At 70.8% G+C, this 57,671-nt stretch carries 50 protein-coding genes (2 of these 50 only partly in view); 21 read left to right on the top strand and 29 right to left on the bottom strand.

Features of this window, described 5'->3' with window-relative positions:
• The 3 genes from ACIBEC_RS21890 to ACIBEC_RS21880 all read left to right on the top strand — a co-directional run.
• Window positions 1–294: the end of a PH domain-containing protein gene (locus ACIBEC_RS21890; RefSeq protein ID WP_396288481.1), read on the top strand. Its footprint begins 1,050 nt before the window's first position; the window shows 294 of its 1,344 coding nt (coding positions 1,051–1,344); the start codon falls outside the window, past its left edge; its stop codon occupies window positions 292–294.
• A gap of 81 nt (window positions 295–375) precedes the next feature.
• Window positions 376–549, top strand: coding sequence for a hypothetical protein (locus ACIBEC_RS21885; RefSeq protein WP_396288479.1), 174 nt, complete (start codon window positions 376–378; stop codon window positions 547–549).
• A 10-nt stretch (window positions 550–559) separates the two neighbouring features.
• Window positions 560–1,879, top strand: a complete 1,320-nt coding sequence (locus ACIBEC_RS21880; protein ID WP_396288477.1) for a transcriptional regulator — start codon at window positions 560–562, stop codon at window positions 1,877–1,879.
• A gap of 94 nt (window positions 1,880–1,973) precedes the next feature.
• Here ACIBEC_RS21880 and ACIBEC_RS21875 read toward each other — a convergent pair whose 3' ends face one another.
• The 10 genes from ACIBEC_RS21875 to ACIBEC_RS21830 all read right to left on the bottom strand — a co-directional run bounded on the left by ACIBEC_RS21875 (window position 1,974) and on the right by ACIBEC_RS21830 (window position 11,450).
• Entirely contained in the window at window positions 1,974–3,077 is a 1,104-nt protein-coding gene (locus ACIBEC_RS21875) for a class I SAM-dependent methyltransferase (protein WP_396288475.1), read from the bottom strand.
• Between the two features lie 95 nt (window positions 3,078–3,172).
• Complete coding sequence (locus ACIBEC_RS21870) at window positions 3,173–3,748, bottom strand: nitroreductase (protein WP_396288473.1); 576 nt, start codon at window positions 3,746–3,748, stop codon at window positions 3,173–3,175.
• Entirely contained in the window at window positions 3,745–5,019 is a 1,275-nt protein-coding gene (locus ACIBEC_RS21865; protein ID WP_396288472.1) for a cation:proton antiporter, read from the bottom strand. The genes ACIBEC_RS21870 and ACIBEC_RS21865 overlap by 4 nt, the downstream gene beginning before the upstream one ends.
• A gap of 74 nt (window positions 5,020–5,093) precedes the next feature.
• Window positions 5,094–5,960 carry a dimethylarginine dimethylaminohydrolase family protein gene (locus tag ACIBEC_RS21860; RefSeq protein ID WP_396288470.1) on the bottom strand — a complete coding sequence of 289 codons (867 nt, stop codon included), beginning with the start codon at window positions 5,958–5,960 and terminating at the stop codon, window positions 5,094–5,096.
• 129 nt (window positions 5,961–6,089) lie between these two features.
• Window positions 6,090–6,524, bottom strand: a complete 435-nt coding sequence (locus ACIBEC_RS21855) for a GFA family protein (protein WP_396288468.1) — start codon at window positions 6,522–6,524, stop codon at window positions 6,090–6,092.
• Window positions 6,524–7,354, bottom strand: coding sequence for a DUF3865 domain-containing protein (locus ACIBEC_RS21850; RefSeq protein ID WP_396288466.1), 831 nt, complete (start codon window positions 7,352–7,354; stop codon window positions 6,524–6,526). The genes ACIBEC_RS21855 and ACIBEC_RS21850 overlap by 1 nt, the downstream gene beginning before the upstream one ends.
• Complete coding sequence (locus ACIBEC_RS21845; protein ID WP_396288464.1) at window positions 7,351–8,673, bottom strand: JmjC domain-containing protein; 1,323 nt, start codon at window positions 8,671–8,673, stop codon at window positions 7,351–7,353. Before ACIBEC_RS21845 ends, ACIBEC_RS21850 begins: the two co-directional genes overlap by 4 nt.
• Before the next feature lie 63 nt (window positions 8,674–8,736).
• Window positions 8,737–9,882 (bottom strand): inosamine-phosphate amidinotransferase 1, encoded by a 1,146-nt coding sequence (locus tag ACIBEC_RS21840; protein WP_396288462.1) that lies wholly within the window; start codon window positions 9,880–9,882, stop codon window positions 8,737–8,739.
• Window positions 9,883–9,994: 112 nt separating this feature from the next.
• On the bottom strand, window positions 9,995–11,038 hold the full coding sequence (locus ACIBEC_RS21835; protein WP_396288460.1) for a fatty acid desaturase: 1,044 nt from the start codon (window positions 11,036–11,038) through the stop codon (window positions 9,995–9,997).
• A 133-nt stretch (window positions 11,039–11,171) separates the two neighbouring features.
• The gene (locus tag ACIBEC_RS21830) at window positions 11,172–11,450 is read right to left on the bottom strand and encodes a hypothetical protein (protein ID WP_396288458.1); all 279 of its coding nucleotides are present in this window, start codon (window positions 11,448–11,450) and stop codon (window positions 11,172–11,174) included.
• 493 nt (window positions 11,451–11,943) lie between these two features.
• Here ACIBEC_RS21830 and ACIBEC_RS21825 point away from each other — a divergent pair, with 493 nt between their 5' ends.
• The 16 genes from ACIBEC_RS21825 to ACIBEC_RS21750 all read left to right on the top strand — a co-directional run bounded on the left by ACIBEC_RS21825 (window position 11,944) and on the right by ACIBEC_RS21750 (window position 31,478).
• Window positions 11,944–12,822: an amino acid--tRNA ligase-related protein gene (locus ACIBEC_RS21825; protein ID WP_396288456.1), complete on the top strand. Its 879-nt coding sequence runs from the start codon at window positions 11,944–11,946 to the stop codon at window positions 12,820–12,822.
• A 26-nt stretch (window positions 12,823–12,848) separates the two neighbouring features.
• Window positions 12,849–13,721 (top strand): TauD/TfdA dioxygenase family protein, encoded by an 873-nt coding sequence (locus ACIBEC_RS21820; protein WP_396288454.1) that lies wholly within the window; start codon window positions 12,849–12,851, stop codon window positions 13,719–13,721.
• Between the two features lie 52 nt (window positions 13,722–13,773).
• Window positions 13,774–14,910: a hypothetical protein gene (locus ACIBEC_RS21815; RefSeq protein ID WP_396288453.1), complete on the top strand. Its 1,137-nt coding sequence runs from the start codon at window positions 13,774–13,776 to the stop codon at window positions 14,908–14,910.
• A gap of 542 nt (window positions 14,911–15,452) precedes the next feature.
• Window positions 15,453–17,318 (top strand): ABC transporter ATP-binding protein, encoded by a 1,866-nt coding sequence (locus ACIBEC_RS21810; RefSeq protein ID WP_396288700.1) that lies wholly within the window; start codon window positions 15,453–15,455, stop codon window positions 17,316–17,318.
• Between the two features lie 98 nt (window positions 17,319–17,416).
• The gene (locus ACIBEC_RS21805; protein WP_396288452.1) at window positions 17,417–18,892 is read left to right on the top strand and encodes an NUDIX hydrolase; all 1,476 of its coding nucleotides are present in this window, start codon (window positions 17,417–17,419) and stop codon (window positions 18,890–18,892) included.
• 81 nt (window positions 18,893–18,973) lie between these two features.
• Window positions 18,974–19,420: an HIT family protein gene (locus tag ACIBEC_RS21800; protein ID WP_396288450.1), complete on the top strand. Its 447-nt coding sequence runs from the start codon at window positions 18,974–18,976 to the stop codon at window positions 19,418–19,420.
• Complete coding sequence (locus tag ACIBEC_RS21795; protein ID WP_396288448.1) at window positions 19,417–20,451, top strand: phosphotransferase enzyme family protein; 1,035 nt, start codon at window positions 19,417–19,419, stop codon at window positions 20,449–20,451. Before ACIBEC_RS21800 ends, ACIBEC_RS21795 begins: the two co-directional genes overlap by 4 nt.
• Window positions 20,435–21,826 carry an MFS transporter gene (locus ACIBEC_RS21790; protein ID WP_396288446.1) on the top strand — a complete coding sequence of 464 codons (1,392 nt, stop codon included), beginning with the start codon at window positions 20,435–20,437 and terminating at the stop codon, window positions 21,824–21,826. The genes ACIBEC_RS21795 and ACIBEC_RS21790 overlap by 17 nt, the downstream gene beginning before the upstream one ends.
• A 170-nt stretch (window positions 21,827–21,996) precedes the next feature.
• On the top strand, window positions 21,997–23,172 hold the full coding sequence (locus ACIBEC_RS21785) for a protein-L-isoaspartate O-methyltransferase (RefSeq protein ID WP_396288444.1): 1,176 nt from the start codon (window positions 21,997–21,999) through the stop codon (window positions 23,170–23,172).
• Window positions 23,169–24,038, top strand: a complete 870-nt coding sequence (locus ACIBEC_RS21780) for a class I SAM-dependent methyltransferase (RefSeq protein ID WP_396288442.1) — start codon at window positions 23,169–23,171, stop codon at window positions 24,036–24,038. The genes ACIBEC_RS21785 and ACIBEC_RS21780 overlap by 4 nt, the downstream gene beginning before the upstream one ends.
• The gene (locus tag ACIBEC_RS21775; protein ID WP_396288440.1) at window positions 24,035–25,480 is read left to right on the top strand and encodes a phosphotransferase; all 1,446 of its coding nucleotides are present in this window, start codon (window positions 24,035–24,037) and stop codon (window positions 25,478–25,480) included. Before ACIBEC_RS21780 ends, ACIBEC_RS21775 begins: the two co-directional genes overlap by 4 nt.
• Complete coding sequence (locus ACIBEC_RS21770; RefSeq protein WP_396288438.1) at window positions 25,477–26,526, top strand: GNAT family N-acetyltransferase; 1,050 nt, start codon at window positions 25,477–25,479, stop codon at window positions 26,524–26,526. Before ACIBEC_RS21775 ends, ACIBEC_RS21770 begins: the two co-directional genes overlap by 4 nt.
• Window positions 26,523–27,176 carry a M15 family metallopeptidase gene (locus tag ACIBEC_RS21765; protein WP_396288436.1) on the top strand — a complete coding sequence of 218 codons (654 nt, stop codon included), beginning with the start codon at window positions 26,523–26,525 and terminating at the stop codon, window positions 27,174–27,176. The genes ACIBEC_RS21770 and ACIBEC_RS21765 overlap by 4 nt, the downstream gene beginning before the upstream one ends.
• Before the next feature lie 38 nt (window positions 27,177–27,214).
• Complete coding sequence (gene fxlM, locus ACIBEC_RS21760) at window positions 27,215–29,524, top strand: methyltransferase, FxLD system (RefSeq protein WP_396288434.1); 2,310 nt, start codon at window positions 27,215–27,217, stop codon at window positions 29,522–29,524.
• A gap of 40 nt (window positions 29,525–29,564) precedes the next feature.
• Window positions 29,565–30,323, top strand: coding sequence for a PIG-L deacetylase family protein (locus ACIBEC_RS21755; protein WP_396288698.1), 759 nt, complete (start codon window positions 29,565–29,567; stop codon window positions 30,321–30,323).
• Window positions 30,324–30,383: 60 nt separating this feature from the next.
• Entirely contained in the window at window positions 30,384–31,478 is a 1,095-nt protein-coding gene (locus ACIBEC_RS21750; protein ID WP_396288432.1) for an NUDIX hydrolase, read from the top strand.
• Window positions 31,479–31,721: 243 nt separating this feature from the next.
• On the opposite strand, the gene ACIBEC_RS21745 is transcribed toward ACIBEC_RS21750, so the two are convergent.
• From ACIBEC_RS21745 to ACIBEC_RS21730, 4 genes are read right to left on the bottom strand one after another with little or no spacing between them, the layout of a single operon-like run.
• Complete coding sequence (locus ACIBEC_RS21745) at window positions 31,722–32,825, bottom strand: UDP-N-acetylmuramate dehydrogenase (protein ID WP_396288430.1); 1,104 nt, start codon at window positions 32,823–32,825, stop codon at window positions 31,722–31,724.
• Window positions 32,826–32,841: 16 nt separating this feature from the next.
• Complete coding sequence (locus ACIBEC_RS21740; RefSeq protein ID WP_396288428.1) at window positions 32,842–33,879, bottom strand: serine hydrolase domain-containing protein; 1,038 nt, start codon at window positions 33,877–33,879, stop codon at window positions 32,842–32,844.
• Complete coding sequence (locus ACIBEC_RS21735; RefSeq protein WP_396288426.1) at window positions 33,879–35,189, bottom strand: UDP-N-acetylglucosamine 1-carboxyvinyltransferase; 1,311 nt, start codon at window positions 35,187–35,189, stop codon at window positions 33,879–33,881. The genes ACIBEC_RS21740 and ACIBEC_RS21735 overlap by 1 nt, the downstream gene beginning before the upstream one ends.
• A 5-nt stretch (window positions 35,190–35,194) precedes the next feature.
• Window positions 35,195–35,920: a hypothetical protein gene (locus ACIBEC_RS21730; protein WP_396288424.1), complete on the bottom strand. Its 726-nt coding sequence runs from the start codon at window positions 35,918–35,920 to the stop codon at window positions 35,195–35,197.
• 240 nt (window positions 35,921–36,160) lie between these two features.
• On the opposite strand from ACIBEC_RS21730, the gene ACIBEC_RS21725 reads away from it, so the two are divergent.
• Window positions 36,161–37,519 (top strand): helix-turn-helix domain-containing protein, encoded by a 1,359-nt coding sequence (locus tag ACIBEC_RS21725; protein WP_396288423.1) that lies wholly within the window; start codon window positions 36,161–36,163, stop codon window positions 37,517–37,519.
• Window positions 37,520–37,655: 136 nt separating this feature from the next.
• Here the strand turns inward: ACIBEC_RS21725 and ACIBEC_RS21720 are convergent, their stop codons facing one another.
• From ACIBEC_RS21720 to ACIBEC_RS21685, 8 genes are all read right to left on the bottom strand, one after another.
• Entirely contained in the window at window positions 37,656–38,489 is an 834-nt protein-coding gene (locus tag ACIBEC_RS21720) for an SDR family oxidoreductase (protein WP_396288421.1), read from the bottom strand.
• A 75-nt stretch (window positions 38,490–38,564) separates the two neighbouring features.
• Window positions 38,565–39,296, bottom strand: coding sequence for a phosphotransferase family protein (locus ACIBEC_RS21715; RefSeq protein WP_396288420.1), 732 nt, complete (start codon window positions 39,294–39,296; stop codon window positions 38,565–38,567).
• 611 nt (window positions 39,297–39,907) lie between these two features.
• Window positions 39,908–41,488: a hypothetical protein gene (locus tag ACIBEC_RS21710; RefSeq protein WP_396288419.1), complete on the bottom strand. Its 1,581-nt coding sequence runs from the start codon at window positions 41,486–41,488 to the stop codon at window positions 39,908–39,910.
• Window positions 41,485–42,546, bottom strand: a complete 1,062-nt coding sequence (locus ACIBEC_RS21705) for a bifunctional DNA primase/polymerase (protein WP_396288417.1) — start codon at window positions 42,544–42,546, stop codon at window positions 41,485–41,487. The genes ACIBEC_RS21710 and ACIBEC_RS21705 overlap by 4 nt, the downstream gene beginning before the upstream one ends.
• Entirely contained in the window at window positions 42,543–43,628 is a 1,086-nt protein-coding gene (locus ACIBEC_RS21700; protein WP_396288415.1) for a hypothetical protein, read from the bottom strand. The genes ACIBEC_RS21705 and ACIBEC_RS21700 overlap by 4 nt, the downstream gene beginning before the upstream one ends.
• Before the next feature lie 1,699 nt (window positions 43,629–45,327).
• Window positions 45,328–45,711, bottom strand: a complete 384-nt coding sequence (locus ACIBEC_RS21695; protein WP_396288413.1) for a hypothetical protein — start codon at window positions 45,709–45,711, stop codon at window positions 45,328–45,330.
• Window positions 45,712–46,165: 454 nt separating this feature from the next.
• On the bottom strand, window positions 46,166–47,233 hold the full coding sequence (locus tag ACIBEC_RS21690; protein WP_396288411.1) for a hypothetical protein: 1,068 nt from the start codon (window positions 47,231–47,233) through the stop codon (window positions 46,166–46,168).
• Entirely contained in the window at window positions 47,230–48,078 is an 849-nt protein-coding gene (locus ACIBEC_RS21685) for a ParA family protein (protein WP_396288409.1), read from the bottom strand. The genes ACIBEC_RS21690 and ACIBEC_RS21685 overlap by 4 nt, the downstream gene beginning before the upstream one ends.
• A 1,941-nt stretch (window positions 48,079–50,019) precedes the next feature.
• Between ACIBEC_RS21685 and ACIBEC_RS21680 the strand changes: the two genes are divergently transcribed.
• Window positions 50,020–53,736 (top strand): hypothetical protein, encoded by a 3,717-nt coding sequence (locus tag ACIBEC_RS21680; protein ID WP_396288407.1) that lies wholly within the window; start codon window positions 50,020–50,022, stop codon window positions 53,734–53,736.
• A 234-nt stretch (window positions 53,737–53,970) separates the two neighbouring features.
• Here ACIBEC_RS21680 and ACIBEC_RS21675 read toward each other — a convergent pair whose 3' ends face one another.
• The 7 genes from ACIBEC_RS21675 to ACIBEC_RS21645 all read right to left on the bottom strand — a co-directional run.
• Window positions 53,971–54,657 carry a hypothetical protein gene (locus ACIBEC_RS21675; protein ID WP_396288406.1) on the bottom strand — a complete coding sequence of 229 codons (687 nt, stop codon included), beginning with the start codon at window positions 54,655–54,657 and terminating at the stop codon, window positions 53,971–53,973.
• Window positions 54,654–55,178, bottom strand: a complete 525-nt coding sequence (locus ACIBEC_RS21670; RefSeq protein ID WP_396288404.1) for a hypothetical protein — start codon at window positions 55,176–55,178, stop codon at window positions 54,654–54,656. The genes ACIBEC_RS21675 and ACIBEC_RS21670 overlap by 4 nt, the downstream gene beginning before the upstream one ends.
• A 59-nt stretch (window positions 55,179–55,237) precedes the next feature.
• A complete protein-coding gene (locus ACIBEC_RS21665) occupies window positions 55,238–55,597 on the bottom strand; it encodes a hypothetical protein (RefSeq protein ID WP_396288403.1) in 360 nt (119 codons plus the stop codon).
• A gap of 21 nt (window positions 55,598–55,618) precedes the next feature.
• Window positions 55,619–56,071 (bottom strand): hypothetical protein, encoded by a 453-nt coding sequence (locus ACIBEC_RS21660; protein ID WP_396288402.1) that lies wholly within the window; start codon window positions 56,069–56,071, stop codon window positions 55,619–55,621.
• Between the two features lie 83 nt (window positions 56,072–56,154).
• On the bottom strand, window positions 56,155–56,415 hold the full coding sequence (locus ACIBEC_RS21655) for a hypothetical protein (RefSeq protein WP_396288400.1): 261 nt from the start codon (window positions 56,413–56,415) through the stop codon (window positions 56,155–56,157).
• Between the two features lie 67 nt (window positions 56,416–56,482).
• Complete coding sequence (locus tag ACIBEC_RS21650) at window positions 56,483–56,980, bottom strand: hypothetical protein (RefSeq protein WP_396288398.1); 498 nt, start codon at window positions 56,978–56,980, stop codon at window positions 56,483–56,485.
• Between the two features lie 340 nt (window positions 56,981–57,320).
• A protein-coding gene (locus ACIBEC_RS21645) for a hypothetical protein (protein WP_396288396.1) crosses the window boundary here: on the bottom strand, window positions 57,321–57,671 show its 3' portion. 24 nt of this gene lie beyond the right edge of the window; only the last 351 of its 375 coding nucleotides appear in the window; its start codon lies off the right edge, out of view; it ends in the stop codon at window positions 57,321–57,323.

Genomic DNA, 57,671 nt, shown 5'->3' with positions numbered 1-57,671 from the left:
AGCGTGTGGCACGGCCTGTTCCTGCGCAACGTCCGGACTCTCTGCCCCACTTCGAAAACCCAGAACGTCGTCACGACCCAGGGGCCCTGGCAACGGCGTCTCGGACTGGCCACCGTGCACCTGGCTGTGGCCGGCGGCCCCGGGCTGGCCGGGCGCCATCGCGACGCGGACGAAGTCCAACAGATCGCCTCCCGCATTCTGGCCGTCAGCCGAACGACTCAAGTCCCGGAGAGGGACGAAGCTCTGGTCCTGGGGGCGTTGACTTCAGGCGATCCACAGGGCGCGGCCTCGTGAGCCGATCGGTGACCTCGTTCGTGCGCCGTCACCGGCGCCACCCGCAGATCCCAGGTCATCGCGTGACGCGTCGCCGACCTCGTGCCGCTACGCGCCGGCTCCGAGATCACCGAGCTGGTGTCGGGGGCGGGCGACCTCACGGCGGCCGAAGTCGAGGAGGGCCTCTTCGGCCGCCGCACCCGCCGGCGCCTCACCACCGCAGTAGGCGCCCGGGCGCACACGACCCAACTGGTGCCACCTCGGTTCTTTCCCTGACCCCACCGCGATGGGCGGCGCGACCATGAGTCCGAAGGCGGAGCGCAATGAGGTCTTACTCAAGCACCTGGAGACGTTGGACTGGTCGATCAGCGGCTTCGCTCGCCGGATCGCCGCACGCTGCGAAGCCATCCGTCTGCCCTACAGCGTGGTCACGAGCACCGTCTCACGGTGGTGCAAGGGCGCGACTCCCGGAGACGACCTCGCGGCCGCCGCGTGCCATGTGCTGTCGGCAGCGCTCCACCGGATCGTGACGCCGGAGAGCTTGGGTTGGCCCTCAGACACCGGTCTGGTAGCGGCACAGTCGTTGGAGTACCTGGACGTGTCCCACGCCGTGCGCATGCTCTCGAAGCTCTGGGCGCTCGACTCCATGCGGCGGCGCAACGTCGTCAAGAGCGCCTTCTCTCCAAGCGTGTTCGGTCCGGCCTCGCGGGAGGCGCTCGTGATGCCGGCGGATGCCGTCATCGGTGGGCACGGACGGCACAAGGTCACCGCGGCGGACATCGACTTGCTGGACGAGCAGACGCGGTTGTACGGCAAGCTCGACTCCCAGCACGGCGGGGGCAAGTTCCGGGGCGTGTTCGCGTCGATGATGGACACGCACGCCACGCCGATGTTGAACGGGAGTTTCTCCGCTCGGACCGGGCGCCGGCTGTACGGCAGCGTGGTGGACGCCGTCCTCGCGATGGCCTCGATGGCGTACGACGACCAGCTCCCCGGCCTGGCTCAGCGCTATGACCTTCAGGCGATGCGGTTGGCCCAGGCGATCGGCGACCGGGCCCGCATCACCCGGGTCCACATCCACCAGGCCCGTCTGGCCGCGACCCAGGGCGGGCGGGCCGATGTGCTCGCCCACGCGCGCAGCGCTGTGCTCGCGGCCGCGGGAGCGCCTCCCCTGGTCAGGGCCTACGCGTGCGTGACCGAAGCCCGAGCGTGGGCGCTGAACGAACAGACGGACCAGGTCGTGACGGCGGTGAAGCGAGCGCGCGAGTTCTTCGCCCGCGCTCAGAGCGGCGCCAGCCCGGACTGGCTGGAATGGTTCGACCTGCGTGAGCTGGAAGGACAGGCGGCGTGGGCGTTCGCCGTCGCCGGGCTGGCCGAACAGGGGGTCCAGGCCCTCAAGGAGGCGTCGGCCCTTCCGTCGGACCGGACGCGCGACACGGTGGAGCTCCTGATCACCGAGGCGGAACTGGCGCGCCTGCGCGGTGACTCGGCCGAGCACACGGCGGCGGCGAGGCGGGCCTCACAGGCGTCGCAGCACCTGATGAGCCGCCGGCTCTCCGAACGCCTGGACAACTTGAACGCGGGCAAGCCGCTGCGCGGCTTCTGATCTCCTCAGCCCCCAGGGCACATCCGCCCGCCCGAGCCGCAGCCGACGTGTGCCGTGGTCGGTGCCGCTCCGGAGTACCCCTCCCGGAGTCCAGTCATCCGGCGGGAAAAAGGGTCCGGTAGATCGCACGGGACCTGAAGGCACCACCGTGGTGCGGGGACGCGAGAGATCCGCGGTGCCGTTGACCGTCGGCGGTATGCAGGGCGGCGTCGAGCTGATAGTCCGGATGAACGCCGTCGTCGCTGAGGGCGGCCGCGAAGGTGAGCTCCAGGACGTCTCCGGGCTCGACCGGCACGGGGCTGTCGAAGAGCGGCAAGTAGATGGTGGCCCAGTTCGTCTTCATGCGCAGCGCGTCGAGCGGCTCTTCGTCCGGCAAGCACCAGAGGTTGAGCCAGGTGAGCACGCCGTCCACGAGGCCGGGCCGCGTGATGACCAAGCGCGTTGTCCGGCGCTGCTCCGTCCGCAGATCGCCGTTGAAGTCGAGCACCTCGACGGGCACGCCTTCGGAGAGCAGCGCGTCGGCGGACGGGTTCTCGACCCGGAGTCGCACGTCGAAGGGCGTGCCGTGCCAGTCGAAGATGCTCCGCAGGTACGGAAGGGATGCCTCGGCGAACGCCACCGGCTGCTCGGGAAGCAGGTCGGACAGGCAGGCTGCTGCGGCCAGGGTCTCCGCGCGGTGGGGCACCACGAGCCCCCCGGGCTCCAGGTGACGGCTCCGGGCATCGGTCAGGACGGCCGCCGCGCCTTCGGCACCCGCCAGGGAGCCGATGATCTCCGCGACGCAGACATCGGCTCTGGGCGCGAACTGGAGGTTGGTCGACTGGCCGTGCAGGAGCGTGATCCGGTCCTGCGGGTCGAAGGCCGACAGGTTTGCGGCCGCCATGTGGAACGCGTCCTCAATGACCTCGATGGCCACGGCATGCCGGGCTCCCGCCTGCACTCCTTCGCGCGCCCAGAGAAGGTCTTGTCCAGTCCCGATGTCCAATATGCGCCTACCGGGGGCGAGGTGGGACAGTGCCGTGCGGAAGCGCTTGTTGCGTTCGTCGTCGGTGGTCATGGTCGTGTACAGGAACGGGTCGTAGATGGGGTACTCCCCCACACTCGGCCACAGGGCGGGACGTCCCCCCTGCTCGGGTTCGGGGTCCACGCTCACGCGTACAGGGCGCCCGTGTGTCTCGATCTGGTGGATGTCGCGCATGGTCCGCCTTTCGCGGTGGTGCTCAGCAGGGTTCGGCCTAGCGCCCGCAGGAGCTGTCGTGCCTGGTCTGGGTGTCCGAGTGCTGACGGGAGGTCTCAACCGCCGGCGGTGTCGAGCCAGGTGACCTTGGCCGTGGTGTCGAGCAGAGGCCGTTCAACGCAGGTGCCGGGTGAACAACGGGTGCCGACGTACAGCCAGCCCAACAGCTGCTCCCCCTCGATAACGCCGAGGTATTTGCGGACCTGGGGAGCCTGGATTGCGGCCCCGGTGCGCCAGATCGACGCCCAGCCGTGGCTGTGCAGGAGCAGCGACAGCGTGGTGACCATGCCGGTGGTGGCGGCCAACTGCTCCCAGCCGGGAACCTTCGGATGGTCAGACACGGGGCAGTGCACGATCGACAGGAGCAGCGGGGCACGCAGAGGCTTCGCGGCGGCGCGCCGGGCCTGCTCCGGCGCGGCGGCGGCTTCGCCGAGCACGTCACCGAGTCGGGCCCGTTCGTCGCCGGTCACCGCGATCAGCCGCCATGGGCGGAGTCGCCCGTGGTCGGGTGCGGTGGCCGCGGCCTGGACGAGGCGCTCCAGGTCGTGGCGCCCGGGCGCGGGCTCAGTCAGGCGGGGGGTACTGCGGCGGCTGAGGACAGCTTCCAGAACCGGGTTCGGGGGCGGGGTCATCCGGTGGCCTCCCGGGCGGGGTCGCACTCGGATTCAGCGTGCGGGGCCGGCGGGGTCATCCTCGGATCGTCGCCAACCACACGCCGGAGGATCGGGGCGGTGGCCGCGGTGGTGATGACGGTCATGACCACCAGGAGGGTGAACAGCGGCTCGCTGATGACGCCGAGCTGAAGGCCGATGCCGAGCACGACGAGTTCGGTCAGGCCGCGGCAGTTCATGAGCGTGCCGACGGCTGCCGACCACCGCCAGTCGAAGCCGGCGGCCCGAGCTGCGCTGGCAGCGCCGCCCCATTTGCCGATGACGGCGACGGCCAGGATCGCCGCTCCCCAGCCCCACTGTCCGGCCGGCAGCGTGGAGAGGTCGGTGTGCAGGCCGGTGTCGACGAAGAACAGCGGCAGCAAGAGGGGAAGGATGACAGCGCGGATGCGGGCGGCGCTACGCTCGACGGCCCCGAGGCCGCGCGGTGTGCACGCGCCGAACAAGAAAGCGCCGACGGCGGGATGCACACCGATCCGGTCGGTGGTGTAGGCGCTGAGGCACAGCCCGGCGAAAAGCAGGACAAGGACGAGGTCGTCGGAAGTGCGGCCGGCGCGTTCGAACAGGGCGCGCAGGGCCGGGCGCAGGGCGGTAAGTCCGGCGGCGAAGGCAACGGTCAAGGCGAGGGTGGTCAGGGCCGACAGGGCGGTGCCGGAGGTGGACAGGGCGACGACCGCGGTGAGCAGGCACCAGGCGAGGGCGTCGTCGGTGGCGGCGCAGGCCAGGGCGAAGGCACCCAGGGGCGTGGTCTCCATGCCTCTGTCAGCGAGGATCCGGGCGAGGACCGGGAAGGCCGTGACGCTCACGGCGACGGCGACGAACAGGGTGAACGGCAGCCGGCCGACCCCGTCGGGTGCGAAGTGCGGGTAGAGCGCCGCGGCCAGGCCGGCGCCGAGGGCCATGGGGAGCAGGACGCCGCTGAGGCTGACGGCGGCGACCGCGCCTCGGCGGGTGCCCAGGGTGCGGAGGTCGAGTTCCAGCCCGATCAGGAAGAGGAACGCCAAGAGGCCCAGGTTGCCCAGGGCGGAGGTGACGGGCAGGACCGGGGGCGGCAGAAGGTAGTGCTGGACGCTGGGGGCGAGCCAGCCGAGCAGCGAGGGTCCGAGCAGGATCCCGGCCAGGACTTCGCCGATGACCGGCGGCTGGCCTAGCAGCCGTACGGCGCGCCCGCCTGCCTGGCAGGCGAGGACCACGACTGGGACGGCGAGGAGCACAGGCAGCAGCGAGTCGGACACGGCAGCTCCGGGAGTCGGGGCGGATGGCGGCGCGGCGGGACGGCAGGCGGGCGCCGGGCGGGGGATGGGGTGGCTCAGGCGCGGGTCAGCGGCAAGGTGGTGCAGCGAAGCGAGCCGGGGATGCGGGTGACCTCGGAGTAGTCGACGGCCAGGACCTCGAGTCCGCGCGCGGCGAGTTGCGCGGCGATGCGGTCGCTGCCGGCGGCGACGATCACGGTTGTCGGCGCGAGCGCCAGGACGTTGGCCTGCACAGCACGCGCTTCGTCGTCGTGGACGTCGATGAGGTCGAAGTACTGCTCGAACCAGCGCAGTTCGGCGGGTGGGAAGACGGCGCGGTGGATGAGGGCAGTGTCGGGGGCGACGATGGTGAAGTGGTCGTCCAGGTGGACGATGCCGTCGACGGCGAAGCGGACCGGGCGCACTTCGCGGGCGACGCCGTGGTGGGACAGGGCCTGCTGCAGCGCCCTGACGCCCGCGGGGGATGTCTCCTCACCGAGGCCGACCAGGACGGTGCCGGTGTGGAGTACGACGTCACCGCCCTCGATGGTGCCCTCGTCGAGATGAACGACGTGCGGGGCCTTCGTTATGAGCGCGGTGAGCGCGTCAGCCTCCGGGAGGCGGTGCACCGAGTTCAGGCGTGCCATGACCAGGATGTGGTCGATGACGAAGGCGATGTCGCGGGGGTAGTGCTGGACCGGGCAGCCCGGCGCGGCGTCGAGGAGGGTCACCTGGGTGCCGCGGCTGCGCAGGAGGTCGATCAGGGTGTCCTGCTGGGCGCGGACGGTGGCCGGGTCGTACGGCCTCCAGGAACTGGTGGTCTTCTGCCGGGTCAGGACGGGATGGACGTCGGGGCCATCGAGGTCGGGGGTGACATCGCCGGCGTAACGCAGGGCGACGTGGCGCAGGGCGCCGTACTCGCTGGTGGCGTGCGGGATGAGCACGATGAGCCCTCCTGGGGCTGGTGCTGGACGGGGCGAACGGCGAGGCGGACGCAGCGCAGACGATCCCAGGAGGGGCGGGGTCCGGGGGTCGGCAGGTCAGGCTGCCGGCCCCCGGAGGTCTCGCGGGTGTCAGCCGACGGGGCTCTTCTTCTGGGTGTCCGGGACCTGGGGCAGCCAGTGCACGGAGCTGTCGCGGAAGGACTGGTTGACGGGGACGAGGTCGGCTCCGCTGGTGTCGTCCAGGGCCGTGACGACGATGCCGATCTCGGGGACGTCGCTGTCGATCGCCGCGAGGCGGCTGCCGCAGACCGGGCAGAATCCGCGCTTGGCCTCGCCCGGGAACGTCTCGAACCAGGTCGGCTCGACCCCGTTGGTCCAGGTGACATCCTCGGGGGCGAAGCCGGCCCACCACATCATCGGCCCGCCGCCGAGCTTCTGGCAGTGCGGGCAGCTGCACGTGTGCGGGTAGACGGCCAGCCCCTTGACGGTGAAGCGGATCCGTCCGCACAGGCACCCGCCGGAGCGCTCCTGGGCTGCGGCGACGATGTCGGGGGTGGCGTTCATCAGTTCATCTCCGAGGCACGGTGGGCGAGTTGAGCCCACCAGTGTGTCATCCCCTCGGCGATCGTGAGGAAGCCGTCGAGGGCCTGGGGCAGGTCGATGTGGAAGAGTTCACTCTCCTTGATGAACCGCGCCAGACCTTCGATGTGGGCGGCCTCGACACTGAGGCCGCCGACCTGGGCGGCCTCGTGTTCGTCGTCGAGGTGGAGCTCGTAGTAGTAGTGCAGGGCCTTGAGCTCGCTGCCGCTGCCCTGACCGGTCAGCACGCCGTAGCGGTTGGTGATGTCGCGCAGGATCTCGGTCTCGACGATCGCCACGGCCTCGGTCGCGTAGTAGGCGCCCGCGATGTGGCTGGGCATGTGCGAGCCGACCATCCACTGGTGGAGGTTGACCAGCGTCTCGGTCTCTCGTGCGGGCACATGGCCGTTGACGAGGAGTCCGAGGTCGGACAGGAGCGCGTTGGTGTAGAGCACGTAGTGCGCGGGGACCTTGCCGCGCTCGCCGCCCTCCTCCAGGTGGTTGCGGCGCAGCTCGTGCGCAAGTTCGGGACAGAACCCCTCCACGCTGGTGGCGGCCGCCTTGAGGTACTGCGCGTTGTAGCGGGCGAAGACGCTCAGCTCCTCGATGTACATCCGGGCCTGGCGCTCGTTGAGGTCGGCCGCGCCGACCTTCTCGGCGATCTTCCCGTACGTCCAGTCGACCATCGGCGTCAGGTGCGCGGTGACCAGGGCGTTGCCAGAGGTGAACTTGCCCAGCAGGGTGCCGTTGACGGCGCTCTGCGTCTCGGGGTTGGCCTTGATGTAGGCCTGGATGAGGCTGTTGTCGGGGGTCATTTCTTGGTGTCCTCCGTGTCGGCGGGGCGAGGCGACAGGTGCAGGCCGCCGGTGGCTCCCAAGGCCCGGACGGCCGTGAGGAGTTCGGGGTCGTCAGGCAGAACGATCGTGTCGCCGTCGTTGAGCGCGGCGATGGCGACCCGGTCCAGCCCCGCGCCCTCGGGCGCGATTCCCGTCTGGTGGCCGCGCAGCAGGACGTGCCGGGTGTCGTCGCCGCTGTCGAGGGTGGTCACCTGGTAGGGGGCGATCAGGGTGATCTCGGCGCCGGGCGTCACCTGCTCGGGATCGAAAGCGTCCGCGGCTTCCTGGCGGCCAAGGTCGCCCTCGACGAGTTCCCAGCCGCCGTTGCTGAGCAGCGTGGCCCACCGCTGCTCGGCGTGCTCACGGGCTGCCGCGGGAATGCGGTCGGCGGCGAGGAGCAGCAGTTCGCGGCCGACGCCGGCCAGCAGGTCGGCGACCGCGCCCGGCCCAACCGCCGTGTCTGCCATCGCAGAGGGCTCGTTGAGCGGGTCATCGGGTCCGTCGCCGGCCAGCTCGGCGAGCACGTCCGGGATGATGCGGCTCTGCAGGATCTGCGCGTGCGGGTAGGTGTACAACGGCATGGCCACCGAGACGGAGAAGGTGTCCTGGGTGCCGACGTGGAAGACCCGGCGGGGCAGGAACAGGGCGTCGCCCGGCTCCAGCAGAAAGTGCTCGGCCTCTTCCAGCAGCGCCTGGTAGTCGCCGAGGGTGGCCTTCTTGCCGCCGGTGAGCTTCTCGTACTGCTCCGCGGGCCAGCAGTAGAAGTGCTTGGCGTTGGGGCCGAGGTGGACGAGGAAGGCGTCCTCGTAGCCCTCGTGGATCCCGAAGGCGGTCCCGCTGTAGTTGCCGGCGAAGGCGACCAGTTCGGCGCCGCCCAGGGGCAGGCCCCACCCGTCGATGACGCTCTTGAGGAAGGTACCGAGGCCGGCGGCGAGGGCGGGGCTGATGGTCTCCAGGTTGTTGATGACCAGAGAGAACCGCTCGGCGGCGGCGCGATCCTGCATCCACGGCACGAAGGCGTCCACACCCCCGTCCCACGAGGGAGAGGTCAGCGCCTGGTCCAAGAGGTCGTCGCGGCGGTCCTCACCGACGTAGACGCGCGCGTGCGCCTTGATGTCGGCGCCGGCGGCGTGGGCCCGGCGGATGGCCTCGAATCCCGCCAGGACGTCGTCAGGTCCGGCCGCGGCTGCGGGGATGATGCCCTTGAACAGGTAGGGCGTGGTCCGTCCGGTGGTGTGCTCGGGGAAGGTGCCGGTCCAGAAGGCCTGGTCGGGGGGCCAGGGGTAGGTGCTGCTCATCAAGGGTCTCCTGACGTTCGGGCGGCTGCGGGGCATGGGGGCCCGGGTGGCCGGGCGCCGGGATCAGGTGAGGTAGTCCTCGGGGCCGCCGCGGCGGACGGTGTCGAGCGTGAAGCAGTGGAAGCCGCCGCCGAAAAGGCGCCGGTGGCGGTGGCGGACCGGGATCACGGTGAAGCCGCGCCGCTCCAGGACGGCGATCAGCTCCGGGTAGAGGGAGTTGACGACGACGGTGTTCTCGTCGACGGACAGCAGGTTGATGTCCATGTACCGGCTGCCGATGGGGATGACGAAGCCGAGGTCGCTGTAGTCCGGAAAGTTGCGGTCGTCGGTCTCGGGGGCGTAGATCACGTCCCAGGACTGCATGGCCTCGGGGAGGAACTTCAGGTACTCCGGGGAGCGCAGCAGCATCAGACCGGGGCGCAGCGGGACCAGGACGCTGTCGATGTGGTTGTCCGCCATGGCGTCCAGGCGGTGGAATCGCAGGTCGCGCAGGTTGTCCCGGAGCCAGCGCAGAGCGAGTTCGTGGTTGACGTTGGCGACGTTGACCAGGACGTCGCGGCCCAGGCGCATGCACTGCGCGCCGTCGAAGACCATCTCCAGGCCCAGGCCCTCGATCGTGCCGGCCAGCTCGCCGTCGGTGGCGCGGGCGACGTCCAGGCCCTGGCGGGTGAAGTAGCCGGTGTCGAGGGAGCCACGGGTCAGGGCGGGACGGGGCATGCTCAGCCAGTTCGCACCCCCGCCCTGGTAGTAGCGGTAGAAGGCCGGCTTGAGCAGGTCGTTCTCGAAGATGCGGGCGCGGACGTGGGGCGCGGTCTCCACGATGGTGTTGCCCAGGACGATGCTCTGGTCGCGGACGTTGAGCGGCGGGGTGGCCCTCGCGTCCCAGTGCGGGGAGCGGATATCGACGTCCTTGCCCGGGGCCGCGGGCCGCAGAACGTTCACCCCGCATCCGGTCAGGGCGTCGGCCAGGCCGGCGATGTCCTCGTTGAGCTCGTCGACGAGCTGCGCGGGGATCGGCAGGAGTTCCTCCCCCGAGGGGCTCGTGTGCCCGACGAGGGCGGGGGCGACGTTGTCGTAGAAGAACAGCCGCCACGAGGTGTCGGTGTGGTGCGCGTTGTAGTGATCAGCGCGGCCGAGGACCACTTCTTCAAGTCGGGTGAACTCGTCGAAGCTGTTCAGAACCGGCGGGGCAGGGGCGGTCTGGGGCATGGCGGGCCGCCTCCTCGGCGGCGGGCGACGGCGCGCCCCTGCCTCCGGCGCGCGGGTGCGCGCTGGGAGGGGCGGCGCTGTACGGGGTTCGGCGGGCGGGTTCAGGGTGCGGTCAGGCGGCCGAGGGGTGCCGGTGCGGGGTGCAGACGGCGCTGGGTGTGGCGAGCCGGGTGATGATGTCCTCGATCACGCACGGCTGGTCGGGGGTGGAGCGGCGGCGGAAGAAGTAGCCGGAGCACCAGGGCACTTCCTCCCACCGCTGTAGACGCTCCGAGGTGAGGGCGCGAGCCTCGGGCAGGCGCCGCCACGGGATCTGCGGACACCAGTGGTGGATGGGGTGGTACATGTCGTCGAGATGGCCGCCGAGCAGGTGCCGGGTGAGCCAGTGGGAGCTCCAGCCGCGGGTCTGCAGGAGGATGTCGTCGTTCTCGATCAGCCCGGCGTGGTTGCCGAGATCGGTGATCCAGGTGACGACGGGCCGCACCAGGACGAGGGGGAGCAGCCAGTAGAGCAGGAGGTACGGTACGCCGCCCGCGGGCCACAGCGCGGCGACGACGCCCGCCCACAGCGCGGCCCGGGCTGCGAGGGCCCGCCGGTTCTCCCCCGGTGCGCGAGTGAGCAGGGTCAGCACGGCGGTCTTCGGCAGCCGCCACAGGGCGTTGCGCACGATGACCCGCAGGACGAAGGAGCGGCGGCTGGGTGCCTGGCCGGCGGCACGGATGTTGCCGGCGCGGTAGGACTGGAACATCGGGTCGTCGTCGGAGCCGAGCTTGGCGTGGTGGACGTAGTGGCTGCTGCGGTACGGCGCGAAGCCCTCGCCGAGCAGACCGGTCAGCAGGTAGCCGAGGACCCGGTTGCCGCGGCGGGTGACCATGAGCTTGGAGTGCACGCACTCATGGCCCAGATTGGACAGGTGGCGTTGGCGTACCCCGATGTAGCAGACGGCGAGCACGGGGCCGACGACGTGGCCGACGAGGTGGCCGGCGATCGCCACGACGCCGATCGCGACGAGGTCCCAGACGACGTCCCACAGGCCGATGGTCGGGCGTCCGCAGAGCCTCTCCAGCTCCGTGATGAGCTGCTGTCCGAGGGCCTTGCGCACGGGGCCGGACGCTCCGGTGCCGTTGCGGGTCCGGCCGGCGGCGGGGCTGCCCATCAGATCCTCCAGTCGATGCGGTGCGAGGTGGGGAGGGGCCGTGCTCCGGCGCGCCCATGAGCGGGCAGCGCACTGGCGAGCGCACCGCTTGCGGGCGCGCCGGAGGACGACGGAAGGGTGGTTCAGCCGCGGATCAGGCGGCGATGAGGACGCTGTCCGGGCGCATGCCGGCCTTGAGGCCGGTGGCGTCGGGGCGCATCCCGAGCTTCAGCTCCGGGGCATCCGGGCGCATGCCGCTCTTGAGGTCGGTGGCGTCGGGGCGCATCCCGAGCTTGAGGGCGCCCGCGTCGGGGCGCATGCCGAACTTCAGGGCGGTGGCGTCGGGACGCATGCCGAACTTCAGCTCGGGGACGTCCGGGCGCATGCCGGCCTTCAGGCCGGTGTCCGGGGTCATTGCGGCGATAGCGGTCATGGAGGTTCTCCCTCTTCGGTCGCGGGTAACCCGCGAGTCCGTGTGATCGGGCGATGGAGCTGCCGGGCCGCGGATGTGAGGTACTGAGCCGACGGCTCGGACGTCGTGGGCGCAGGGCGCCCGCCGATGGAGAAGGTCACGCCGGAGCACATCCGCTCCGTCCGTTGCGGAGCGCGGTCGCGATGGGCGCTTGGCCAGTCACGCTAGGGCTGCGCCGGAGAGAGCCGCAACGGCTACGGGCGTTGCGGCGGTTGCACGGCACCGTTGCGTGTCCGTTGCGCGCCCATGCCATCTGAGCTGCGGAAACGCTGAAGTGTAGTCGTGGGACAGGGGCGGATCGGGGCCGGCGGACGCCGTGGTGCCGACAGAAGGGCTTCTGCTGCGCGCGTCGCCGCGGCTAGCTTGTGGGCCCGCCGAGGAGCCGTGCGCGAGGTGCCGTGGCGACCGGATTCCCCCCATCTGCCCTCGAAAACACAGGCATTGAGGAGCACACGTGCTCAACCCCGTTGTGATGAAGTCCGACCTGCTGTTCAGCCTGCGTGACACGCTGCGCTCGGAGACGTTCGTCGAGGTGGTCACCCCTACGGTGCGCAGAGCCGACCTCGGCCCGGGACGCCGCCTCCCGGTCGAACTCGACGGGGGCCGGTTCCTGCGGGCGATGATCGGTCCGGCGCTGCGCGTGAACATGGAGCACCACCGGAAGGTCTTCGAGATCGGGCCGTGCTTCCGGCCCGAGAAGCCGGACGAACTGCACGCACCCGAGTTCCAGATGCTCGACCTCTACGCCGCCGACGAGGACTTCGAGTTCCTGTTCGCGCTGGCCGAGCGCCTGGTGGCCCCGCACATCCGCTACACCCCCCAGCGGGTCTCTGTCGCTGGCCACATCCGGGAGGTCTTCGGCATCGACCTGCGCCGCGAGCCTCTCGGCGACCTGCCCGCGCAGATGGCCGCCCACTTGAAGATGGGTGCGGATGTGCCGTTCAAGACGGTGCTCGGCCGGTTCGTGGAGCGCGAACTGGAGACCCAGAGCAAGGGTGCCGCGCTGTTCCTGACCGAGTTCCCGGTCGGCGGTGACGAGCCGTGCGCCCGTCTCACTCCGGGCACGACCGCGGTCCTCAACCGGTTCGAGCTCCTGATCGACGGCCTTGAGGTCGTTCACGGCTACGAGGACGAGCCCGACCGGGACGCGTTCGTCGAGCGGGCCCGCGCGGTGGACCTGTACGACGACGAGCAGGCCCTGGCCTGGAAGGCGATCGATGCCGGGCAGGCGCCGGCCCACAGCGTCGGGCTCGGCATCGGCATCGAGCGGCTGTGCATGGCCGCCTCCGGCATCCAGGACATCAGCGTCTTCCAGCAGTCGCCCCAGTTCTGACCGCTACCACTGCGAAAGGAGCCGCGATGACCTTGTCGCTGCGCCCGCTCGACGACAGCGGCTTCGGCGCTGTCGTCGACTGCAACCTCGCGACCGAAGCCGAAGGCCTCGCGCCTCAGTTGGCGCGAGCCCTGCATCAGCACCGGCTGCTGGTCGTGCCCCGCCAGCACCTGACCCACGCCGACCTCCTGACGGTCGCCTCCTCCTTTGGCCCGGTGGACAGAGACGTCGACCGCCGCTACGCCGTCGGCGGCTTTCCCGGGCTGACCGTCATCAGCAACATCGTCGAGAATGGCGAGCACGTCGGCATCTACGACGGGGACGACGAGGAGGAGTGGCACGCCGACAACAGCTTCAAGCCACAGCTGACCGCCGCGACACTGCTGTACTCGGTCATCACCCCCGAGCAGGGCGGCGAGACACGCTTCGCTGACGCGACCCGCGCCTACACCGACCTCCCCCCGGAGATGCGGCAGCGGATCGAGGGGGTGCGCGCGGTGCACTCCATCCAGCAGCTGGGCGCGTTGCAGAGCCAGGCCAGCGGGGGGCAGTCGTCGGCCGCCGCCGGGAGCCTCGCCGGCCATGCGGAGGTCGAGCACCCGCTCGTCCTGACCCATCCGGTCACCGGAGCCCGCTCGCTGCTCCTCGGCTCCATGGTGATCCGCTGCGTAGCCGGGCTCTCGGAGGAGGACAGCCGCGCTCTGGTCGATGACCTGTTGGAGCACACGACCAGTGCGCCGTACCTCTACAGCCACCGCTGGAGCCAGGGTGATCTCGTCGTGTGGGACAACCTCGCCACCCTCCACACGGCCTCCCCGTGCGACAGCTCCCGCCACTCCCGCCTGCTGTATCGCGCTGCCGTTCGACAGCCCGCAGCTTCGAGTGGCTCCGAGGGATGACCGGCGGCGAGAACACGCTGTCTGCGCCTGGCGCCAGCCCTAGGGTTTGCCCATGACCGTGACGGCCGTGAAGGTGCCCCTGAAGGAAACCGCCCTCAACCGCGAGCGCATCACCCAGATTGGACGGCAAGTCCACGGCGTGTGCCCAGACTTCGACGCCGGCGCCTTCGTTCGGGAGGTGATGGCCGACCTGCCCGGGCTGGAGCTGAAAGATCGCATCACTCGCACCAGCGAGGCGCTGCACACCCACCTTCCGGTCACCGGCACCGAAGCCCTCGACGTACTGCTGCGCTCGCTGCCGCCGACTCCCGAAGCCGCCGGCATCACGAACGACTTCGGGTGGCACACCTACTCCCCGCACTCCGACTTCGTCGCCCGCTATCTGCGCACCGGCGAGTACCTGGCCCAGGCCCTCGACGCCCTCGCCCGCTTCACCCGGTACTTCTCGGCAGAGGTCGCCGTGCGGGACTTCCTCAACGACTTCCCCGACGAGACGATGAAGGCCGTCGACGCGTGGTCCCGCGACGAGGACCACCGGACCCGCCGGCTCGCGAGTGAAGCCACGCGCCCCCTCCTGCCCTGGGCACCCCGCATCTCCCTGCCCGCCGATGCGGCGCTGCCTGTGCTCGACCGGCTCTTCGCCGACTCCAGCACCTACGTCCGCACCTCCGTCGCCAACCACCTCCACGACCTCGCCGCCACGCAGCCCGAACTCGTCCTGGCCACGCTCAGGCGGTGGAAGGACACCCACAGCGCCACCGACAAGCACTTCGCCTTCATCGCCCGAACGGCCCTGCGGAGCAGACTCAAGAAGGGCTCGCCGGACGCCTACGCCTTCCTCGGCTACCCGCATGACGCACCGCTCGACCTGACGCCCCTCGCCCTGGAACGCACCGAGCTGGCCGACGGCGACGTGCTCAGCTTCTCCGCCACCCTCACCACCACCGTGGCCGTCCCGGTGCATGTGATGTTCGTGATCTCCTCCACCACACCCACCGGCAAGCCGCGCGAGAAGGTCTACTTCCTCAACCGCAACACCGTCCAGCCCGGCCGACCGCTCCTTCTGTCCAAGCCGCACAAGCTGCGGTCGACGGCCACCACGAAGATCACTCCCGGCCCGCACACCGTCGCGATCCAGGTCAACGGCCGCCGCTTTCCCGCCGTGCCGTTCACGGTCGTCGCAGCATGATCCGCGACCGGCCCCCTACCTGATCTGACCGCTCTCCGCCCAGGGCCGTGCCTCCACCTCGCCACGGCTCGTTCAGCCATGCCCCACACCGGAGCCCAGGCCGGCACGGCAATCCCCCGAAGGGGTGACCCGCCCGCGTCGAACAGATTTCAAGGCCCGCCGCCGTACCCTGCCCGCCCCAATGGCCCGATCAGAACGTGTGTTCACGAAATGAGCCGTTACGGAGCCCGATCCGACGCGTTCTTAGAGCACCAGTGCCACTTCACCGCCCAGATGGAGGACATCATGAATCCGGCCCCCACCCCCGTGCATCAGCCCTCTGGAATCGAACGACGGCCTGCCCTCGTGACGGTGCGCCGTGTTGACGACACCCGCTGCTCAGCACGTCTGGATACGGGGTGGGCGGCATGAGCGAGTCGACCGATGAAACCGCCGAGACCGTCCCGGGGCCGCGCCCCACCCCCCTGCCGCCCACCCCGCCAGCCGCGTCACCGCAAGCCGCGCCGGGCGCCGGCGCGGAGCAGCACTCCCCCGCCCCGGAGATGCGGTACGTGGACCTGACCGGCAGCCGCGAGGCGGCCGGCCGCTCCATCCGGATGCGGGACATGGCCCGGCGCCTGCCCCAGCTGGTGCGGCGTTCGCTGGCACTGGCCTGGCGCGTCGACCGGAAAGCCACCACCGGTCTCCTGCTGTGCCAGGTGGTCGCCGGCGTGATGCAGGCCCTGGGCCTGATCGCGATCAGCGGAACCCTCACCGCACTGCTGACCAGCGGCGACGTCTACCACCGGCTCCTTCAGGCATGGCCGTCCGTAGCCCTGCTGGCGGCTGCGACCGGGGTGCGGGCACTGCTGGGGATCACCGTCAGCTGGCTCTCCTCCCGGCTGGGCCCGCTCATGTCGCGCGAGGCCGAGCAGATGCTGCTCACCGGCTGCGCCGAGGTGGAGCTCTCCGCCTACGACGACCCCGAATTCAACCGCGATCGCGAGGCCGCGGACCGCGGGGCACAGGTCACCGGCGACCTGGTCAACGAGGGCCAGGACCTGATCGCCTCGGCGGCGTCCTTCCTCGCCGGGGCCGTCGTGCTGGCCGGGGTGAGCTGGGTGCTGCTTCCCCTTCTGGTCGCGGCCAGCCTGCCGCAGGCTCTCGCCCAGGTCAGCGCCGCGCGGGTCCGGTACTTGGCGAACCTTCGCAGCAACGGCGACAACCGCATGTTGTCGGTGCTGCGTTGGCACATCTTCACCCGCGAGGCAGCCGACCAGATCCGCGCCGGCACCATGGCCGGCTTCCTGTCCGGCCGGTACCGGCAGACGGTCTCCCGGATCAACCGCGAAGACCGGACCGCAGCCGACCAAGGCGCCCGCATGTCACTGATCGGCGCGCTGTGCGGCGGCCTCGGATCGGCCGTCGTGTGGGCGGCGGTGGTGTGGCTGCTCGCCAATGGCCGCATCAGCGTCGGGCACGCCGGCACGGCCGTCTTCGCTCTGCAGACTGTGGGCCAGTCGGTGCGCGGGCTGGTCGCCGTCGGGGCCCGGGCCGTGCGCACCGGCCTCTACATGGACGACTGGACACGCTTCCTCGACCTGGCCGGCGGATACACCATGCGCCGCGGCGAGCACAGGCCGGCGCCACCGGACGAGATCGAGATCAGGCAGGTCTCGCACCGCTACGCCGGGAAGGACCAGGACGCACTGTCCGACGTCTCGCTCACGCTGCGCCGGGGCGAGGTCACCGCACTGGTCGGCTTCAACGGATCAGGGAAGTCCACGCTGTCGAAGCTGGTCAGCGGGCTGTACGTGCCCACCGGCGGTCAAGTTCTGTGGGACGGCGTGCCCACCGAGGATGCCGACCCGCAGGCGTTGTGGGAGCAGGTGGCCTTGGTGCCGCAGGATTACGCGCACTGGCCGCTGACGGTGCGCGAGAACGTGAACCAGGGGCAGCCCACGGCCCGCGGTGACGCGGCGGTCCTCGAGGCCTGCAAGGCCGCCGACGCGGACGAGGTCGTCGACAAGCTCGGCGCCGGCCTGGACACGCTTCTCGCCCGTGAGTGGCTGAACGGGGAGGAGCTGAGCGGCGGCCAGTGGCAGCGCATCGCCCTGGCCAGGGCGTTCTTCCGCGAGGCCGGGCTCCTTGTCCTCGATGAGCCGACCGCCAACCTCGACCCCCGTGCTGAATTCCGGATCTTCCAGCGGCTGCGGGACCTGGCACGCGACCGGGTGGTGCTCCTGGTCACGCATCGCATCACCAACGTCGCCGTGGCCGACCGGATCGTGGTCCTCGACGAAGGCAGGATCGTCCAGGAGGGCACCTACAAGGACCTCGCCGCCCAAGAGGGCGGCCTGTTCCAGCAGTTGCTGTCCTACCAGGTCACCTCGGAGCCGGACGGCGAAAGGCACGGGACCCGTGCGTGAAGGGCTCCGACAACACTTCGCAAGCTCCACCCGGGCTCGCAGGCCCGCACACCGTCGACCCATCCACCAGTCCTTCCCTGTTTCTTCGAGGTGTTGACGTGCCGATCACTCGCTCCCACATCCGCGCGACCGTCGACAGCTATCTGGCTCGGCATCCGGATGAGCGCGAGTCTCTGGCCGGGCTGTTTGCCGTCCTGGACGGCTCTGGCGACCCGTCCAGCCGCGCGACTCTTCCCGGCCACGTCACGTGCAGCGCGGTCGTCATCGACCGCAGCCGGCGCGTACTGCACATCGGTCACAAGGTCACGGGGCTGACACTCACTCCTGGTGGCCACGCAGAGGCGGACCGGAGCCTCTTGGCCGCGGCCCTGCGGGAAGTGTCCGAGGAAACCGGTGTCCGGGCCGGGGACTTGTGTCTGACCCCGCAGTTCCTGGGCGAGCCGGTCGACATCGACGTTCACGTCATCGACGCCAATCCCGCCAAGGGCGAGCCGAGTCATCAGCACTTCGATTTCCGCTTCGCCTTCTACATCAGCGCCGAGCAGCTGCCGCCGCTCCGGCTTCAGGATGAAGAGGTCTCGGGTGCCCAGTGGCTTCCGCTCGCCGATGTCAGGTCGCCCACGCTGCGGGCCAAGCTGCTGGACGCCGAGGCCGATGGGCTCGACGGCCGGCCGGAGCCCGTCAACGCGTCGGCTCTTCTCCACGACGGCTACGGCCGCTACCTGCTTCATCTGAGGGATATGCGTGACGGCATTTGGGAGCCCGGGGTGTTCTCCCTCCTGGGGGGTGGGCGCGAGAGAGGCGACCGGTGCCTGGAGGGGACCTTGCGGCGGGAGCTCGCCGAGGAGGTCCCCGGCCTTGAACCTGCCGGCCTGACGCCCTACGTGGTGGAGGAGGCGACGAGCATCGACGGCCTCGCGGTGCCGATCCAGGTCTACACGGCCCGCTGGAATGGGCACCCCGACACCGCGGACCTGCGAGAAGGCGTCCTGCTGCAGTGGTTCACCCCCGACATGCTGGACCGGCTGCCCCTGAGCCCCGGCCTCGGCGACTTGATCCGACGGCACGCGGCCGCGCATCCCCCGGCCGGCAGCCCGCCGGACCGCATCCGCCCCCTGCACGAAGAGGCACCGGTAGGAACCGAGCTCCACATCGTCGGTGTCCACCTTCATCTCCAGGACGAACAGGGCCGGATACTTCTCGGACTGCGCCACCCCGACTCGACGTTCGCGCCGGACGAATGGCACTTTTTGGCAGGTCACTGCGAGAGGGAAGATGCCGTCAGCTGCCTGGTGCGCGAAGCCCAGGAGGAGGCCGGGCTGATCATCGAGCCCGATGCCGTCGAGCTCGTGCACGTGGTTCACCACGTCGATTCACCGACGGCGCGGGCACGGATCGCGCTCGTCTTCCGGGCTCGGACCTGGTCCGGTACCCCGCAGCTCCTGGAGCCCGAGCGGTGCGTGGCCTGGAGGTGGTTCAGCCCGCAGGCCCTTCCGGCACAGGTTGTGCCGTACACCCGCCAGGCAATCGAAGGTATCACCGCGGGCCGTCCTTACACCCAGACGGGCTGGTGAGGACCTGTGACGCTCCCAGCGGCACCTAGTACTTCCTGGCCTGAACACTTTCTCACGCACCGCGCCGGCCACGACTGCCCGATGTGCACCAACGACTGGACGGCCGACGACATCGGGTGGGGACTGCTGCTGCACCGCGGCGAAGTCTCCCAGTCCTACCTCTGGCGCTCCGGCCAGGTCCGGGGCTACTCCATCACCATCGTGACCGCGCGCCACGTCGCGGAGCCCACCGAACTCACGGACGACGAAGCCGCCGCCTTCTGGCGCGACACCCTCGCCCTGGGCCGAGCCCTTGAGAGGCACTACCAGCCGCTGAAGATGAACTACCTCCTGCTCGGAAACGCCATTCCCCACGCCCACCAGCACGTGGTTCCGCGACGCGAGGCGCGTGTAGACCCGGCGCCGGGCGGCCCCTTGCCCTTCGACGTGCTCGACTTCGGGCGCCAGGACGAGGACCAACTGCAGTCGGACGCCCGAGCGCTGCGCCGGCTGATGAACGGCCCCGGCCGGCCGGAGGCGGGGCGATGAGCGCGCAGTCCGATGTCATGGTGGTGGCGGGAGTTCTGGCGCTGCACTACCGCATCGTCCCGACCGACGTCTGCGAAGGCCCGTCAGGGACCGCCACGTCCAACTATGTGGCCACGGACGGCGACGGCCGCCGATGGTTCGTGAAGTCCTACCCGGAGCACGCTGGCCTGGGCGCCGAACGCCGCGCCCTGGAGCTGGCCGAGTTCGCCGCGCTCGGCGGGGTCCCGGTTCCGGTGATGCTCCGCACCTTGGACGGCAATCTCATCGCCGTGGACGGCGGGTTGGCGGTGTCCGTCGCCGCGTTCGCCGAGGGCGCCGAGACAGCGGGAGACGGTCTGTACGGCGAGAGGTGGGCCGCCGTCGGCGCGACCGTGGGCCAGCTGCACCGAACGCTCGCGCGGCATCCGGACGGGCCGCCGCGCCGCGCCGCGGCCCACGAGATCTGCGACGTCCAGCGCGGCCGACAGCGCCTGGAACGCCTCCTCGCCCGCTATGCGAAGCAGCCCCCGAGTTCGCCGTTCGGAGCTTGGGCGAGAGGTACCGCCCAACAACGGCTGGATGGGCTCCCCGCCACGGCAACCATGCTCGAAACACTCCCCGCGACCCTCGCCACGCAGATCGTCCACGGCGACCTGTCCTCCCTCAACCTGATGCTGAGAGGCCAGAGCGTCGCCGCGGTCATCGACTTCCGGCCGCCGGCGCACCGCAGCCCGATGTGGGAGCTGGGGCGCATCGTGCTCGATCCGCGTACCGTCCTGGGCGCCCCGGACTGGCCCGCAGGGCTGGCGACGGCCGTTGTCGCTTACTCGGAGACCAACCCGGCCATGCCGGTCGGGGACCTGCTGACGGTGCCCCGGGTGGCGGCCGGCTACCTGGCCTGTTCGGTGTACCCGCTCTCGGAACCGCTCGACGACCCACCCGCGGTCACCCCTGAACTGGAGGCGTACGGGCGGGCCCGCCACAAGGCGCTGGGTGTGCTGTGCGGCCGCCTGGATGAGGCGGAGGAGGTGCTCCGTGACCAGCTCTGCTGACTCCCCCGCTCAGCTCCAGACGTCGTTGTGGCGGCACCGAAATTTCCGGACGTTCCTGATTGGGCAGAGCGCCAGCGTGACCGGCAGCTCGATCAGCTCGATGGTGATCCCGGTGATCGCCGTGCTGGAGCTGCGCGCATCCACCTCTCAGGTGGCCTGGCTGGCGTTCCTGGGACTGTTGCCACCCGCGGTGCTCGCCTTGCACGCCGGGGCGCTCGCCGACCGCCATTCCAAGCAGCGCCAGATGATTACCGGGGATCTGGTCAGTGCGGCCGCGCTGGCCACGGTGCCGGTGGCGGCGGCCTTCGACGCACTGACTCTGTCCCAGCTCATGGCGGTCGCTGTGGTGCAGGGGGCCGCGGGTGTGGTGCATGACGCGGCGGCCATCAGCATTCTGCCGAGCCTGGTCGACCGGTCCTTGATCCAGCGGAGCAACAGCCGGGTTGGCGCGCTCTTCGCTATCTCCGCGACCGGCGGCAGCAACCTTGGCGCCGCGCTGACCGTCTTGGTCGGACCGGCCCGGGCCCTGCTCGGAGATGTCCTCTCCTACCTCATCAGCGCGTGGTGCACCGTACGCATCCGCACACCCAAGACCGACCGGGCGCGTACCGGGGAGCGCCGGCTGTGGGCGGAGATCGGCGAGGGTCTGCGGTATGTCCGCGGTGACGACCGGTTGCGCACCTTGACGCTGGTCAACGCGACGACTTCCTTCGCCCTCGCGCTGCTGAACACGCTGTGGGCGCTGTACCTTTTGCGCACCCTTGCGATGAGCACCACGGCGTTCGGTGTCGTGCTGGGGCTCGGCGCCTTGGGCGCGGCCGTCGGCGCGCTCCTCGCCCCGGGCCTTGCGCGGCGGATCGGGCCCGGGCCGATGATGCTGGCCGCGCTCGGGATCACGCCGGTGACCCAGATTCCGCTGCTGCTCGCCTCTCCGGGCCTTGGCTGGCAGTTCGTGATCGGTGCGGCGCTGTTCGTGCAGCTGGCGTGCGCCGGGGCGGCGGGGACCACCCAGCGGTCGATCCGTCAGATCGTCACCGACTCCCGCATGCAGGCACGGATGCAGGCGGTGAGTACCTGGCTGACATCGGGTGCCCGGCCGGTCGGCGCGCTGCTCGCCGGCGCGCTGGGGACGTGGGCCGGTGTCCGGGCCGCCCTGGTCATCGGTGCCTTTCTGCTCACTGTGCCGCTCCTGGTCCTGGCACTCTCTCCGCTGCGCGGCCTGCGGCAGATGCCCGGCGCCCCGCCCGAGCGGGAGGAACCCGCGCCTGCCGAAGAACTCCCGCGCCCCGGCCCCCCGCCTCAGGTTCCGGCCCCTGGAGCGGCGGCCGCCGCAGACATCCGCCGTGAGAGCTCGTTGGACGGAGGCGCCACATGACGGACCTGAGCACCGGGGACACCACGCGAAGGCCCGGTCCCCCAGCTGCCCACGCTCCAGCGACCCTCACCAATGCGGCCCCCTTGCACCCGGAGACGGCAGAAGTCACCGGGTCCGCGGACGGCCGCGGCGCCCGGGGTGGTCGCGATGGTGCTGCGGCTCGGGCGGCGATGGTCGCTCGTCTGGAGGAGGCCGGCGATCTGGGGGCCGGCCCGGTCCGCGACGCCCTCCTCATGCTGCCCCGCGAGGTGCTGATGCCGCAGGCGTACGTACGGCGCAGTGCCCCGGGCGAGGAGTCTCCGCGGTGGGATCTGTTGGACTGGTCGGCGCCGCAGGACCGCCCCGAGCTGCTCGGGCTGTTGTACGGCGGGGCCAGTGTGCTCGTCCAGCACGACGGGGAGCCGTTGCTGGGCCGGGTGCGCGGGAAGCGGTCGGGGGCGTCGATCACGTCGATGTCGACGGTGATGGGTCTGACCGCCTCGCTGCTGGAGGAGCTGGATCTGCGTCCGGGTCTGTGGGTGCTGGACGTCGGGACGGGCGCGGGGGTGACCGCTGCGGTGGCCTGCGAGGTCTGCGGCGACCAGGGGGTGGTCTCTCTCGACCGGGACCGGCACCTCACTGACGCGGCTGCGGCCCGGCTGGCCGATCTCGGCTTCCGTCCGGAGGTGGTGTGCGGGTCAGGGGAACAGGGCGTTCCGGGGCGGGAGTTCGACCGGATCTTCGTGTCGTACACGGTGGAGCGCGTGCCCGCGGCTCTCGTCGAGCAGCTCGCTCCCGGGGGCAAGCTGCTGGCGCACGTGAGCAGCGCGTCCCCGTCGTGGCCCGGCCTCGCCGTCGTCGAGCGCACCGCCGATGGGCAGATCACGGCGGAGCTGCGGGCCGTGGAGTTCGCCCACCGGGCGGGACACGGCGTGGCGCGGATCTGGCTCACGGAGGAGTTCCGGCAGCGCATGGCCACCGAGCCGGGCACATGGACCCAGCGGAGCATGCTGGCGCCGCCCGCAGACAGCGACCGCGGTTTCTGGCTGGCGGCCGACCATCTCCTCGGCGGTGGCCTGGTCCGGGACTTCGGGGCTGAGCACCTCGCAATCGGCGCGCCCGGCTGCGGATCCTGGATGCGCGCGGAGGAGGTGGGCCACCGGCGCTGGAGCGTCACCGTCAACGGGCCGCGGGACATTTGGAAAGAGATCCAGGACCTCGCCCACCGGTGGCGGGCCGCACGCTCCCCCGACCGCTACCGCCTCTACTTCGACGCGGACGGCGGGCAGCGCGCCGCGTCCGAGTGCGGACGCCTGTCCTGGCAACTGCCCGCCCCCCACCCGCTCGATGAGGGAGCCACTTCGTGACCTACCCCGACGGGCCCTTTCCGGGCCTCCCGCCGGAGCAGGAGGCCATGTTCGAGGCCGCGGCCTCGACCTACGCCCGCCACCGCCCAGGCCTGCCGGACGCGGCGGTGCGCCTGCTCGCCGACGCGCTGCGGGGCCGGCCGTCCCCGGTGCTGCTCGACCTGGGCACCGGAACCGGGCAGGTGCCCTTCGCGCTCCTGTCCGCCGGCGCCGGTCTGACGCACATCGAAGCGGTCGACGTCAGCCCGCAGATGCTGCACCAGGCCGGGCAAGCCCTCAATCCCGTGCTCGGCCACTGCACCCTCACCCTGGTCCACGCGGCGGCCGATGCCTACGAGCCGCTCGCGACACTGCCCGGCGAACCGGATTCCGGCCCGGACCTGATCACCTGCTGCCGGTCCTACCACTGGATGAACGGTGAGGCGGTCCTGGAGATGGCAGACCAGGTCGCCCCACCGGGTGCCGCAGTGGCGATCATGGGCGACGGGAGCCTGTGGACCCACGACGCCGACTGGACCCGTGCGCTGCGCGAGCTGATCCAGCTCTACCTGGGCGCCGAGCGCCGGGCGGGCGCCCGCAGTTCCTACGCCGAACCCCGCCGCTCGTACGAGGAGGACCTCGCCGCCTCAGCGTTCAACGACGTCACCGAACACCTCTTCCCCGTGACCCGCACCTGGACGCCGCAGGAGGTACTCGGCTACCTGCGCACCACGTCCTTCGCCGGAGCTGGCCTCTTCGCAGAGCGGCATCAGGCGTTCGAGAACGAGGCCCTCGCACTTCTCCACGCGCACGCGGTGGACGGGTCTCTGGTCGAGGAAGCGACGTTCAGGATTCTGCTCGCCCGACGTCCGGAGGGAACACGATGAGCGGCGGGCAGCGGCACACCGAGCCGGTGGACGTCCACCTGATCCTGCGCCGGGAGACCGCCGACGGGCCACAGATCTTGCTGTCGCGGCGGGCCGGGCAGGTGTACGCCGCCGGCCTGTGGCACCTGCCGTCGGGGCATCTGGACGGTCCGCACGAGGACGTGGTCACCGCCCTGATCCGCGAGGCGCGGGAGGAGACCGGTGTCGTCATCGACCCGGCCGACGTGCGGTCCGCCGTGACCGTGCACCACCGCAGCCCCGGAGGCGCCAGCCGTAGCGGGCACTTCTTCGAGGTCCGGCAGTGGAAGGGCGCGCCCCGGATCGCGGAGCCGGACGTTTGCGACGCGATGGACTGGGCACCCCTTCACGCCCTGCCCGCCCCGATGGTGGCGTACTGCCGTGCGGGCCTGGACGCCTACAGCGCCGGCGCGCGCCTCGCCGTGCACTTCCAACTCCCCGGCGACAGCATCGCCTTCGACCCCGGCACCGACCGGCTGCGCCTCGTGCCGGACGTGACCGGCCAGGCGTCTACCGCCCGCCCTGACGCCGCTGTCGTGGAGTTCGCGGAGCAGGCAGTCGGCCGGATCACGCAGTGGACGGATACGTCATGGGCGCGCGAGGAGAGCCGCGTGTGGCGGGTCCACGGCGTCCAGGGCGGCACCTGGTACGTGAAGGTGCACCAGAGCGAGCGGTTCCACCACAGGGAAGTGCGGGGCCTACGGACGTGGGCGCGGGAGCTGGGGGCGGCCGCGCCCCGGCTGGTCGCCGCCGACGAGACCCTGCGGGCGGTGGTCCTCACCGCGCTGCCGGGCCGCCCCCTGCACGGCGCCGTCCTTGCCCCAGAGCGGGAGAGGGCTGTCTTCCAACGGATCGGCGCGCTGGCCCGCCGCATCCACCAGTCCTCTCCCCCACGGCCCGCTCCGGCCGGCAGCGGCCCGGCCGTCGCCAAGGCCGACCGGCACCTGGCCGGAGCACGGTCTCATCTACTCCCGGGGGATGAGGAGTTCGTCCGCGACCTCGCCCGGCAGGCCGAGGACCTGCAACCGCTGGAATGGGTGGAGACCCACGGAGACCTCCAGCCCCGCAACGTCCTGGTCACCCCTGACACCGCTGACGAGCCGGACACCCTTGATGTCTTCGTGGCGGTGATCGACATCGAGCGCAGCGAGCCGGGACCGGCCGTACGGGATCTGGTCCGCCTGTCCGATGCCTGGGCCGGCCGCCCCGACTTGTTCGAGGCGTTTCTGGCCGGGTACGGCAGGTCCCTGACCGCCGCCGAGGAGGCCCGCCTCGTCATCGACGCAGCCCTCGATTCAGTGAGCGGAATCGCGTACGGCACTGCCCACGGGGACCCCGAGCTGGTCGAACGCGGCCGGCGGACCCTGGCCCGGCTGCGCGCCGAACACCGTGCAGCCCCCTCACCGACAGGAGATGCGACGTGAACGCCGACCCGGCACCCACTGCCACTACCGCGGCCGAGCCGCGCGATGCCGCCGGACGACCGCCGGTCCGCGCGGCCACCCCCGCCGACGCTGAGGCCATCACCCGGATGCGCTCCGCATACGTCCTGTCCGCACCATTCACCGAGGACTGGGTCCGGCAATGCACGGACGAACTGGCGCCACGGCTGACACCGGAGGGAGATGCGCGAGCCTTTATCGTCGACGCCCCGGACGGCACGATGGCCGCCTGCGCCCTCGGCCTGATCCACCCCGTGCTTCCGGCCCCCGCCTACCCCCAAGGGCTGGCCGCCCGCGTGCACGTCGTCGCCACACGACCAGACGTCCGGCGCCGCGGCTACGCGCGGGCGGTGGTCACCGCACTCCTCGACCACCTCTCCCACGTCGAGCAGGTGACCCTTTTCGAGCTTCACTCCAGCGTGGAGGCGGCCCCGCTCTACCGCGAGCTCGGCTTCGCGGGCAGTCCGGCCCTGATGCGGATGACGCGTCTCCACGACCCGGACGATGGGGGCGCGTCGGGAAGCACCTCCACCTGGATGCCGCCCGAGCTGTATGCCGCCACGGTGCCGAAGACCACGGCGTTCGCCTGCGTGTACTTCACCGATATGGACGACCGCCCCCTCCAGCTGCACTCCGTCTACTCGCCCGCCCATCCGTGGCAGTTGGTGGGCGGAACGATGGATCTGGGCGAGCGGCCCTTCGAGACGGCCGTGCGCGAGTGCCAGGAGGAGACCGGCCTGACGCCGCCAGGGCCGCCCCGGCTCCTGGCCACCGTGTTCGGGCTCCCGGGTGCCGAATGGCCTCACAGCACGATCGGCTGTGTCTTCGACGGCGGCAGGCTCACCGCACAGCAGATCAGCGACATCGCCCTGAACCCCTCGGAGCACGACGAGGTCCGTGTCCTGCCCCTGGACGAATGGGAGGCGCTGATGCCGCCTCGCGACTTCGCGCGACTGAGCGCGGTGGAATCGGCCCGCCGCACCGGCGAAGCCGCCTACTTCGGCACCTGGGACTGGGGAAACGTATGAGCAGCGGCATTGTGCTGATGTCCGATCCGAGGGTGGCCGCGATCCCCGTCCAAGACTGCGGCGAGCGCCTCATAGACGCCCGCGAGCACGGCCTGAAGGTCGATGACCGCAAGCGCGACGAGGCCGGGGCCTGGGCCCACGTTCGGCAAGGCGTTGTTGCCCGGCTGTTGCAGGCCCAGTCGCTGCTTCCCACTGGTGTGTTGCTGCTGTTCGTCGAGGGCTTCCGGCCGCCGGCCCTGCAGCGTCGGTACTTCGAGGAGTACTCCGACGAGCTCGCGCGCGCCCATCCGGACTGGCAGGCGGCCGAGCTCCGGGCGGCCGCCAGCCGCTTCGTGTCGCCTCCGGAGATCGCGCCTCACTCCGCCGGCGCGGCCGTCGACGTGACGCTGATCGACCACCAAGGCCGCGAGCTGGACATGGGAACGCGCGTCAACGCATCACCGGAGGAATCCGACGGCGCCTGCTACACCGACGCCCCCAACCTGAGCGCCCGGGCCCGCACGAACCGGGCCACCCTGGCCCGTGCCCTTGCCGCCGCAGGCATGTGCCCTTACCGAACCGAATGGTGGCACTGGTCGTTCGGCGACCGGTACTGGGCACTGCAGACCCAGCAGCCGGCCGCCCTCTACGGACCCGTCGAACTGCCCTGACACCGACCGACCTGCCTTTCACGAACGAGGAGCGATCTGTGGGGATCACCCGGACTGACTGGTCCGAGCGCTACACCGAGGGGCGAGGCTTCCGGCGGCTCGGGGACGAGGAGAAGGGCCTGCTCGTCGAGCACGCGCCGGCGCCCGAGGGCGGCCGCGCGCTCGACGTTGGGTGCGGGACGGGCGAGATGTCCGCCTACCTTGCCTCGCTCGGGTACACCGTCGACGGCGCGGACTTCGCCGAGGGCGCCCTGGAGCAGGCCCGCACGGACCACCCCGACGCGAAGGTGCGGTGGCTGTGCCTGGACATCGAACGCGACGACCCCGCCCCGCTGGGCAACGACCTCTACGACCTGGTGGTCTTCCGCCTCTCGGTGGCCTTCTTGAACGACCGCACCCGTGTCCTGCACGCGCTCGGGCGCCGACTGCGCGAGGGCGGCACCATCCTGGTCATCACCCCGCTCGCCGCGCACACCCCGGCCGAGAAGCGGCACATCGCACTGGACGAAGACGAGATCACCGCCCTCACCTGCGGATGGACGAACGTCCAGCGCATCGCCGCCGGCGACTTAGGGGCGCTGATTCTGCGCGGTCCGTGTGCGGACACGGTCGCCATGGAGCGGTCCGTGCCGGCCACCGGCCACGCCGTTGCCGGGGCGCTGGCTGTCGTGACCGACGAGCACGGGCGTGTCCTGCTCGGCTGGTCCACACGCGGCATGTGGGAGGCTCCGGGCGGGAAGATCGAGGGTGCGGAGCCGCTGGACGGGGCCGGGGTGCGCGAGCTCGCCGAGGAGACCGGCCTGCACGCCACCGGCGCCAGCGTGGTGTCCATCCTCACCGACACAGCCCAGGGCGTCCCGCGGGTAACCGCCGTGATCCGGATCGCCGGCTTCACCGGCACCCTCACCACCGCGGAGCCGCAGAAGTTCACCCGCTGGGAATGGCACGACCCCCACGGTCTCGGATGTCTCGGCCCGGTGTTCACCCCGGCCGCGAACGCACTGGCTGCCGTCTGGCCCGGTATCATCCCCGGCCTGCCGCCGGTCAACGCCTACCCGACCGCCGCCGAACCCCCACCGGTACCCGGGGAGCCGGCCGAAGCCGTCCGGCTGCGCCACCGCATGGCAGATGCCGTCATCGCCGGCGGCTGGGCGCCCTCCGCCGTGGTCCAAGAGGCGCTGCGCACGGTGCCCCGGCACCGGTTCGCACCGGAGACGGACCTCCAGACCGTCTACGACGACGACCTGGCCGTCGTCACCCGCCGGGACGAGCACGGCCGGGCGACCAGCTCGGTCAGCGCCGCTTGGCTCCAGGCCGACATGGCCGAGCAACTCCAACTGACGCCCGGGGCGGCCGTGCTCGAGGTCGGATCCGGCGGGTACAACGCGGAGTTGCTCGCCCATGTCGTCGGACCGGCTGGACGGGTCGTGACGGTGGACGTCGACCCTTACGTGGTGCACCGCACGCAGCGGCTGTGCGCGGAGGCCGGCAGCGGCCGGGTCACCGCCGTTCTGGGCGACGGTGGTTTCGGCGCACCGGGCCACGTCCCCGCCCAGGGGTTCGACGGGGTGGTGATCACACACAATGCGGCTGACGTCGCCCCGGCGTGGCGCGAGCAACTCCGTGAGGGCGCACGGTTGGTGGTGCCGCTGGAGATGGGCGGCTACACCCGTTCCCTCACCCTGGTCCGGCGCGGCGACGTGCTGCACTGTGGGCACTGGACGTACTGCGGGTTCGTACGGGACCGCGGCGCGGCCGCCCGCACGGCCCCCGTCCTCCCCCTGGCCGACGGCGAGGTCACCGTGCGGTGGGAAGACGGTGAGCCCGGTGACACCGCGGGGCTTGAGGAGGCGCTGCGCGGGCCCCGGCGTGAACTCACCACCGGCCTTGTGGTCCGGGGCATCTTCAATTTCGAGACCTTGCAGGTCTACGCCGCGACGACGCTGCCGGGGTTCTGCCGCCTGACCGCCCGGGAAGGTTCCGCGCTGGTAGCGCAGCAGGACGCAGCGGCGCTGCTTTCGGACGGCTCCCTCGCCTATCTGACCTACCGCAAGGTCAAGGACGCCCCGGATCCGGCCGACCGTCTCACCGAGTTCTTCATCCACGCCTACGGCCCAGCAGCCGAAGAGGTGGCGGAGCGCTTCGCGGAGTGTGTGCGCGTCTGGGACCGCGAGGTGCGCGAGAGCGGCTATCCGCCGATGACCGTCCACCCGGCCGGCACCCCCGACGAGCAGCTGCCGCCCGGTGACGTGCTCGACAAGCCCAGCGCACGACTTGTCTTCCAGTGGCCGGGCCGGACCCCCGCCGGCGCACTGAGCCTTTCCGCCGCAGGGGCACAGCGTGCTTGACTCCGACGAGCTGATCCCCGAGACGGCGGCGTCCTCCACGATGCCGTCCCTGCTCGGCGTGTTCGGCCACCCCGACGACGAGAGCCTCCTCGCCGGCGGTGTCCTCGCCCAGCACGCCGCCGCGCACGCGCGCACCGCCGTCGTCACCATGACGTGGGCGCCCGACAGCCCGCGGGCTCCCGAACTCACCGACGCCCTGCGGGCGCTCGGCGCGGGCCCACCCCGCATGCTCGGATACGGCGACGCCCGCAACCCGCAGGCGGCTCCCGGCCGCCCCCGCCTCGTCGACGCACCGCTCGACGAAGTCGTCGCCGCCCTGGTCCAGCAGATCCGCTCGTTCCGCCCCGACATCGTGGTCACGCACGACGCCCTGGGCCAGCTGACCGGCCACCCGGACCACCGCCGCACCCACCAGGCCACTCTCCTCGCCGCTCAGGACGCGGGCCTCCCGCACCTTCACCCTGAAGCAGGGGAGCCCTGGCAACCGCGCGCCGTGTACTGCGCCACGCACCCCCAGAGCGGCGTTGGCAAGCTCGGGCCGCTTCTGGAGGCCGTCGGCAAAGCCGTGCTCGCGGTGCCGGACGCGTACGCCACCACCACCGTCGACGTCACTCCCTGGCTGGAGCAGAAGTGGGCCGCGATCCTCGCGCACCGCGGGGAGGTCGCCCGCGAACGGGCGCTGCCCGGGATCCTCGCTCGCCTGCCTGAGGAGACCCGACGAAAGATCATCGCGACCGAATTCTTCACCCGACTCACGACCGGGCCCCTCCCCAGCGCTCACCATCGGCTCACTGCCTGACAGCGGTCAACCGCCTCATTCTTCCCTCGGCCCGGCCGGCCCCTTCCGACTTGGAGAGCCATGACGACCACATCCGTTCCCGGCGAGCTGCCCGACACCGCCATGACCGACGAGGCGTATGGCGCGCTGCGCGCCTCGGCAGCCCTGTGGGTCGGGACGTCTGTGCTGATCACCAACCCCTTCGGCCAGGTCCTGGTCCAGCACGTCGACTATCGCGACACCTGTCTTCTGGCCGGTGGCGCCGTCGACAGGAACGAGTCCCCAGCTCGCGCAGCAGCCCGTGAACTGGTCGAGGAGCTCGGAGTCACCGCCACCGTCGACCGCTGCCTGGCCGTCGACTGGATCGCGGCCGACAGCACTGGCGCACCCGCCGCCATGCGGTTTCCCGGCGAGATTCTGCACGTCTTCGACGGCGGCACCTGGGACGACGACCGAATCGGCGAAATCCGGTTGCCGCCGAGTGAGATCACCGGGATCGAGTTCGTCGAGCCCGCGCGACTGCCCGATCTGCTCTCGCCAGCCGACGCCCGCCGCGCCCTGTCCGCGCTGCGCGCCCGGATCAACGCTGGCGGGACGGTGATCCTGGAGAATGGTCTCCCGCTCGCCCCGACCATTCTCGACCGCGCAGCCGTTCTGCAGACCGCCCGCCCCACCTACCACTATCCCTGGCACCAGGGGCCAGCCCCGCACAACCTCGCAGTCACCCAGGTGTGGGCCTGGTGCTTCGCGCCGGACGGACGCGTCCTCGTCCTCCTCGAACCCCACACCGGAGTCGCCATCCTGCCCGGCGGCACACCCGAGGAACAGGACCAGGGAGACCCCGTAGCCACCCTGCGTCGCGAAGTTGAAGAGGAGGCGACCGCCCGGATCGGTAGCCCGCTGCTCCTGGGACACGTCACCGACCCCTCCGTACGGCGCGGATACCTGCGCTACGCCGCCGCACTCACCAACGTCGGCCCCGCGCAGCCCGATCCAGCCACGGGCCACACCTACATCCGCATCCTGGCCACCCCCGAACAGGCCATGGAACTCTTCGACTGGGGGCCAACGGCCGTTGACCAGCTCGCGATCGTCCACTTGGCCCGCCAGCAGCTCGGCGTTCCCCGGGCCGTCCGCCAACCTGTCACCGAACTCTCCGGCCCCACTGCCTGGTAGCCGCCGCCTCGCGTCATTTGGGACAACTGGACGAAGAACACGGCACCCTTCGACAGCCGCCTCGACCGCTACCCAGGGCGCCAGCTCTCCTGGAAGCCTTCCGTCTGTGGTGACGCCCGGCCCCACAGGCACGGCGACGAATCCAACACCTCCGCCGCTCGGCATCCGAACCGCGTTCCTGGCAGGCGAGGGCTCAAGAGCGGCGCGAGAGTCGTGGTTGAGGTCGGGCCAGCGCGGGCGGGCTCACGCCAACGCAAAGGCGTCCGCCCCGGCGGCGCCTCCTCGGTGGGAGGGTCCGGCCGGGCCGTCGGACGATCCTGCACTTGGGCCCGACCGAACAGGCTCCGGACGAAGTCGGATGCCGTACGCCTCGAAGACGGCGGCGGTGAGTTGCCGGAGAGCCAAGGTGAAGGCAGTTGCTGTGGCACCTTCTCGCGCGGTCAGCGTCAGGGTTCGGGCGGTGGAGCAGTACACCCCCGGCCCGATGCGGCCCCCGGGACGGTAGTCACACCGCTCCAGCAGCCACCCGGCGCTTGCGCGCAAGGATCCGCTCTGGTCGCGGTGGACCGGGCCGCCGGCGCAGCGTACGGCTGCTGCCTGGACGGGAGTGATGACCGGGTTGAGGAAGACAGACCCTGCCTGCCGGGCATCAGGGCCGGAATCCGGCAGGACGAGACCGCGCTGCTCCCGGTCGGTGATCACAGCTTGGGCGGCCTCGGCGAGCGGTGGCCGGGACCCCAGTCCTACGGCCAAGGCGTCGGCGAGGTGCTGGTAGGCGACCGGGGCCGCAGATGAACTGCGGGTGAGACACACGGTGATGTCGAGGATCGTCCACCGTCCGGGCTGGGACTTGAAAGCGCTGGCGCGGTAGCCGAAGCCGCAATCCGCGGCTTGGAGTTCGACGATGCGTTCGAGGTGCCAGTCGAAGGCGGTGACGCGGGTGAGGGTGTCAGATATCTGCTGTCCGTAGGCACCGGTGTTCTGCACCGGGGCGGCACCGGTCGTGCCGGGAATGCCGCCGAGGTACTCGATCCCCGAGAGCCGCTGGTCGACGGCGAACGCGACGAGCGCGGAGAGCGCTTCTCCCCCCTGCGCGACGACCTCCACGAGGTCGTCGCCGAGCGGGCGTACGGTCGTCCCGCGGGTGGCCATGCGAATCACGGTCCCGGGGTATCCCGCGTCTTCGGCCAGGGTGTTGCTGCCGCCGCCGAGTACGAACGGCGCCGTGCCTTCACCCGCCACAGAACGGGCGACGTCGGTCCAGGTGGCAGGGTCGGTGTGGGTGAGGAACTGGTGGGCGGGTCCGCCCAGGCGAAGGGTGGTGTGGTCGGCCAGCAGCTCACCCATGGGGTTCCTCCGTGTGTCAGGTGGCGGAGATCGTCTTGAGTGCGAGTTCGCGCAGCGGGGCGATCTTGGTGCGGGCGTTGCCGCCGTAGATGGCGTTGGTGCAGATCACGAGGTAGCGGCCGGTCTCCGGGGCGAGGTAGAGGCTGGTGCCGGTGAAGCCGTGGTGGTACGCGACGCGTCCGCCGGCGGCGAGGATCCAGGACAGCCCGCGGTCCAGACCCGGTTCGATCGGCACCTGGGGGATGAGGCTGGCGTGCAGCCAGTCGCGCAAGCCGTGCTCGTCGCCGTCCGCGTGCGCGACCAGGAGCCGGTGGGCGTACAGGGCGAGGTCGGCGGGGGTGGAGAAGACCCCGGCGTGGCCGGCGATGCCGCCGAGCAGGCTGGCATTGTCGTCGTGCGGGGCGCCCCAGATGCGCGGGGCGCCGGGGATGCGCTGCTCGGTCGGTGCGACCTGCGGGGTGCGGGCGAGTGGCCCGTACACCGTGGCGTCCATGCCGAGCGTCTTCCACAGGGACGTGCCGAGCTGGTCGAGGGGGCGGCCGTGGATGTGGGCGAGGGCCAGGCCGAGGAGGATGTAGCCGCGGTTGATGTATCGGTGCTGGCCGGGGGCGTCTTCCAGGGGTTCGCGGCACAGGAGTTCGTGCAGCGGAAGGTCGGCGCCGCGGTAGTGGTCGAGGCGGGTGGAGGCACGAAGCCCGGAGGTGTGGGAGATCAGCTGGCGAACGGTTGCCTCGCCGCTGGGGGTCTCGCTGTTCACCGGGGGCAGGAAGTCGCGGATCGGGGCGTCGAGGTCGAGCAGCCCGTCATCCAGGGCCTGGCCGATCAGGGGCCAGGTGGCGACGACCTTGGTCAGCGAGGCGATGTCGTAGAGCGTGTCCTGCTCGGGTTCGCGCTCACCGCACTCGGGGGCGATCTTGCCGGCCATGAGGAACTGGGGGTTGGCGCCGGTGGTGCCGTAGGCGAGGACACCGCCGGGGGTTGCACCGTCAGCGACGACCTGGTCGAAGGTGTCCCGGAGGCGGGTGGTGTCATCGGCGGTGAACGGGACGGGCATCAGCGGCCTCCGGGGATGGTGGTGATCTCGGCTCCCAGCGTGGCCAAGTTGGGCAGCAGGTGGCCGTAGCCGCGCCGGAGATGGAACATCCCTCGGATCGTAGAGGTGCCGTCGGCGGCGAGTGCCGCGATCAGGAGGGCGGTCACCGCACGGATGTCCGCGGCCTCCGCCTCGGTGCCGCGCAGCCGTACGGGCCCGCGGACGCGGATCGTCGAGCCGTCGGCCGTGATGTCGGCGCCGAAGCCGCGCAGCCCCGGCACGTGGGTGTCGCGGCGGGGGTAGACCCGCTCGTCGATCACCGAGCTGCCGCCGGCCTGGGTGAGCATCGCGGCCAGCTGCGGGGCGGTGTCGGTCGGCAGAGCCGGGTGCGGGCCGGTCGCCGTCTCGACGGGGCGTAGCGCCTCGCAGAGGCGGGCCTGCATGCCGCCGCTCGGGTCGTTGATCATCGTGATGCCGGCGTCGGCGAGGGCCCGGGCGAGACCGGCGGGGAAGTCAGTGACGGTGATGTTGTCGAGGTGGACGCTGCCGCCGGTTGCTGCGGCGGCCATGACCATGGTGGCGGCCTCGATCCGGTCGCCCGCCACCGCGAAGGTGCCGCCGGCGATCCAGTCGCTGCCGGACACATGCAGTCCCTCCTCGTCGAGGTGGACGAGGACGCCCCTTTCCGCGAGGAAGCGGGCGGTCTCGCTGACTTCCGGCTCGATGGACGGGTGGGTGATCAGGCTGGTTCCGTGGGCTCGGGAGGCCAGCAGCAGCGCGGACACCGTCGCTCCCAGGCTCGGTCCGTACGGGGTGCTCACATCCACGGTGAACGCCCGCACTCTGCGGGCATCACACCGGGCGCGGATGCCGGTGGCGTCTGTGACGACCTCGGCGCCGGCGGCCTGCATGGCCGCGATGTGCCGGTCGATGAGCCTCGGGCAGAACGCGTCGCCGCCTGGATAGGGGAAGGTGACCTGCCCAGTCCGGGCCAGCACCGCCGCGGCGAGCACGGCGGTCGTACGGACCCGGCGGCCGAGCTCAGGATGGATGGCCGGGCAGATGACGCCCGCCGGAGACACCGTGAAGCAACCGTCGTCGTAGCCGGCCCGGGCTCCGGTATGGCACAGGATCTGCGCGCACACGCCGCTGTCGGTGATGTTCGGCGCGCCCGTCAGGGCGACCGGGACGTCGGCCAGGAGGGCGGCGGCGTAGAGGTGAAGGGCGATGTTCTTGCTGCCCTGCACCGGTATCCGGCCGGAGAGCGGGTGTCCGCCGGTGATCCGCACGAGGGCGGTGTCCATGGCGTCGTGGGCGGGGGCGGTGGTCACCGCGGTCACCGGACCCGGGAGCCGGCGGGCAGGAAGCCGCCGATGTGGTCGCGGGGGTAGACCACCGTGCCCGGCCCGATCAGGGTGCCCGGCGACAGGACGGTCCCGGCCGGCAGGGCGACCTCGTCGCCGATGACGGCGCCGAACTTCGTCTGGCCGGTGGGGAGGCGACGTCCGTCGAGGTTGACGGTTATTTCCTGGATCGCCGGCTCCGGGACGGGGCCGCAGTCGCACCGCAGTCCGGTGGTGGAGCAGAACGAGCCGATATTGACCCTCCGGCCGATCACGGAGTCCCCGATGAAGCTGGGGTGCTTCATGAAGACGTGCCCGGCCAACAAGCTGCGGGTGATCTCCGCGCCGAACCCGATCCGGCAGCCGGGGCCGATCACACTGTGGTCGCGGACCATCGCGCCGGCCGCCACGACGGCGCCGGTGCAGATCAGGACCGGACCGATCACCTGGGCGCCCGCCTCGATCCGGGCCCCGGCCTGGACGATCACCTCGCCCTGCACCATGGCGCCGTCCTCGACGACACCCTCTCCATCGCGCAGGTGCTCACCCCCGTGGGCGAGGTCGGCGGACATCGCGGCCTTGATGTCGAAGACGCTCGAGCAGCGGCCCAGCAGGGCGGCAACGTACGGGCCGAGACCCTCGGGCCGTACGTAGTAGGCGGGAGTGAGGCGGACATCGGTGATCGGCGCCGTGCGCGGGACTGGATTCACGGACTGCATCAGAACCTCCCCGAGTTGGGGGCGGCCCGTGGTTGCGGACCGCTCGCCCTTGAAGGTCGTCGGGAACGGGCAGCCAGCGGGAGGGGCGCTGTCCTGGCCTGCAAAGCCGTTTGCATCTCATGCAAACGGCCTGTTGGCCGCACTGTCCTAGGACTACGGTTGAAGCGGCGCAGCCTCGGCTATCGGCGGGAACGAGGTACTGATGCGGTCAGCGAAGCATGAGCGACCCTTGGGGCCGGTGTGAGGCCCGGGGAACTGATACGCCAGACCCGGCAGGCCAAGGACCTCACGCTCGCCGAGCTGGGCAAGCTGACCGGGTACTCCGGGGCTCAGGTTTCCCGGTACGAGCGGGGCATCTCACCGCTGACCGACATCGACGTGCTGCGGCGATTCGCCGACGCCCTCGAACTCCCGCGCCCGGCGTTCGGCCTTGCTCCGCCCGCACCTCGCCCGGAGATACGACACGGTCAGCCGATCGGGGCATCTGCGGCCTTCCCCCGGATGCCCACCCATAGGCTGGGCAGTCCAGGACAGGAGGACGGTGAAGATCCTTTGCGGCGAAGGAAGTTGATCGCGGGCTTGGCTGCCACGGCCGCGGCAGCCGCCGGCTCCCCCCTCCTCGGGAACGGAACAGCCCAGGCAAGCGAGGCCCTGCTCGGAGAGCTGCTCGTCGCCCGTCTGCGTGATGCCATGCTCGGCCTCGGGCAGGCCCCCGTAATGCCGCCGGCCGAGACACTCGCGACGGACTTCACCCGCGCCCTCGCCGACTTCGACGCCTGCCGCTACGCCAGCCTCTCGGTGCGCCTGCCCCGCCTCATCCGCTCCGGACATGCGCTCACCGCCAGCGCCCGTGAGGCTGGAGACTACGTGCTCCTGGCCAAGAGCTACCTGCTGGCGACCCGCATGCTCGTCAAGTTGGACGAGCAGCAGCTCGGCTGGATGGCCGCCGACCGTGCCCGCCAACTCGCCGAAGCAGGCAGCGCACCCCTCGCCGTGGCCGAGTCTGCCCGGCAATTGGCCGTGCTCGCTCGAAAAGCTGGATGGCATCAAGAAGCCCTGTCGATCGCCCTGACCGCCGCCGACCACCCGGACCTGCGCAGCGCCGGACGCGCGGGAACGGCCCTACGAGGGCTTCTCGTCCAGAGCGCGTCCTACACCCTGGCCAGGCGGGGCGACCGGGACGGGATGCGAGAGCTCACGGACGAGGCCGCCGCGATCGCTACGGAACTAGGCGGCCGCACCATGCTTCGCGACCACGGCGGGGGCTTCAGCCCCCTCACCGTGCAGCTTCACCGAATCAGCGCCGAAAACCATGCGGGTGATCCTCTGGCCGCGCTTGATGCTGCCCGCATGATCTCTCTGAAGGCGCTGCCCAGCGTCGAACGCCGCTCTCGCGCCCTCGGCGACATCGCCGTCACCTACGACCGCCTCGGCCGCCGCAGCGACTGCGTCCGAACCCTCCTGGCGGCGGAACGATGCGCTCCTGAGGAGACCCATGCCCGCCCAGCGACGAAATCGCTGATCACCAGCCTGCTGGTCTCCGGGCCCACCTCGACCGAGCTACGCGGCCTCGCCGAGCGCAGCGGCGTTCTCGCCTGAGAAGTGCCGTGGTCGAGGTGCGAAGGTCCTCACCCACTGCGGATGGCCGAAGGCCGAAACCGATGCGCCGGTCAGCCCGGAGGGAGCGACCGTCCATCACGATCGGCTCCGGCCCGCTGGCCCTGCGCAGTCGGAGTCAGCGGTCGGGGCTTTGGTGCCGGAGGAATTCCCGGGCTCCGCGAAGGCGGACGGCCAGGGACTTCTGGGTGACGCGGCTGTCGAGGTGGACACAAAGTCCGCCGGGGAGGCCGCTGTCGGCGCGACGCCCGGTCGGCAACAGCGATGCGTCAAGGCCATCCCGCTGCGCAATGAGGGTGCCGAGTTCGTGGCGGGTGACGGCGTCCGGGCCGGCGAGGTGAAAGACGCCGGCCGCATCGGACAAGGTGAGCTCCCACAGTGCGGCGGCCAGGTCGCCGACGTGGACTGGGCATCGGACATCGTCCGTGAACAGGGCCCCGTCCCGCGTGCCGGCGGCCAGGGCGTGCACCATGCGTTCGTGCTCGGACCGGCCATGACCGATGATCAGAGAGGTCCGGGCGACGACGGCGCCCGCGCTCAGGAGCCGCACGGCCGTTTCAGCCGCAGCCTTCGCGGCCCCGTACGGTGTTACTGGATCGGGTAGAAACGTCTCGTCGTACAGGTCTACGCGGCCGGAGAACACGGCGTCGCTCGACACGTGGACCAACTTGATGCCCCGTTGCCCGGCGACGTGGGCCAGGCGCATCCCTCCCTCGGCCGTGACCGCCCACTCCGCTCCGCCGCTGCTCGCGTTGATGACCGCCGTTGGGCTGACGGCATCCAGGACCTCCTGGAGGTTCGCCGAGTTGCGCAGATCGAGGCGGTGCCACGCGCCGCCGCCCTCGCCGGGGTGCGAGTGGAAGGTGGCGGCCGTCTCCACGCCCGCTGAACGTCCCTGGCGGGCCAGCTCAACGCCCAGGAACCCGCTGCCGCCCACAATCAGTACCGTCATGCCCCCACGCTAGGAGTGCACGGTGCGTCCTGAGGCGCAACCGTCTGAAGTGGGTAGTCAGCCGTCCAACCTCTGTCAGCCCAGGGCTGTGTCGAAGGTCTTGCGGTTGGCCGATGTGTAGGCGTGCTCTTGCTCGGACCACCGGATGCGCCCGGCGATCGTGGAGTCGTCGGCGACGCGCGGGAACGGGCCCGCGAGGTGACTGTGCCACCACCTGGCGTTGCGGGCCTGGCGGTCGAGCGCGGCATCGACGAGGCGGGAGCGGGAGGCGGAGTCGAGTCCGTACGCGTCGGCGAGGACGCGCACCTGTGCGGCTTGGACGGTGGCGGGCGGAGCGCTGGGTTTGGAGGAGATGCACCAGGTCCACGCCATGTAGCCGAGGTCTTCGAGGGGATCGCCGGGGGCGGCTGTGTCGAAGTCGATGAAGGCGGTCGGGATGTCGTCGGTGAAGACCGTGTTGTTCGGCCCCGGGTCGTGGTGGCAGACCACGGGATGCCGACCGGTCAGGCGACTGCCTCGGGTGGCGTCGTGGAAGGAGCGGAGCAGGGAGCCGGCCGCGGCCACCTGGGGGTCGGTCCAGCGCTGGAATCGGGCGGGCACCCAGCCGGGGAGGTAACTGAGGATTTCGCGGCCGCCTGCGTCGAACCCGAGGTGGCGGGGGGCGCCGGTGAAGCCCTCACGCTGGAGGTCACCGAGCAGTTCGGCGACGAACGATGACGACGCGGTGGCCGGCCGCCGGACGGTGCGGCCGACCCTGACCACGCCAAGGGTGATCCGTCCGCCGGACAATGGGACTTCGTTCTCCATGGCTTCATCCTGGCCTCGTTCGTGCACCGGACGCTCAGCCGACTCTGCACGCGTAGGCCATCGGTCAAGATCAGCGGCAAACGGACAAGGTCCAGTGTCCCGTGACACGCGCGCCGCATCGGTGACGCAGCCGGATGACGCTGCACGGTTCTCACCCAGAATGGTGTTGACCTCTGCTTCTACGCCCGGGGGCCGGTCGGCGGACGCTGATGACGCTCGGGCGCGCCATGTCTCTACTTCCTCCCTCCCTCTTTCGTTCAGAGAGATGGGGTGGGAGAGCGTCACAGCGTCATGGGGTTGCTGGTCGGAGGTGAACGTCCCAGGTCGTAGCCGGTGCGGGCCGGGTGCAGGGTGCGTCATGGGCAGCGTCAGCACGGCGTCATCTCTGCACGGGCGAGGCCGTCCGCCGACGCCTGGTCGGCCGTCGACGCGGGACCGGCCCGGCTCGCGGCCGTCGGGGTCGGTAGGCGGTGGCAGCCCAGGGGGCGCCTTCGGTCTGTGCGGGCCGCTCTCCCGGGGGTCCGGGACGTGCTGAAGGCCCGCGCGTCGAGGATGGCGGCGGGTTCGGTGACGGTATGGGGGCTGGTTCGCGACCGGGCGGGAGCCTGGGGTCAGGCCGGCGGTCCGGAGTCCGGACGAAGGGTGATGAGGAAGCCTCGGGTGGCGCTGGTGCGGGGCAACTTGCGGATGTCGATGCCGCGTTGACGCAGCGCCGGTGCGAGGGAGGTGAGGCGGGCGGAGAGCAGGGCGGTGCTCTTGGGCCAGGTGTCCGGGATGGGCCCGGGCGGCCGCAGAACCTCGTCGATCTGGCCGGTGGTAGCCCGCCACTCGGTGCTGCCGGTGGCGGACCAGCGAGTGAGGGCGGTGGCGACCGGGTCGGCGTCGATGACGTCGTCGGTCACTGCGTCCTGGGAGCCGGTGTAGGTGTTCAGGGTGTCCCAGCCGGTGACCTGGTCCAGAGCCCACAGCAGCTCGGCCCAGTCGGCCATCCGCGGCTTCTGGTCGAGTTGGTCGGCGGCGTCGGGCAGCTTCGCCCACACTGCGGCCGCCAGGTCGAGCAGGCCGCCGAGGATGCGGCCGTGGGCGGCGCGGTAGCTGCGCCACAGGTCGTGCTCGCTGCGCCGGGCCTTGGGGTCGATGGCTTCCAGGGTGAAGGGCAGCAGGCGTTCGGCGAGGTCGGGCTGGAGGGCGCCGACGTCGATGCCGGTCAGCAGGACGGGGCGCTGGTAGGCCCAGGAGGTGACGTCGTCGTCGGTGTACACCTCCCGCTTGGCGACCGAGGCGCCGGTGACCGCCCGGCACAGGAAGTCCGACAGCCACTGGGGGATGCCGGCGAGGTTGTCCAGGCCCATGGTCCACCCGGCCGAGGCGGCCACCGCGCCGTCGTCCTCACTGCGGGGGACGTTGCGGACCTCGGCGCGGATCCCGTCGAGTACGCGCAGCAGTTGCCGGGCGGAGGTGGTCTTGGCGGTGCCGCGCTCCCCGTTGAAGTAGGCGATGGGGCGCGGCATGTCGGGTCGCAGCCCGGCCAGCAGCCACGCGACCGCCATCCGCCAGGACGGCTCAGCCAGCGCGGACAGCTCGCGCAGCAGCCCAAGGCCTTCCTGCCAGCCGCCCGGATCGCGTTCGGGCAGCGGGAGTTCGCCGGTCAGCCGGGTGCGCCGCCACAGCGGGCCCTCGCCGACGGGCGGAGTGGTCACCGACCAGGTGCCCGGCTCGATGAGCACGCTGCGCCCGTCGGAGCGGCCCAGGTCGAGCCAGGTCGCCTGGTCGTCAGCCGGGTCGGGGGCGATCCGCAGGCAGACCGGCTGTTCCTCGGCGTCCAGGGCGAGGGCGTCCATGGAGGCGATCGCGTCGGTCAGGCAGCCCTGGGACGGGGATCGTCCGGTGCGCAGGACGTAGGCCCGGTTGAGGAGTTGGCGCAGGGAGCCGGTGCCGCCGAAGCCGCCCTTGGCGCGCAGCGGGCGGGCGATGGGCGGCCCGTCGACGGGGACGGCGTACGCGGTCTGATCGTGGCGCACCAGGTGGTACTGGTCCATGCCCAGGTGCAGCAGGATGTCGGCCTGCGACAGCTTCGGCTCCCGCTCGGCGGGCCGGGGCTCCCGGGGCCCGCCCTCGCCGGCCGGTTCGGACGGTTGGGGTTCTCGGGCTGGGGAGGGCAGCGCGGCACGGGAGGCGAGGGGGTGGTTCATGACCGTGCTCCCGGGCTCGGGACGGTGCGCGGAGAGCGCATGCCCGCCTGAAGTGCGCGGCGGAGGGTGGACTGGGCTTTGGCCTCGCCGGGGTCGATCCCGGCCTGCTCGGCGGCGTCGGTGAGCGCCTGGTGGACCTGGTCGTGCTCCAGCAGCCCGGCCCTGACCAGCTGACCGAGCCTGAACCCGGAGAGGTTGAGCTGGTCGTTGCGGCCGGCGCGGGCCGATGCCACCGCCTCGAGCTCGCCGCGCAGCGCCGCGGCAGCATACGCGGCGTCATCCCGGGGGCCGCGCTCCCGGGCGGGGCGGGGAAGCCGGAGGCGGCGGGGCGGCCCGGCAGCCGGGTCGCGGTGTCGCATTCCGACGCGGTCCAGCTCCAGCGCGACCCACCGCGGCAGCCGTACCGGGCTGTCCTGGTGACCGGCGATCCGGTAGCGGCCGGCCGCTGTGACGGTGCCGGGAGCGACCGCGGTGGACCAGCCGGCCCGTACGTCGACCTGCCAGCCGAGCCGCCCCGCGCCCTGCACGTACCGGCTCGCGTCCCCGGCGCGGTACCACAGGTGGATCCCGCCGGACGGGGTCTGCACGGTCAGCGTCGCCGGGGCCTCCAGCAAGCTGCCCGCCCGCCGCACCCGGCACAGCAGCTCCAGCACATCCACCCCGGTCCGCACCCGGTCCAGCTCCGTGTCCGGGTGCTGCGTCAGGTCGACGCCCGGCAGCAACAGCGCCTGCTCCGGCGGCGGACGGTCGTGGTCGTCGAGGTCGAGCACCACCAGGCCCGAGGCCCCCGTGGCCACGCCGACGCCGAAGTCCCGGCCGCTCCACCAGCGGTGGATCAGCTCCCGTTCCCGCGTTGCCGCACGCACCCCGTGGCAGTACCGCCCGGCCTCACGGCACGCACACCCGTCCGCATCGGGGAAACCGCACGCCGGGCGCGCCCCGGCCGGCGGCCGGCACCGACGACAGTTGCCCGCCGGACGCTTCGACCCCGGCAACAGCGGATGCACCCACCACCCCCGCTCAGCGCACCGCAGGGCCAACTCCAGTCCCCCGCTCACGCCGCGCTCACCGCCTCCCGGCACCCGCCCGAAGCCGGCTGCGGCACGCGGACCCCGTCGTCGAGGGGACGCGCAGCCAGAGCAGCAAGCCGACTGCGCCAGCCACCGTCATCCTCGGACGCCGGCGTCCGATCCGCGCCACGGACCTGACCAAGCCGCTGAGCGAGAAGGAACTCCGCGCAACGCTGCCGCGCCTGCTCGGCAGCCCCACGGGCCTGCAGCTCACCGCTGCGCCGCGCCTGCTCGATGGCGAAGACCCGGTCCGCCTCCGCCCGGGCCTCCTCCGTGTCCAGCAAAGAGGCCATCGCTGCGGCCCGCTCTTCCCGCAGCAGCTGCTCAGCCAAGGTCCGAGCCTCCCAGGCCACCGCGGCCTCGGGCATCCCCTCGCGCCGCAACCGCTCGCTTTCCCGGGCCACTTCGCGCTCCAGCCGGACCCGGCACGCGGCCAGCCGACCCGCCACCAAGCGCAGGTCCTCGACTGGTCCGCTCGCCGCGGCCGCCACCTGCGCCGCCTGCTCAACAGCCTCACGGGCCGTGCGGTTCTGCGAGCACACCAGGCACAGACCAGCCGCCTCCGGCACCCCGCACTCCTCGCACGCCCGCGCCGCCAACCTCGCCTCCGCCTCAGTGAGTTCCTGGCGCTGCTGCGCCCAGGCCACCTCGCGGCGCGCCCGCTCCGCCACGGCATGCTCGCGCCGGACGGCGTCCCGCGCGGCCCGCAGAGCGACCTCCCGGCTCAACCGCCGCCCCACCTCAGCCTGAGCCTCGGCCGGCGCCAGGCCGGGGAGCTCAGCGGCGACGGCCCGAACGACCTGATGCCGCAGCGCCCGCCGGTCCCCGATCAGCAATTCACAGCTCGGGCACACCAGCCCGGTGTCCATTCGCACCTGGTCGTCGCACGCCGTCGCGTAGCACTCCGCCCGCTGCGGCAGACCCCGCGACAACAGCCAGCCGACCGGCTCCCGCACGGGCTCACCGTGCTGAGCCGTCAGCCGCCGCTCCAGCCGCTCGGCCAGCACCACCGGCGCCTGCTCCGAGCCCACGATCCCGGCTAGCCGCCGCAACTCGGCCTTGAGCGCCACCCGCACCCGGGTCCGCCCCCCGGCATGCCCGATCCGGGCCCACTCCAGCCGCACCGGATCCAGAACCCGCTCCAGCCCCCGCGGCAACGACCACCGCAACCGGACCGGCTTCGCGACGACCGGCCCAGGAGCCGTCTGCCCAACACCCCCTCGATCCGACTGCTGTTCCCCGCGAAGCGGGCCACCCTGCCCACCCGCCTCTTCGACCACGCCGATCCACCTCGCCCCGGATTCGGTCTCACGCTCGTGCGCGCGGTCCGGCAACGTTGAGGACCCCGATGCGGCTTCGCCGGAAAAGCCAGATGAAGCAGCACCAGAACCACTTTGGGTAACCACCGGTGGGTGGTCAGCGTGGAGGTCTGCAGAAGCCGACGGGTCGGAAAGCTCGCGAGGACCTCTACTGACCTGGGCATTTACCGAATCCCTGGCCGACTGATCCCCGGATGCACAAGGGGAGGCGGAGGAGGTGGCCGACAGGATGTCTTCCAGGCTCTCTTGAGCCCACCCATCGCCGGCCAACACCATCTCGTCCCCGAGAGATTCAGTCCCTGCGCACCGTGGGCACGGCCCACTCTGCTGCGCCGGCTCATCCGCCAACACGGAAGAACGGCTAGCAGACTCCGTTGGCGACACCTTGCGCAGCCGCGCATACGCGGCTGCGACGGCTGGCACCCGAAGGCGACCGCCAGCGCGCTCCTCCCCCTCCAACTGGAGGTCCCCGGCGGCCACCAAGCGGTCGACTGCAGCTGCTGCGACATCGACCTCGCAACCCATCAGGCGAGCCACCGTCACATCGGCTCGCCTGATTCCCTGAGCTACCCGACCTGGGGCCATCCGTACCCGACCGTCGGCTCGGGCCTCCAGGCACAGCAGCACCATGGCCAGACGGTCCGTCGCTGCTCCTCTTTCGCGCCGCGACGCCATGAACCCAGCCGAGGTCGCGGGCTTGTCCTTCGGTGCCCATCCCGGGCATGTCACGGCCTCGCAGAACCGCAACAGTGTCGCCAGCTCCCGCTTGGTCAGCGTCCCGAGCGGCGCCCCACCAGCAGCAGCGCGCGCTTCCCGCAGCGGGAGAAGCTCAAAGCGCAGCGCGACGGTCCGCCCCTCCGCAGACCGCTTGGGCGCGCACAGGATGGAACCCGACTTCTTCGCGTCGGGCACCAACGTGTGCCCAACGTGCGAGACCGAGCATCCCAGCCAGCCACCAACGTCACGAGCCGTCATATCAACGACGGCAGACATCAAGGGAGCTTTCGCCAACAGGACGACGGCGGTCAGCTTGACGAGGGGGCTTTGCCCAGCCAGGCGGGAGTCGTGAAGCAGCTCCCGAACTGCGGAGGCAAGAGCCGTACGCATCCCTAGAGAGAGCAGAAGAGGCTCATTGGTCTGCCGCTCATCAGCAAGGTTGTCGAGCGAGTGTTGGGCCGGGGCGCGCCGCGTCGTTTCGGCATTGGGCACGACTGAACCAGCCCTCGGACGGGTAGCTATGATCTGCTCCTGTCGAGGAGGTAGGAGAACAACGGCCATCGCGGACCGGCGCTGCCTGGGGAGGTAGAGGAGCCGATCACGTGACGGTGTGGAGTTTGGAATTTGAGTAGTGCCTAACCTCCTCGACAGATTTGGCCCGGGTCCTGCACCCGGGCCATTCGCATCAGGGGGTAAGTCCGTACGTCCCCTGAGTGCAAGTCATAAGCCGCTGCTAGCGGGCAGAGCCGGCGACCTCGTTGGCCGGCCGCTTCGATGGAAGTTCCGTGAACCAGAGGCCCAGCGGTGCGTAGTAGAAGGGCTCCGAAGCGAGTTTGAAGAGGGCGGAGCAGTAGGGCCCCGGGCCCGTGACCAGTTCACATCCGGTTTGGTGTACGAACAGGCCGGTGTCTGGTTGGACTTCGTCCGGCAGGGCAGCCCGCGCAGTCTCGATCGTTATTGACTCCCAGACCCGTAGCCCCTGGTCCTTGTTGGCCGGCCGACGTTCTTCCGGCCAGACGAGGCGCTTCAACGCGCCGTAGAGCCGGACCAGGACGATGTCCGACTCGACGATGTGGTGGGCGTCGATCACGCCCTCGTCAGCCGCGTCTCGCGCCACCTTGGGCAGTACATGGGCCTCTTGTGCCAGGGCTCTGAGTGACCATCCGCCCGGGGCAGTCCTCATCAATCCATCCTCACTTTCCGTTAGCGGCATCCTACCCCGTGATCGCCAGCATTTTGGTAATGACAGAACCACCGGGTGTCGCATCGTCGTACTTTCTCGCGGCTTGATGCTCCATCAAAAAGCCCGAAACTAGGGGCAAATCACCCCAAGCGGCCGTCGCGGTCGCGGTAGTGACAGGAGCAGAGAGGGATGCCGGTGAGCGTGACAGTGCCACGGTGCGAAGTTCCGCCCTTGGGCGAGTCGGGTGGGCCCTGCGACGGTAGGCGCGCAACGTCGTGTGTATGGGTGCGTGCTGGGGTGCGTGCGTGGAAGTGGGTGAATATGTGAATCAACATGGAAATGAAGGGCCCGGCCGATGTGGCCGAGCCCTTCAACTACACGCTGATCTCTACCGGACTGAGGGGAATGGGCCTTCCTCGTCCACCTCGTCAAGGAAGCGGTCGACGGCTGCTGAGACGACGTCGAGGATGATTCCTCCGCTCCCGGCACCCCGTTGGCCACGCATCGTGCGCTTGAGTCCTTTGAGGAACTCGGACATGTCCGGGGAAACACCGGCTTGAATGCTCACGCCCGGCGGGTGCTCGCCTGACCACCTCTCGATCAGCCACTCGTTGGCGAGCGACGCGAGCTCTTCAGGGCTCAGCTCGCTGATCTTTCGCAGGGCCGCATCGAGATAGTGGCCGGGCATGAGGTTGCGCTTCGAGCTTGCTGCGTCGTCGTCAGCCTTGTCCAGGAGCCGGGCCTTGGTCTCGCCCTCGATTCGGCCAGACCAAGTCACCCAGTTTCGTTCGGTGCGGTGCTTGATGAACGACTGAAGGACGGTCGCTTGAACGGGGCCTGGGCTGCCTGCCTTCTTTCGCCTCGGCCTTAGAGTCGGCTCCGCCGAGGCAGCGGAAAACCCTGGCCCGTCATTGCGGCGTGGCCGTGCGGCCGGCCCACTGGGACGAGTGCCCTCTTCTGTGGAGATCGTCTCTGGAGCGGCCGACGCGGGCGCCTCGACGATGGGCGGGTCGGTTCCCTTCTCCTGTTCGGCCAGCTGCTCCTCTGGCGGATCTTCCGCCTCTGCCCCAGCAGCCTGATTGGGAAGAGACACCGCGTTCGAGGCGTGATCTGGAGGCAAGGTGCGGGTGGCTTCTACTGCCACCCGCTCCCCCGCAGGAGGTTCGTCGATTTTGACAGCCCGCAGATCCCGAGCGGGGTCCTCGTCTGAGGGGGCCGGCGGTTCGGGTGCTCGCGGAAGCGAGGCGGTCGACTCGGAGTTGCCACGGCGTTCAGATTCGGCTGCGTCGTCGCCAAGGAAGCCACCCTCGGTGGCATCGTTGCCTACGTGCTCGATGGCGGTGAAATCGAAAGATCGGGATTTCCCTCTCCTCCGCTTCGGGCTCGCTCCAGCCTCGGCCGGCCGCTTCCCTGTGCCTTCCTGTGCCTCCACCTGGTCATCAGGAACGGTGCTCACGTCGTCGAGCCCTTCATACGAGCGAGGATCTCGACGGTGAGGTCCTCGTACCAGCCGCTTGCCGCATAGCTCGGCTCATCAATCACGATGGGTCGGCTGATTCCATACGAAGCAGAGATTTGGGGGCTCGTTCGGATCTGCTTGCTGAAGGGCGCGAGCTCGTGCTTCTGGAGGTACGTGTCGACAGCGTCAGCCTCATCGGTTCGCTTGGAAGGCGGCTGTGCTTCGTTGATCACCGTGCCGAGGAAGACAGGCTGACACTTTCCCTCGGTCCTCTCGGGGACCTTCGCAACGTTGTTCCGCACCACGCGGGCTCCATCGGCGGTTGCGAGGCGCGGGTTGCACACGGCGATGACGAAGTCGCCGGCGGCAAGAGCTACCGAGGACAAAGCGTCCGCGGACGGTGGGGTGTCGACGAGGATGAAGTCGAACTCGTCCTCCACCGTCACGAGCAGATCTCTCAGACTGGAGATGGCCTCCCAGCCGCGCTTTGCTACCTCGGTTCGGGCACGGTCGGTGACGTTCATGACCGATCCGATGACGCTCAGAGTCCCAGGCTTCTCGAACTCCTTGAGGAGGACGCTTCGGTCGACCATGCGGCTGTGCAGTGGCGGCATCGCTCCGAGGTCGTCGGAGTCGAGGGCGTCGATGTAGTCGATCAGCGCGCTGCCGATGTCCTGCGGCTTGCGGGCGAACGCGCCAAGGGAGACGCCGAGCTGGCCCTGGAGTTCGAGGTCGATCATGCCGACGCGAGCTCCACCGCTGGCGAGACTTGCACCGATATTCGCGGTTGTCGTGGTTTTACCCACTCCACCCTTTTGGCTGGCGAGGATGATGACCTTCATGGGTGCCTTCCTCCCTCTCCCCTACCTCGCCCTGGTTGCTCGCTGTCCTGGGGCACTGTCGACGTCTGTTGGGGGTTGGGACTGTCAGATTCACTGCGACGGTCGCAAGATTAACAGCCGGGGAGTCGCATCCCTTGCAGTACCGGGTCAAACAGCGTGTCGACGGTACTCGTTCGACTGAGGCATCGAATCTGTCAGTCTCGAACTCCCTTCCCGGTGACGCGTTATAGCGCGTTTTGCGCGATATGTGTCCAGTCTTGGTTGCCTCGAGTGCCGGCGCCGCTGCCAGCGCTGCGTCTCCGCGTGCGGGCCTAGGGCGTCAAGTGGAGGTGCGAGGCCGCGGGCCGGGACGCATCAACGCAGGACGGCATGACCGCGGTAGGGCCCGCGTGAGCTGGCATCAGTGCGATGGGACGGCTGCCCGGAAGCGCGGCTCGGCGTGCGTTGGGTCGACCGGGCCGGGGCGACCGGGGGCGCACATGGTTGTGCAGGGGACGCCGCTCGTGCGTGTTCAGGCGCGGCAGCGAGTGAGTTCGTCAGCGTGGTCCTGCGCGGGGCTTGAGGTAGCGGATGTAGGGCTTGCGTCTGACCGTGGCGGTTGCCGCCTGGGGGTGACTGCTCATGACGGGACGAGCGTCCAAGGGTGGGTGCGCCAGCAGATCGCAGTGAAGGCGCGTAGCAGGCGGAGTTCGGGCGCGCGTCGGCTCGTGCGCGGTACCGGAATGAGGCGTTGACGAAAGCCCGCAAAGAAGAAGGCGTCTGCGAGAGTGCGCCAGCGCTTCTGACTGTGGGGGGCGCGTGGCCGCAGTACGGCCGTAAGCGCGCGCGAGTCGACCTAAGCACGGGCGTCAGGGCGTTCGATAGGGGGTGCGGATTGAAGTAGGCGGTGGAGACCGAACGCACAAGCGTAAGCAGCGAAGGACGTTCGCAAGATCGGAAGCAAGCGCGCAGCAAAGAAAGTACGCCCGGAGAGGTGTATGAGACGTAGAGCTGTGGTGACGGCGAGCGAGAGAGTGCCCGAGGGTGGGTAGAGCCAAATGGACGTGAGGGCCAAAGAGGGAGCGTCCGAAGAAGAGAGCGGACGGATGGGTGAACGAGCGCTTGCAAGCGTGGTTGCAGGAAGTGACGCAAAACAGAAAGTAGAGGTGGAAGTGCGTATGGGTCAGCGTAAAGACGTGAGAGGCGAAGCAAGAACGAGGTTAAGCAAGTAAGTAGAGAGAGTCGAGTGAGCTGGAGCAAGCGTATATGGAAGCGAGGAAGGGAGTTCGAAGACAAGAGGGAGTGAAGGATCGAGAGTAAGGGTGAGCGCGATTACGCCCGTGTGCACGTGTGCGTGCGTGGAAGTGTGTGAATTAGTGAATCTCGGCTCTTTGAGGGATGGTGATCTTCTTGCGCTTCCTCGCGGCGACTCCAGTGCCTGCTTCTCGAGCTGAGACATTTTGGGCGCGCTGGCAGTAAAATCGCAGGTCAAAAGCGTCAGTGAGAGTGTACGCGTGTGTGCGTGCGTGGAAGTGTGTGAATACGTGAACAGCTCAGTGGCAGCTCCTGCTCTTCACCGTATGCAGTGACGGCGATGCGCTCGGCAGGCGGCCGGCGAGGGCGTCCAGGGTACGGCGGGCCTGCTCGGAGACAGGGGATGTGCTGCTGCCGACGGGGACGGCGGAGGACTGGACATCGTGGGGCTCCAGGGTGGGCGTCGGAAGCCCCGGGCGCGCGTGGGGAAGCCCGCTGCCGAGGCGGGCGCATCCCCGCACACGCGGGTAACAGCGGGAGGCCTACATCTCTCCGTTGGCATGGTAGATCGCCGCCCCACGCCACCGGGCGAGAAGTCCACGACCCGCCGCGTCCTGTTGATCAGTACGCCGAAACCGGCGCGTAGGCGTCGTGTTGGCTGTCAGGCTGAGCCCTCGAGTCACCGGAGACGTACGGACGGAACGCACCATGGCACGCAGTCCTCTCACCGCCGCTCAGCAGCGACGGGTGCAGTGGAAGACCATCGACCGGGCGCTGGCCGCCTTCTCCACCGATTCGCTTGCGGTGCTGCTCCAGGCTGCGCTGGCGTCTCCGGGCTGCTCCCGCCTCCACGACCATCTTCTGCTGCTGTGGACCCGCACCCTGCGAACGCCCGCGCGCACCGGTGCGGCTGCGACCGCGGCGGTCCTGCCGGGGCTGGTCGAGGCCGCCGGGCGGGCGGCGCCCGGGCGGGGAGTGGTGACCGACCGGGTTCCCAGCGACGTTCGGGGCCAGGTCCGGTTCGCCATGCCGGCGGGGGATCGGTTGCTGGTCCATCCTGGCCAGCTCGCGCACCCTCTTCTGGTTCTGCGCAGTCTGCAGCTGACCGCGATGGCCGTCGATGAACCGGCGCGCGCAGCGGTGGGGTTCGGCCTGAGCGACGTTATCGAGCTCGCGCTGCGCCTGAGTGATCACGCTCTCTCTGCGGTGTCCCCGGCGTGGCCGGCTGCTGCGTCGGACGAGGACCCGCGGGTCGTGTGCGCGCTCACCGAAGGTGAGGCTGGCGCCGCCTGTTTGCTGGCCGGGACGGACCTGGACGCGGTCACCGCCGTGTGCGGGCAGCCGGCAAACGCCGCGCGGGCGCTGGACTGGCTGACCGAACCGATCGAGGCGCTTCCGCTGCGCTACGACCCGCAGGCGCCGCTGCTCGGGCCGGTCCTGGCGGTCACCGCGCACGGCCGGCGGGTAGCGGTGCCGGCCTGCGCGGCGATCGATGCCCTCGCCCCGGCCGCCGGCCGCCTGCTGGCGGCTGTTCCCGCCTCGGCATTGGAGGCCGCCGAGGAGCGGTTGCAGGACCTCGTCGTATCCCGCACCGCGCAGCTGCTGGGCATGGAAGAAGTCCCGGCCCGGCCCGGCCGGGTGTGCGTGCTGTCCGCACCGGCCGACCGCTACGACATCGCAATCGTCAGTGCACTGACCGAGGGCACCTTGCCGGGCCGGATCGAGGAAGCTCGGGCCGTCCTTGCTGAGTTGGCTACGGGGCGGGGCCGGTTGGTCGTCTACGGCGGTCCGCGGCTCCTGGGCCCGGAGCTGATCGAGGACACCCTCTATCTGCACACCGAGGAACTCGCCGAGACCCTCGCCGATGCCGAAGGCGACCTGTCCGTGCTGGCCCTGTTCGTCCTGGAGCTCACCGAACACCCTGGCGTGCACGGCGTCTTCTACCGCGACGTGCTGGACGCGTGGACGGCCTGGCGGCACGAGGCGACGCTGCTGCCGCCGGGCCCGTACCGCGACGAGGTCGCCGCCGTCTCGCCGGCCGAACACGACGTGTCCTGGGGCCGGGCCGCGGCGTGGGCGGCCACCGACGAGGTGCTGGCCGCCGCCGACCTGCCCGAATCGCTCCACTGGCGCTTCGCCCGCCTCATCAAGCCCGACCTGGACGCCGCGGGCACGCACGCCGACCTCGTCCACCCCACCTCAACCGGTCAGATGATCGTGCACGTCTCCACGCTCCCACCGCTCGTGGTCCTCGCCACCGTCCGCCCCGGCACGGACACCTTCCTCGACCCGAGCGCGATGACCGGCCTGGCGGACGCCCTGCGCACCACCCTGGTCACCTGCCCGACGGTCGCCGACCACGCCACCCTCCCCGACGGCGCCCCCATTGTCATCGAGCTGACCGCAAGCGCCGAGCCCCACCAGCACCCGGCAACGGCCGGCGAGAGCACCGAACCGGACGGTGCCCCGGAAGCGGGGGAGCCGCTGCTGTTGCACGTCGGCGCCGATCCGGACCGCGCCCGCATCGGCCTGGACATCGACCCGCCGCTGCTGGCCGCGTTCACCGGCGACGGCCGCCACGGACACCACATCGTCGGCCAAGTGATGCACCACCTGCTCGGCCAGATCCGCCGGGCCCGCGGCGCCGGCCCGGGCACCGACGAGGAGGCCTACCTGACGGACTGGGACGCAGCCCACCCGGTCCTGCGCCTGAGCGGCGCCGCCAATTCCTGGCCCGCCACCGCCCCCGCCTACACCCTCCCGCGCTCGCCCCACCTGCACGCCCGCGCCCTGCGCACCGCGGCCGCGGCCATCCGCCGCGCCGGGATCCCGGCCGGCACGTGGAGCGGCGCCCAGGCCTACGCCCGGGGCGGTCCCGCAGAGCAACTGCTCCACGCGCTGGAGGATCAGCTCGCCGAGCAGATCCGCGCACACCAACCCGGCCTGGTCGACGAGTTGGCCCGCCACCTGAACGCCGCTTGGTCCAACCGCACGCGCGGCGAGGCCGAGGCCGCGGCGAACCTGACGGCGCCGTGGGCGGTGAACTGGATCGAGGAGGCAGGTCGGCGCCAGAGCGACGGCGCCAACGCAACGTCCGCACTGCAACTCCTCCTCCAACAGGCGATCACCACCCCGCCCGCCGGCGACCAGCCCGTCGACACGATCGCGGTCGCCGAGCTCGTCGCCCTGGCCGAGCTCGTACGCCACTGCGGCACAACTGCGGTCGCCGCCGCCCGCCGCCTGCACGACCTCGAACTGCAGATCCACCCCAGCGGCGTCTTCACCCTCACCGACACCCCCGACCTGGCCGACAGCGAGCGGACGGACGCCGAACTCGCCGCCCACCTCGGCTTCGACGCCCACGCCTACCAAAGCGCCCGCCAGCAGCACCGCGTCACCCGGGCCTCAGTTGCGGATCCCGAACCTCTCCACGCCGCCACCGTCCTGGCCGGCCCAGGCATCCGCACGGCGACGGAGTATGCCCCGGCGGACCTGCCGCCGCGCAGCCACCTCGCCCAAGCCGACCGGCTGCTGCACCAGCACTGGAACTGCGGCCTGGCCGCCCTGGGCGCCGTGCTGGCCACCGCCGCCGACTGGCCCACCGGCCCGCAAGGCACTACCGCCGTCACGGCCGAAAACCTCGTACGGGAAGCCGGCGCCTGGTCGAGCCTGCCCGAGGAGGAGCTGAGCGCCGCCACCGAGCGGCTGACCCTGCACCCGGGCAACGCGGCCTCCGCCGGGGCGCATCCCTACACCGAGGTCGAGCGGCGCACCCGCCCCATGACCCACCCCCTGATCGCCGCCGGGGACCGGCTGCTCGTCCTTCCCTGGCTCGTCCACGCCGCCCAAGAGCTCTACGCCGGCTACATCGACGAAGGACGACTGCCCCGTCCGGATGTTCCCGATCCCGTCGGGAAGGCCCTGCTCCGCCACCGTCAGCAGCTCGACGAACTCCTGGAGAGCGACCTCAAGGAGATCGCCCAGCAGGCAGGGCTGCCCCACCGCTTCCGCCTGCTGGAGAAGACCGCCGCATCCCTCGGCATCCCCGGTCTGACCGGGGAAGTCGACCTGCTGATCGCCGACCCGGACCGCGGGAGGCTATGGGTCATCGAGGCCAAGAACCCGGTATCCGCCGTGGCACCGCACGCCGTCCTCCAGCACATCCAGCGCTTCACGACCCGCTACCGCGACAAGCTCCTGGCCAAGACGGCCACCATCGCCGCCTTCCCCGCACAAGCCGCGGCGGCCTGCCGGGCCGCTCCCGAGCAGCCCTGGCAGGTGCTGCCGTTGATGGTGACCCGCGCTGTGGAGCCCGCCGCGTTCGTCACCGACTCCCGCGTCCCCTACACCACGGCCGACAACCTCGCCCACGTCCTCACCACGCCGGCCGACCCCGCCCCGGGCTGGATCCCGCGCCAGGACTGAACCGGCCCTGCCGGGGCATGCCCCGGCCACAGGGCACGTACGGGTCCGCGCGGCGAAGAGGCCGCCGAGGCCGGTGCGGCGCAGGTACGCGACCGACTCGAAGCGGCTGGGCGGCAGAAGAAGCGCTTCAGTGCCTGAGCCCCGGGAATTTGAATCGGTGATCCGAGCGGCAGACAGAGAGCCCGGTCCGCGCTGCTCAGCGCGGACCGGGCTTTCGTGGTGCGGGGAAGTAGGTCAGGGCGGGGTGTCGTCGTAGGCGAGATGGGCCAGGAGGAGAACTTCGGGGCGGCCGAGGAGGTCGTCGGGGTCTGCGTGGGTCCGGTACAGGCCGAGTGCCGCCTCGGCGAGGGCGAGCAGCTCGGTGCGGCGGAAGACGTCGTCGATGTCCGAGGCGCCGGAAACGCCGTTGTCGAGGGCGTCCAGGCTGGTCGCGAGGCGCTCCAGAAGTAGCGCCACTTCGGGCGTCACGCCCTGCTGGGGAAGCGGGTGGGCCTGGTTGAGGGTGAGGCAGGTGCGGGCCAGGGTCACCAGGTCGGAATCGGTGAGATCGCAGCGGGTGACCGGCACGAGTGAGGATCCTGAGAGGCCGAGCAGCCGCCACAGCCCGTCCGGTGGCCGGCCGTCGGTGGCCGGCTCGGCGTGAGCCGGGTTCTCCTCGGCGGGGGTGGCGACGAAGCGCAGCCAGAACCGGTCGTCGCCGGAGTGCATGTCCAGGGTGTCGGGATGGGTACTGCTGATGCGGCCCGGGGGCTGGGCACGCAGGAGTCGGCGGGCGGCCAGGAGGACGTCCAGGCCGGGCAGTTCCCGGTGGTCGGGGTCGGCGGGCTGCGTCCAGCCGGTGTCGGTGCGGACGTGGACGGTGTAGTCGGCGTCGGGGTCGATCAGCTGGCGTGCGGTGGCGTAGGCGCGGTCGGGGGTCATGCTGCGGTCCCCCCGGCGCCGGGGCGGTGCTCGTGTTCGCCGCTGTTGTTCATTTCGACGAGCAGCAGGCCGACCTCGTCGCGCTGGTCCTCGATGTGGATGTAGGGGACGTCGGTAGCGGGGCCCCACTGGGCGCGTCGGCGGATGAGGATGCTGACGCCGAAGACCTGGATCTCGTAGACGTCGCTGGGGGTGTTGTCCTCGGGGGAGGCGTCGACCACGGTGATCGAGGCGTCGCGGACGCGGTGGAGTTCGGGGCCTGGCATGGGGGTTCCTGGGGGTGTCGGCGTGGGGGAGTAGGTGGCGGGGTCGAGTGCGAGGAGGGCGTCGGCGATGGCCGAGGACAGGTGGGAGGGGACGAGGTTGGAGTTCTGCAGCAGCGCGAGCGTGTCGTGCGGGGTGGGTGCGTGGTCGATCGCGTCGAGCACCTTCTGGTCCTCGGTGTCGTCGCACGCCCACTGCTGGGCTTCGGCGATGAGGGCTTCGTAGAGGGAGCCGGCTGCGTCATGGGGAGTGTTCATGGGTGCCTCGGGTCGGGGTGCCGGGCCCCTTTGGGGCCCGGCACCGGTAGGGGGTGTGGTCAGGAGGGCCGGAGCTTGGCGGCGATCAGTTCGTTGATGACCTGGTCGAGCGGGGGAAGGGCGGCGTGCTCTCTCTCCATGTCCTGGAGGCGGGCGCGTTCGCGCTCCACGTACGTGGGGTCGGTGGGGGAGCCGTCGGGTTCGCAGCGCATCAGGTGCTTGCCGATCCAGTAGGCGGAGAACGTCGGCTCGGTGTGGCCGTTGAAGGCAACGCGGCCGTCGATGTGGCTGGTGACGGTCCAGACATGCACCTGGCGTGCGCCGAGGATGTGGTGGCGCCACAGGTCGCTGCGCTCGGCGTAGGTGGAGCCGATCTCGGGCAGGGGCTTCGGACGGCGGGCGGGCTTGGAGTCGTTCACGGAAGTCCCCTTCGTGGTGGGTCAGGGCTGGTCGGGGAGGAAGTGGACGAGTCGGAGGGGGGTCAGCGGCCCGCGTTCGTTGAAGGCGTCGACGCAGTCGGAACAGGTGGCCAGGCGGGGGTCGGCCGCAATGGGCTGGGGGGTCTCGGAGTCGCACAGGGGCCAGGCCCTGGTGATCGGGGCCAGCGCTTCGGTGAGGGGGCCCGGCTTCCAGGTGGAGGGGTCGGTCGAGGCCGCGATGCACGCCTCCGTGGTGGGGACGGGCGGGGCGTTGCGGACGGCGTCGGCGAGCCGGAGGAGGAGGGCGAGCACCTTGTCGCGGTTGCCGTAGAGGGCGATGCCGTCGCTGCCGTTGTAGACGGCTGCGGTGATCTCGCCAGGCTCGACGAGCGCGTCGTCGGAGGTGAAGCCGGGGTAGAGCAGGACCGGTGTGGCGTCGGCGGGGACCCATTCGAATTCGGTGTGGTCGAGCATGCGGGAGTCCTTCGGATGCGGAAGCGCGGGAGAGGGAGGGGGCCGGGCGGCCCGGGGTGCAAGGCCGCCCGGTGGTGGGGAGGTCAGTAGGCGTCGGGCTCGTAGTGCTCGACGGTGTCGTCGACCCAGGCGCCGTCTTCGCGGGCGTACTCCTCGTACGCGCGCTGCACGGCGCGCCGATGTGCGTCGACGTCGAACTCGCACGCCCAGTTCGCGCCTTGGGCGAACGCGGGCCGGGTGAGGGCGTCGATGGCGGCCTGGTCCCCGTCGGAGACCTGGTGGGAAGCGGTGACGCTGAGGGTGGCGCGGTCCTTGGACCAGCAGCCGATCAGCAGAGTGGACACGGCGGCTTCGCTCTCTGCGGCCCCAGGGCCCGGCGGTTGCTCGCCGGGCCCCGGCGGGCGGCGGGGTTCAGGGGGCCAGGACGACGCGGATGTGCTCGCCATAGCTCGGCTCCGACCACTTGGTGAGGGAGTCGAGCGCGGCGGCGATGTCCTCGAAGCGGGCGCGGTCGCGGAAGCCGTCGGTGATCGCTTCGGTCATGCCGCCGTACATCTCGGATGCCTCGGCGCCGCGCCAGCCGGGCCCGCCCCAGTAGTCGAAGACCACGGCGTCGGGCATCGGGGCATCGGGGGCGTAGTGCTTGAGGAGCGCGCGGCGCAGCCTGGTCCACCGGCGTTCGGTGTACATGCACGGGTGGACGTCGCCGACCGGCTTGCCCTTGCGGCCCCAGCCGCAGCCCTGGCAGTAGCGCCGGCCCCGGTCGTTGTAGTCGGGGCAGGCCGGGTTGCCGCAGCGCCACAGGTAGCCGGCCTGGCGGGCGAGTTCGTGGATGAGCTGCGTCTGGGTCTCGTCGACCTGGGCGACGAGCCGGGCTATGACGGTGCGGACGACTTCGGCTTCGGACATGGGAGTTCTCCGGAAGGGGGCATGGGGGAGCTGCGGTGCGGCTCCAGGTGGTGTGGGTCGGAGGGAAGCGGCGCCCTCAACACGAACAACATTACATATGAAAACGATAATACGCAACAACCTCGGATGGGTCGGGAGTTCGTGCAGTCCCGCCCTCAGGGGAAGCAGGCCACCACCACGCCGGCCCGCCGCTCCACACGCCTCACGCGGGGCATGGGCCAGGGCCTCGGCGTCCTCATCCCGCGCGGGAGAGCGCGGGCCGGCCAGTGGAGCGGATCCTCAGCCGGAGCCGCCTGCTGCGCACCGCACACCGGACGGGGACATCAGCCGACTCCGGTGGTCAGGAGAGAGGGACGATCCCGAGGTGGACGGTCCGGCCGCACGGGAGGCACCCCTGCCCGTCCAGTCCGCTGTCGGTGCGCCGGGTCCGGATCCGCTCCAGCCCTGCGCCGGCGGCAGCGGTGACCCTGTCCACGTCGTCACCGCTCGCGGCTGTCGCCAGCAGCCGGACCGTGAAGCCCCGGCCGTCGTCCTCCACCCACAACTGCGCCCCCGGCAACCGCTCCTGGTCCAGTCCGGCCGTCCACGGGACCAGGGTGCGCAGCAGTTCGGCCGCTGCCGCCGTCGACGTCAGCCGTCCCCCTGGCACGGCGCCGCGCACCGGTGTGTCCACGGCGGCCACCAGGACCAG

The sequence above is a fragment of the Kitasatospora sp. NPDC051164 genome, assembly GCF_044455625.1.
GTDB lineage: Bacteria > Actinomycetota > Actinomycetes > Streptomycetales > Streptomycetaceae > Kitasatospora.
Note: the sequence above shows the minus strand (reverse complement) of the source record. Positions and strands in the feature narration are given on the sequence as shown.

Bases quoted from the DNA above. Each gene is read 5' to 3' on its own strand.
- ACIBEC_RS21880 (WP_396288477.1), top strand. From the start codon at position 560: ATGGGCGGCGCGACCATGAGTCCGAAGGCGGAGCGCAATGAGGTCTTA.
- ACIBEC_RS21875 (WP_396288475.1), bottom strand. From the start codon at position 3,077: ATGCGCGACATCCACCAGATCGAGACACACGGGCGCCCTGTACGCGTG.
- ACIBEC_RS21870 (WP_396288473.1), bottom strand. From the start codon at position 3,748: ATGACCCCGCCCCCGAACCCGGTTCTGGAAGCTGTCCTCAGCCGCCGC.
- ACIBEC_RS21855 (WP_396288468.1), bottom strand. From the start codon at position 6,524: ATGAACGCCACCCCCGACATCGTCGCCGCAGCCCAGGAGCGCTCCGGC.
- ACIBEC_RS21850 (WP_396288466.1), bottom strand. From the start codon at position 7,354: ATGACCCCCGACAACAGCCTCATCCAGGCCTACATCAAGGCCAACCCC.
- ACIBEC_RS21845 (WP_396288464.1), bottom strand. From the start codon at position 8,673: ATGAGCAGCACCTACCCCTGGCCCCCCGACCAGGCCTTCTGGACCGGC.
- ACIBEC_RS21840 (WP_396288462.1), bottom strand. From the start codon at position 9,882: ATGCCCCAGACCGCCCCTGCCCCGCCGGTTCTGAACAGCTTCGACGAG.
- ACIBEC_RS21835 (WP_396288460.1), bottom strand. From the start codon at position 11,038: ATGGGCAGCCCCGCCGCCGGCCGGACCCGCAACGGCACCGGAGCGTCC.
- ACIBEC_RS21830 (WP_396288458.1), bottom strand. From the start codon at position 11,450: ATGACCGCTATCGCCGCAATGACCCCGGACACCGGCCTGAAGGCCGGC.
- ACIBEC_RS21820 (WP_396288454.1), top strand. From the start codon at position 12,849: ATGACCTTGTCGCTGCGCCCGCTCGACGACAGCGGCTTCGGCGCTGTC.
- ACIBEC_RS21815 (WP_396288453.1), top strand. From the start codon at position 13,774: ATGACCGTGACGGCCGTGAAGGTGCCCCTGAAGGAAACCGCCCTCAAC.
- ACIBEC_RS21810 (WP_396288700.1), top strand. From the start codon at position 15,453: ATGCGGTACGTGGACCTGACCGGCAGCCGCGAGGCGGCCGGCCGCTCC.
- ACIBEC_RS21800 (WP_396288450.1), top strand. From the start codon at position 18,974: ATGTGCACCAACGACTGGACGGCCGACGACATCGGGTGGGGACTGCTG.
- ACIBEC_RS21795 (WP_396288448.1), top strand. From the start codon at position 19,417: ATGAGCGCGCAGTCCGATGTCATGGTGGTGGCGGGAGTTCTGGCGCTG.
- ACIBEC_RS21785 (WP_396288444.1), top strand. From the start codon at position 21,997: ATGGTCGCTCGTCTGGAGGAGGCCGGCGATCTGGGGGCCGGCCCGGTC.
- ACIBEC_RS21775 (WP_396288440.1), top strand. From the start codon at position 24,035: ATGAGCGGCGGGCAGCGGCACACCGAGCCGGTGGACGTCCACCTGATC.
- ACIBEC_RS21765 (WP_396288436.1), top strand. From the start codon at position 26,523: ATGAGCAGCGGCATTGTGCTGATGTCCGATCCGAGGGTGGCCGCGATC.
- ACIBEC_RS21755 (WP_396288698.1), top strand. From the start codon at position 29,565: ATGCCGTCCCTGCTCGGCGTGTTCGGCCACCCCGACGACGAGAGCCTC.
- ACIBEC_RS21750 (WP_396288432.1), top strand. From the start codon at position 30,384: ATGACGACCACATCCGTTCCCGGCGAGCTGCCCGACACCGCCATGACC.
- ACIBEC_RS21745 (WP_396288430.1), bottom strand. From the start codon at position 32,825: ATGGGTGAGCTGCTGGCCGACCACACCACCCTTCGCCTGGGCGGACCC.
- ACIBEC_RS21740 (WP_396288428.1), bottom strand. From the start codon at position 33,879: ATGCCCGTCCCGTTCACCGCCGATGACACCACCCGCCTCCGGGACACC.
- ACIBEC_RS21730 (WP_396288424.1), bottom strand. From the start codon at position 35,920: ATGCAGTCCGTGAATCCAGTCCCGCGCACGGCGCCGATCACCGATGTC.
- ACIBEC_RS21720 (WP_396288421.1), bottom strand. From the start codon at position 38,489: ATGACGGTACTGATTGTGGGCGGCAGCGGGTTCCTGGGCGTTGAGCTG.
- ACIBEC_RS21715 (WP_396288420.1), bottom strand. From the start codon at position 39,296: ATGGAGAACGAAGTCCCATTGTCCGGCGGACGGATCACCCTTGGCGTG.
- ACIBEC_RS21710 (WP_396288419.1), bottom strand. From the start codon at position 41,488: ATGAACCACCCCCTCGCCTCCCGTGCCGCGCTGCCCTCCCCAGCCCGA.
- ACIBEC_RS21685 (WP_396288409.1), bottom strand. From the start codon at position 48,078: ATGAAGGTCATCATCCTCGCCAGCCAAAAGGGTGGAGTGGGTAAAACC.
- ACIBEC_RS21680 (WP_396288407.1), top strand. From the start codon at position 50,020: ATGGCACGCAGTCCTCTCACCGCCGCTCAGCAGCGACGGGTGCAGTGG.
- ACIBEC_RS21675 (WP_396288406.1), bottom strand. From the start codon at position 54,657: ATGACCCCCGACCGCGCCTACGCCACCGCACGCCAGCTGATCGACCCC.
- ACIBEC_RS21670 (WP_396288404.1), bottom strand. From the start codon at position 55,178: ATGAACACTCCCCATGACGCAGCCGGCTCCCTCTACGAAGCCCTCATC.
- ACIBEC_RS21660 (WP_396288402.1), bottom strand. From the start codon at position 56,071: ATGCTCGACCACACCGAATTCGAATGGGTCCCCGCCGACGCCACACCG.
- ACIBEC_RS21650 (WP_396288398.1), bottom strand. From the start codon at position 56,980: ATGTCCGAAGCCGAAGTCGTCCGCACCGTCATAGCCCGGCTCGTCGCC.